Raw genomic sequence first — 56,005 nt, 5'->3', positions numbered from 1 at the left:
GCCCAGCAGCGAGCTGTTGGCGGCGTTGACGATGGCGTCGACGTCCAGGGTGACGATGTCGGCCTGGATCGCTTCGAGGTTCATGACGGCACGGGAATCTTCCGATCGTGCGCGCACGATGCGCCAAACCAATGTGGGAGCGGGGGGGGGGGGGGGGGCGGGGGGGGGGGGGGGCCCGGCCCCCCCCCCCCCCCCCCCACCCCGCGGCGGGGGCCCCCCCGCCCCCACCCCCCGTGGGGGGCGGGGCGGCCCCCGGGGGCCCCCCCCCCCCCCCCCCCCCCCCCCCCCGCTCCCACAGGAAGCAGGCGCGTTATCGGCGAGCCTCAGCGCTCGAGGATCGCCACCACGCCCATGCCGCCGGCGGTGCAGATCGAGACCAGGCAGCGGCCGCCGCCGCGCTGCTTGAGTTCCTTGGCGGCGGTGGCGACGATGCGCGCGCCGGTGGCGGCGAAGGGATGGCCGGCCGCCAGCGAAGAACCGTTGGGGTTGATCTTGGCCGGATCGATGCGGCCCAGCGGCGCGTCCAGGCCCAGGCGGTTCTTGCAGTAGTCCTCGCTCTCCCAGGCGCGCAGCGTGCACAGTACCTGCGCGGCGAAAGCTTCGTGGATCTCGTAGAAATCGAAATCCTGCAGGCTCAGGCCGTTGCGCTTGAGCATCTCCGGCACGGCCACGGTCGGGGCCATCAGCAGGCCCTCGCCGTGCACGAAGTCGACCGCCGCCACCTGCGAATCGCGCAGATAGCACAGCACTTCGTGGTTATGCGCGCGCGCCCATTCCTCCGAGGCCAGCAGGCAGGCCGCCGCGCCGTCGGTGAGCGGCGTGGAGTTGGCCGCGGTCAGGGTGCCGCGGCCGGAAACCTTGTCGAAGGCCGGCTTCAGCGTCGCCAGTTTTTCCAGGCTGCTGTCGGCGCGCAGGTTGTTGTCGCGCGAGACCCCGCGGAAGCTGACCACCAGATCCTCGAAGAAGCCGCGCTCGTAGGCGGCGGCCAGCTTCTGGTGCGAGGACAGCGCCCACTCGTCCTGCGAGTCGCGCGCGATGTTCCACTCCTTGGCCATGTCCTCGCAGTGGTCGCCCATGCTCTTGCCGGTGCGCGGCTCGGCCACGCCCGGGAACTCGGGCTTGAGTTCGCGCAGGTGGAAGCCCTTGAACGCGGCCAGCTTGTCCTTGGTGGTCTTGGCGCGCGCGGCCTCGAGCAGACGGCGGCGCAGGCGCTTGCCGTACACGATCGGCACGTCGGAGGTGGTGTCGGAACCGCCGCCGATGCCGACCTCGATCTGGCCGGTGGCGATCTTGTTGCCGACCGTGATGATCGAATCCAGCGAGGTGCCGCAGGCGCGCTGCAGGGTGATGCCCGGCGTCAGCGGCGACAGCCCCGAGGACAGCGCGGCCTCGCGGCCCAGGTTCCAGTCGCTGCTGTGCTTGATCACCGCGCCCATCGCGACCTCGCCCAGCTGCTGGCCGTGCAGGCCGAACTTCTCGACCAGGGCGCCGAGCGTCCGTACCGACATGCCGAGGTTGCCGACGTCCGCGTAGGCGGTGTTCTGGCGGCAGAACGGAATGCGAACGCCACCGAGCACGGCGACGGGACGGACAGGACGCATCGGGATACCTCGGGTTGGCGGGACAGCGGGAAAGGCGGGTGCGGCGCGAAGACCGGCCCGCAACATCATCGCGGGCATAATGGCGCAGTGTAGCGCCGCCTCCGCGCGCAACCAAACGCCAGCGTATCCAAGCCCGACGATGACCTCAGACGCCAGCCACCGCCCCGCGCCTCCCGCCCCGCTGCACGTGCTCGGGGCGCTCGCGCTGGAACTGCGCGGCGACGCCGCCGTGGCCCGCAACGCCCTGCCCCAGGCCCAGGTCGGGCCGCTGGCGGACCTGATCGCGCGCGATCTGGCCGGCTTCGCGCCCCAGGCCGCGGCGCTGGAACTGGTGGTGGTCGGCGCCCATTACGACCCGGTCGAGGTGCTGCGCCCGGGCTGGCCGCTGCACCACGAGCTCGACCAGCTGGCCGCGCGCGCGCCCGGCCGGCGCGAATTCGAAGGCCGGATCGTCGCCTTCGGCGCCCACGAGGAGCGCCTGCCCGGCACCCTGCCGCCCTCGCCCGACTTCGCCGGCGGCCCTCTGCGGCTGGTGCCGTTCCTGCTCGGAGGCGACCCCGACGTCGCCGCGCGCGTGGGCGACGCCTTCGAAAGCACCCTGCTCGAACGCGGCATGGCCGGCGCCGACACCGCCCTGGCCGCGCAGGAGGCGTTCGGCCTGCAGGTCGAACACGCGCGCTACCTGACCGTGCACGACCTGGCCGCGATGATGGCCATGCAGTACGAGCACGCCGGCCTGGCGCCGCTGTGGCCGATCCTGGAAACCGCGCTGCTGCAGCCCGACGGCGAGGAATGGCTGGACGCGCCGCCGGAGCCGCTGATCCATTACGCCGACGGCGAAGCCCGCATCGCCCTGTTCTCGCCGCCGGCCTGGCATGCGCGCTACGCGCCCGGGACGCCCTGCGACAGCGAGGACTGCCGCGCCCAGCTCAATCGCCGCTACCAGCACTTCGAGGCGCGCCTGCGCCAGATCGCCGCGGTGCTGGGCGCGCACGGCGTGCCGGTGACCTTCGTGCATTGCGAGGACGGGGCCCAGGCGCGCGATCAGCTGTGAGGCGCGCGCCGATGCGGGCTCAACTGCGGTCGAACTCGGTTTCGAAGATCGCGTAACCCGCGTCGTCCATGGCCAGCGCGCGGTAGGTGCTTTGCGCGGCGGTGTTGGCGCGCTCCACGTACAGCCGCAAGCCGATCACGTCCGGCGTCGCCCGCGCCAAGGCGGCGACGTGCTGGTGCATGGCCTGGTAGACGCCCTGGCGGCGGTGTTCGGGGGCCACGTACACGCTCTGGATCCACCACCAGTCGCCGTTGCGCCAGTCGCTCCACTCGTGGGTAAACATCAGGGTGCCGGCGGCGGCCGCGATGGTTTCGCGGCCGGCCACTTCGACTTCGCGCATGGCCACGAAGTAGCGCGCCTTGGCCGGGTCGGCCAGGCCGGCCTGGACGCCGGCGTGCACGGTGTCGGGGTCGAGCCGCTTGTGCTCGGTTTCCCAGGCCATCGCGATCATCCAGTCGGCGATCAGGTCGCGGTCGGCGGGCTCGGCATCGCGGATACGCAGGCGGGTCATGGGACGGGTCGGCTCGTAGAGAAGGAACAGGATAGTCGCGGCCGGCGCTTGCGCGTGGCGTCGCGGCGTCGACGAGCCGCTGCACGATGCGCCGCGGTGGCGCGCGCGAGCCGCGCGCCGCCGCGGAGCCCGGTCGATTTCAGTGCGACACCGAAATCACGCCGCAGGCCACGCGCGCGCCGGCGTTGCCGGCCGGCTGGCTCACGTAGTCGTCGGGCGCCGCGTGCACCACCACCGCGCGGCCGGCGACGTCGTTGCCGGCGCCGCCGCCCAGGGTCACGGCGCGCGCATGCACATCGACCTTGGCCACGCCCTCGGCATCGGCGACCAGGTTGTCCATGTCGCCGCCGTGGTGGCTGCCGCTGTCGACCTTGCCGTGCGCGCTCATGCCCGGATTGAAGTGGCCGCCGGCGCTGCTGGCGTCGACCGTACTGCAATCGCCTTTCTCGTGGATATGGATCGCGTGCACGCTGCCCGGCGCGAAGCCGCCGATCACACCGGTGAGGCGCACGCCGTCGGCGGTCGGCACGATCCGCAGCTTGCCGCTGACCAGGCTGCCCGAGGCCGAGGCCAGGATGGCCTGACCGGACTGCGCGGTGGACACCGGCTTGGGCGCCGGCGGCGGCGCGGCCTTCTTCGGCGCCGAGCCGCAGGCGGTCAGGACCACGGCGGTGACGGCGATCAGGGCGGTGCGGGCGGCGGTGTTCATGACGGCTCCTGTGTGCGGTGCGAGCGTAGGAAAGCGAATAGGGACGGCGACGTCGGCACGCTAGCGCGAAGCCGGTTCAGCGACGGTGAAACTAACTGCGCTTGCGGCCGGAACCGAGCTTGCGGGTAAGCGTGTTGCGACCCAGGCCCAAACGCGCGGCGGCTTCGGTGCGGCGCCCGCCGGTGTGCTCCAGCGCGGCTTCCAGCAGCGCGCGGTCGAAGCGTTCGCGCGCATGCGCATGGATGTCCTGCGCGCCTTCGGCCAGTTGCGCGCGCGCCCAGGCGGCCAGGCGCGCGTCCCAGTCGTCGTCGCCGCGCGCGCCGGCGCTGCTGGACAGCACCTCGTCCAGATCGGCGCGGGTGATGCTGTCGCCGGGCGCCAGCGCGGCCAGGCGCCAGCACACGTTCTCCAGTTCGCGCACGTTGCCGGGCCAGTCGTGCGCCTGCAGGCGTTCCAGCGCCGCCTTCGACAAACGTTTGGGCGCGGCCGCGAACTTGGCCGCGGCCGCGGCCAGGAAGCGCTCGGCGAGCTGGGCGATGTCGGCGCGGCGCTCGCGCAGCGGCGGCAGGCGCAGGCGCACCACGTCCAGGCGGTGCAGCAGATCGGCGCGGAAGCGGCCCTCGCCGACCAGCGCCTCCAGGTCCTGATGGGTGGCGGCGATCACGCGCACGTCGACCCGGATCAGCTCGCGCCCGCCGACGCGAAAGAACTCGCCCTCGGCCAGCACGCGCAGCAAGCGCGTCTGCAGCGGCAGCGGCATGTCGCCGATCTCGTCCAGAAACAGGCTGCCGCCGTCGGCCTGCTCGAAACGGCCGATGTGGCGGCGCTGGGCGCCGGTGAAGGCGCCGGCCTCGTGGCCGAACAGCTCGCTTTCCAGCAGCTCGGCCGGAATCGCCGCGGTGTTGAGCGCCACGAACGGCCGCGCCGCGCGCGGCGATTCGCGGTGCAGCGCGCGCGCGACCAGTTCCTTGCCGGTGCCGGTTTCGCCGGTGATCAGCACCGACAGCGGCGCCTGCGCGAGCCGGCCGATCGCGCGGAACAGGGTGCGCATGGCCGGCGTGTCGCCGACCAGCGCATCGGCCGCGGCCGTATCGGCGGCGGCCTCGGCCGGCGCGGGCGCGCCGCCCTCGCCGCCGAGCGCGCGCGCGGCCAGCGCGACCGCGTCGTCGAGATCGAAGGGCTTGGACAGGAACTCGTGGGCGCCGCCGCGGAACGCACCGGCGGTGCTGGCCACGTCGGTGTAGGCGCTCATCACGATCACCGGCAAGCGCGGCGCGGCGGCCTTGAGCTTGTCGAGCAGGACCAGGCCGTCGTCGCCGGGCATGCGCACGTCGGTGAACAACAGCTCGGGCGCGCCGCGCAGGGCCAGCGCGTCCAGCACGTCCTGCGCGTTCTCGAAACCGTCGACCACGTATCCGGCCTCGCGCAGCGCGGTGGCCAGCACGAAACGCACGCTGCGGTCGTCGTCGACCACCCAGACCCGGGCCGGCACGGAGGTGGCGTTCATGCGGACGGGGTCTCCGGTTCGATCGGCATCGGCAACAGCAGGGTGAACACGGTATGGCCCGGTCGCGAACGGTAGGCCAGCGAACCGCGATGCTCACGCGCGACCTGCTGCGCCAGCGCCAGGCCCAGGCCGCTGCCTTCGGCGCGGCCGGACACCAGCGGCAGGAACAGCTGCTCGGCCAACTCTTCCGGCACGCCGCGGCCGTCGTCGGCGATCTCCAGGCGCAGCGCGATCGCGTGGGCGACATCGGCGATGCGCACGCTGTGCTCGGCGCGCGTGCGCAGGGTCACCTGGGTGGCGCCGGCCTCGATCGCGTTGCGCACCAGGTTCCACACTGCCTGCATCAGGCGGTCGGCGTCGCCGGCGAACTCGGGCAGGCTGGGGTCGTAGTCGCGCACCAGCCGCACCGCCCAACCGGCCTCGCTTTCGGCCAGGCGCAGCACGCGTTCGAGCACGGCATGGATGTTCAGCGCCGCATGCGCGCGCGGCGGCGCCGGCGTCAGCAGCTGATCGAGCAAGGCGGTCAGGCGATCGACCTCGCTGCCGATCAGCCCGACCAGCTCGCGCGAATCGCCGTTGCCGGCGTTGCCGTGATCGAGCCGCCGCGCCAGCAACTGCGCCGCGCCCTTCACGCCCGCAAGCGGATTGCGCAACTCGTGCGCCAGGCCCTTCAACGAGGCCGACAGCGCCGACGGCAGCAACAGCGCCGGATCGTCGCCGGGGAACTCGTCGACCGGATGCGCCTCCAGCAGCCAACCGCCGTCGTCGAGCCGGCTCAGCCACAGATCGGCGAAGCGCTCCTCGCCGTCGGCGTAGCGCAGGCGCGTGCGGCGCAGGCGCAGCGACTCGTCCATCGTGGTGCGTGCCAGGGCCGCGACCAGGCGCCCGTCGCCCGCGTCCAGGCCGGCCAACGGCCAGCCCGGCAGGCGCCGCGCGCTGACCCCGAGCCAGCGCGAGAACGCCGCATTGCAGCCCAGGATCGCCCCGCCGGCATCGCTCCAGGCCAGCGGCGTGGTGAGGCTGTCCAGGGCCGGCGCGGGGGCGGAATCGGGGGGCATTGCACCATCTTAGTGCAACTGGGGCGGCCTCGCCGCTGGCGCGAAAGGCGGCGGTGCCGGGTTTTTCATCCACCACGCCACGGCAGACCTGCGCGCCTGGCCCGCCACCGGCCGGGACCGTGCGTCCATCAGCGGAACTCGTCGAACCCGCACAGCCGACCCAGCGCTAGCGCATGAAGCGACGCACGGCCCCCGGATGTCGGAGGAATGCCTAGGCCGGAGCGTTCGCCGGATTCGGCGCCCAGTGGTCGGCAGCCACGCCGAACAACTCCTGCGCGCACTCCAGGGCCTCCTGCTTGGTCTTGAACCAGCAGTCGGCGGTGAAAAAACCTTCGGGCGCCATGACGAGGTTGTAACCCTGCTTCCTGGTGCCCTGGATCTCCAGCCGCACGTCGCATTCGGTGGCTATCGCGAAGCGTCCGCGGGCATCGTCGGCGGGGCCGAGGCCCCAGTGGTTCTTGCTTCCGAATATCTCGGATCTCACTGTCGCCACTATCGATTCCATTGGGCGCTCGTGTACGCGTCGGTCTGCCTGAAGTCGATGATACGCGGCCCAATACCGGCGACGGCAGGCATGGCGAATCCTGTGCGCCGCCCGCTTGCCGATGGCCTTGAACGGCAACAGGCAAACCTTGCGCCGATGTTGCCGGCGCGTTCCGGACGGTACCCGAACGAGCGTTCAAGTCGCTAGTCCGCTCCCGGACGCTATCGGACCCGGCGAATCTGCGGCGCTCGACCCGCAGCGGACACTACAATCGTCCCTGCGCCGAGCCGCCGACCGAATCGGAGAAGGCCATTGATCGAACTTCCCATAAGAGATCCTTGCGACCTTTGCGAGGGAATGGCCGGGCGCGAAGAACGGTGGGCGGTGGTGGAGGAAAGCGAACACACGCTCACCGTGGTCAATCCCTGGCAATTCGAACTCGGCCAGTGCTGCGTGATCACGCGCCGGCATGTGGCGACGCTGCTGGATCTTTCCGAACACGAATGCGGAGCCGTCATGGCCTCGGCCAAGCGGGTCGCGCAGGCGCTGGTCGGGGCGTATCGGCCCCTGGGAATACTCACGTTTCAGAACAACGGGGTCTACAGCGGGCAGGAAACGCCGCACTTCCATTTCCACGTCGTGCCCCGGCAGAAGGGCAGCGATTGGGGCATAGGGCCGCCGCAACTGGCCGCGTTCGATGGCGCCGGACGCCAAAAGGGCACCTCGCACGATCCAGGCGGAGATGCGCAGCGGCGGCAGCGGGTTCGAGTGCCGGCCAGGCAACTTACCGCGACCGCGGAGCTGATCCGTTCGAATCTGCCGGAATAGCCGGGTTTGCTGCGAAGCTCGTCCGCTCGGTCGACGGAACTCGTCGACCTTGCGCAGCATGCGGTCGACCAGGCGCTCCGGCGTGAAGCGGCGCAGGGCCCGGACCTGGTGCGATTGCGTGGAGCGTGACCGAACCGGCAGCCACCGATTTCACCCCGCGCGCAGCGATCGCGCTCGCTGCGAAAAATCGGAACGCGCAGCACGGCACGGCACGGCAGCGTTGAGCGTTCGTCGAACGACCGCTATCGCGCCTGCGGGCGATACCCGAGCGGAGGCCATCGCAGACGGCGCAGCCCCGACGCCACACCGGGGTCGTCGGCATCGGTCGTCAGCCAGAGCGTGCCTCGCTGATCGAAAGCGAGGCCTTCGACTTTGAAGCCGCCATCGAGTCGGCCCGTCCAGGTCACTTCCCCGTCGGGGTCGCAGGCGACCAGCACGGCCCCGGCGCATCGGCCGTCGTCGTAGGCGTTCGAGGTATTTTCCGCCACGGCGCTGAGCAGCCAGCCGCCTTCCGCGAGGGGAGTCGCATCGGTGATGCCGATAGGCACGTCGCCCATTCGGCCCAGGTCGAGTTCGGTGAAACGGACCGGCGGCACCTCCGCCTCGCCCTCGTCGGCCAGCAGGAAATCGATCGCCGGGGCCAGGTCGAGGCGAAAGCATCCGTTCACCGGCGCGCTCCGGTTGGCCCGGCTGAACAAGTACAAGCCACCGCCCTGCACCAGCCCGGCCTCGATGTTCAACTCTGCGACATGGCCGCGCAGCGCCTCGTGCAGACGCGTCAGGGACACCGCTCGCGCGGCGCCGCCAAGGCCACCGTTCGCGCCTAGATCGAGGACATAGGCGAAGTCGCGCTGCGCGCGCGAGCCGGAGCCCCAGGCGATCAGCATCGGTGGGCGGCCTTGGTCTCCCGGCACCTGGAACAGCGCCTCCAGATCCCGCTTCCGGCGCTTTCGCTCCGCCGGATCCGTCGGCAGCCGCGCCGCCAGCAGGGGCAGCATCCGCAAGGCCCCGGACTCCACGTCGGCGCTCGGCAATGCGATCAGGTGATTCTCGTCGTCGGCGACGATGTAGAACCAGTCGCCGGCGATCGCCAGGCCGCTGGCGGAGCTGATGTGCGGCTGGCCTCGGGGATGCGAGGCTGCGTCGATTTCGAGCGAGCGAACCAGGGTTGAGGCGATCATTGCAGGACGGGATGCGAGGGCTCTCGCATTATGTTCGCTTCGGCCCGGGAACAGGCATTCGCCGTTGGAGACTGCGCCGGTCGCTACGCATCACGCGCGCCCATAACGATTCGCCGGGAGCCCATCTCGAAGAGACGGACTCCCGGCGATCGCCACATCTGTGTGTTGCGCGCTACCGCTTACTTGGCCGCGCGCGCCGCGTCCGCGATCACGTCCGCCACCGCTTCCGGATCCGAGGCCATCGGCACATGGCTGGTCGGCAGCACCGTGGTCTTGGCCTTGAGCTTCTTGGCCAGCGCGCGCTGCGCGCCCGGGTCGATCATGCGGTCCTGGGCGGCGACGATGTACCAGGAGGGCTTCGCGGTCCAGGCGGCGACGGTCACCTTCTGAGCGAAGTTGGCGGCGCGCACCGGGCCTTGGGTGGCCGCGATCAGGTTGGCTTCCTGGGCGCTGACGTCCTGGGCGAAATCCTTGGCCACCGCATCCGCCGGCAGCGTCAGGTAGCCGTCGGCGTCCTGGATGACACGGGCCAGGCCGGGGCTGGCCGGGAAGGCCTGGGTGCCGTCGACCGAGGTCTCGCCCAGCGAGGGCGCGAACGAGGCGACGTAGACCAGCGACTTGACCTTGTCGTGGCCGCCGGCCTGGGTGATCACGGTGCCGGCCCAGGAATGGCCGACCAGCACGACCGGACCGGTCTGCGCGTCGATGACGCGGTTGGTCGCGGCGACGTCGTCTTCCAGCGAACTCAGCGGGTTCTGCACCGCGACGGCCTTGAGGCCCTTGGCCTGCAGCAGCGGGATCACCTTGTTCCAGGACGAGCCGTCGGCGAAGGCGCCGTGCACCAGCACCACAGTGGTGGCCGGGGCCGGTTCGGCGACGGCGGCCGGCTCGGCCGCCGAGGCGGTGGAGAGGGCCGCAGACAGGGCCAGGGCGAGCAGGGCGGACGAAACGCGGGGACGCGAGGTGTTCATGGGGTCTACTCCTGGGGGCTTGAGGTATGAATATCGCGATATCATTTATCGCGATAAGAATTAGACTACACCCCGCCAACTGCATGTCAAGATATTTTTTATCGTGATAATATTATTCGCGCTAAGTCATTGACCAAACAGGCATCGAGGACATCGCCATGGCCAGCAAGGCCCCCTTCCCGCTCGACGAACAGCTCTGCTTCGCCCTGTACGGCGCCGGCATCGCGATCAACCGCGCCTACAAGCCGCTGCTGGATGCGCTGGGGCTGACCTACCCGCAGTACCTGGTCCTGAGCGCGCTGTGGGAGAGCGACGGGCTCACCGTCGGCGCGATCGGCACGCGCCTGGCGCTGGAGCCGAGCACCATCACGCCGCTGGTCAAGCGCTTGGAGCTGGCCGGCCTGGTGGAGCGGCAACGCAGCGCGCAGGACGAGCGCCAGGTGCACGTGCGCCTGACCGCGGCCGGCCGCGAACTGCGCGCCAAGACCCGATGCCTGGCCGAGACCCTGGGCCAGCGCTCGGGCATGAGCGCGCAGGAGTTGGGCGCGCTGAATCGGCAGGTGCAGCGCTTGCGCGATGCGCTGTCCGCGCCTTTGGAGTGAGCCGGGGCGGCGCGCTCGCCTGCGCATAAGCTCGAAGTCGAACGCAAGCCGGAAGTGCAGCGCGGATCGAATGCCGCGCTCGCCGACCGTAGAGCGCTAGAGCGCGCTGACCATGACGTAGTAGCCGTCGGGATCGCGCAGGGCGAACTCTTCGGTGCCGGTGTTCGGATTCACGTTCGGTTCCTCCGCCAGTGTCGGCACCAGTGCCCGTGCGCGCAGCAGCGCCTGAGCGAAATCGTCGACGCGAAAGAACAGCAGCAGACCGTTGCCCGGCGTGGCCTGCTCGGGGCTGGTCAGGCTGGGATGCTCGTGCGAGCCCCAGGCGTGCAGGCACAGCAGCACCGTGCCGTCGCTGTCGAGGATCTGGCCGAAATAGCTGTGCGCGGGCGCCGTCGCCGGCAGCCCCAGCAGGGATTGGTACCAGCGGAAACTGGAAGCCACGTCGGCGACGCCGATGATCGTCCATGTGCGTTTCATGAAGTCCTCCTGGTTCGGGCGCGGCGATGATTCAGCCCGACGCCTCGGATCGCGATGCGTGCACGCCATGCATGCGATGCAAGCCGGCCCGCCAGTCGAGCAGATCGCGGAATTCCCGGGCCAGCGCCGCGTCGTGCCAGCACGCGCGCTGCGCGGGGCCCAGGGCTTCGGGGCCGGAGGTCGGCACCACTGCTTCCAATAGCACCGACAGGGTGATGTCCGCGTAGCCGAAGCGCTTGAGCACGTAGCCCGTGCCCGAGCGCGCCAGGCCCTGGCGCAGCTCGAGCAAGGCGTCGCGGTGCGCGTCGCGAAAGGCCAGGTGCGCGTACTTGCGGTCCAGGCGTCGCGCCACCCGCCGCGCGACCGGCCGCAGCAGGAAGCGGCCGCGGGCCGGCAGGAACGGCACCGACTCGTCCAGGGCGCGCCCGTCGGCGAGCACGGCGCGGACCACGCGCGTCCTGGCGGCGGCCAGACCGCGCTCGCTGATGTCGTCCCATGCTTGGATATCGGCGAACTCGCCCAGACGCGCGTCGCCCGCGCACCGCGCCGCGTGTTCGGCGATCTTCCATGAGCCCTGGATCGCGCGCTCGCGCGTCAGCAGCACCGGCACCGACACCGGCCGCCGCCATTGGCCCAGGCGCCAGCGCAGCCAGGGCTCGCTGATGCCTGGAGTGTATTCGCGATAGCGGTAGCCGACGCCGCAGTGGTCCAGCGCCCATCGCGCCTTGAGGGTCCACGGAGAAAAGGCCTCGCCCACCAGCACTGCCGTGTCGTCCATCGTGAGTCGATCCTGGCCGCGGCCGTCGCCGCATCCCAGACGCCGCGGCGTCCGTCTCGGCACGAGTATGCGCCTTGTCTTGCGACCGCATCCGTCGCATCCTGAGGCGGTGAAGAAATCGCCGCCGACCGCCGCCGAACTCGCCATCCTGCGCATCCTGTGGCGGGACGGGCCGGCAACGGTGAAGCAGGTGCACGAGGCGGTCTACGCGGGCACGGACACCGGCTACACCAGCGCCCTGAAGATCCTGCAGAACATGCTGGCCAAGGGCCTGGTCTCGCGCAGCACCGATGCGCGCCAGCACGTGTACAAGGCCTCGGTCTCCGAACGCCCCACCCTCAACCGTCTGGTGCGCGGCTGGATGGACAGCGCGTTCTCCGGGTCGTCGCTGGCGCTGGCCATGCAGGCGTTGGATGCGCGCCCGATCGACCGACAGGAATTGGCGGAACTCAAAGCTGTCATCAAGCGGCTAGAAGCCGGCTCCGACTAAACCGCGGCCGATCGACCATGACACCCGCGACGCTGGCCTACGTCTTGGAGCTGCTGGCGTTCGCTTTGGGCGGGACGCTGCTGCAGGGATGCCTGCTGTGGTTGTCGTGGCGTTTGCTGAGCCGGATCCTGCCGGTCTCCAGGCCCGGCCTGCGCTATCGCATCGCCAGCGCCCACTACGCGCTGCTGGCGGCCCTGCCCTTGCTGACGATCGCCGGCTTCCATCTGCTGTTCGCCACCATGGGCGGCGAGATCTCGCGCGAGAAGCCGGCCGTAGAGCTCGCGCCGCTGGCGCACGATGCGACCTACCTGAATCTGCTGGCCGCGCTTGCGGCGTGCTGGCTGCTCGGCGTCGCCCTGCACCTCGCCAAGCTGGTCGGCGAACTCAGGCGCCTGGCGGCGCTGTCCCTGGGCGCGCCGCCGGCGGCCCTGGTCGCCGCCGTCGATCGCCTGCGCAGGCGCTGCGGCATGGCTGCCGGTATCGAAGTCCGCATCGCGCGGGTCGCCGGCCCGCAGGTCGTCGGCCTGCGCCGCGCGCTGCTGATGGTGCCGGCGGATTTCGCGACCGGCCTGGCCGAGGCCGAGCGTGAGGCGGTGCTGCTGCACGAGTTGGCGCATGCGCGCCGGCGCGATTTCGCCTGGAATCTGCTGCAACGGCTGGGCCTGACGCTGGTCTGGTTCCATCCCGCGGCCTGGGCGCTGTACCGCGGCCTCGCCTTCGAGCGCGAAGCCGTTTGCGACGCCGCGGCCGTCGGCCACGGCGCCGCGCCGGGCAGGCTGGCGCAGGCGCTGTTGCGCCTGGCCGAGGGATCCGGCCGGCGGACGGTCGCGATGGCGTCTTCCGGCGGCGCCGCCTTGAGCGAACGCCTGCATCGCCTGCTGGCGCCCGCCGCGGCACCGGCCTCCCGGTTGCGGCGCGCCGCCGTCGCGGCCGGCGTGCTGGCCGTATGCGGCGTCGCGGCGGGACTCGCCGAGCCGGGGCTCCACGCCGCGCGCATGCGCGAGCTATATATCGCCAGCGGTTTCGGGCCCACGGTGGTCGTCAATGCGCGCGATCCGGCCGGCCGCTTCGCCTTGCGCATCCGCCAGGGGCGGGTCGTCCAGGCCTCCATCGAGCAGCACTCGGTGCCGGCCGAACGCATCATCCAGCACGGCGACACCGTGGTCCTGCTGGGCTCGAACCGGCGCCCCGCCGTGTCCTTGCGGGTGTTCCCCAATGGCCGGATCCGCTGGAATGCGCGCGGCTAGCACTCGCCGCAACCCTGTTATACGATGCGCGTCGTAGATAAATACGACAACCATCGTAGAGAGACCGCATGGACCTGCTCGCCGGCATCACCCGTCTTGCCCTGGCCATCGCCGTGGGCGCCTTGCTGGTTCCCGCACCGGCCGGCGCGGCCGCGGACCCGGCCGAAGCCGCGCGCGTCTTCGCCGAAGCCCAGGCCCTATGCGACCGCGACGGCGGCCAGCTCTGGGGGGCTTCCTTGTGCGGCCCGATCCTGCTGGTCGATTACACCGACCGATCGGTGGTGGCCAACGCCGCCGATGCGCAGGGTCAGTTGGTCGCCACCGGCAAGGTCTACACGGGCACGCTGCCCGACAGTGTGATCATCGCCAACACCCCCACCGAATGGGCGGGCGTGCGCTGGACGCAGTTGCTGTGGCCCCTGCCGACCGAGGACGGCAAGCGCCATGTGCTGATCGCGCACGAACTGTTCCATCGCATCCAGCCGGGCTTGGGGCTCAGCCGCAACGAAGTCGGGAACCGCCACCTGGACACGCTCGAAGGCCGCTACCTGCTGCAGCTGGAGTGGCGCGCCCTGGCCAAGGCGGTCGGCGCACCGACGCCGGCCGAGCGCCGGGCGGCCGTGGCCGACGCGCTGCTGTTCCGTCGCGAGCGCCATCGCCTGTTCCCGCAGGCGGCGCTGGAGGAAGGCCTGCTCGAAATCAACGAAGGCGTGCCCGAGTACACCGGCGTGCGCCTGGGGTTGAGCGATCCGCAGGCGCGCATCGCCTACGCGCAATACGACCTGTCCGCGTTCGCGCAGGCGCCGAGTTTCGTGCGCTCCTTCGCCTACGCCACCGGCCCCGCCCTGGGCCTGTTGCTGGACGAGACCGACCCGGCCTGGCGCGGCAAGCTGGGCTCCGGGCAGCGCCTGGACCAGCTGCTGAGCTTGGCGATGCGATTGCCCGATTCGGACCTTGGCACCCTCAAGACGCGCGCCGCACAGTACGACGACGGGACGCTGCGGGCGTCGGAAGAATCGCGCGACCGCCAGCAGCGCCGACAGGCCGCGGACTGGAAGGCGCGCCTGGTCGACGGCCCGGTGCTGATCGTTCCGCTCAAGAAGAGCAACCGGCAGTTCAACCCGCAAACCCTGGTGCCGCTGGACGAGTTGGGCATGGTCTATCCGACGATGCGATTGACCGGCGAATGGGGCGCGCTGGAAGTCGAAAGCGGCGGCGCGCTGCTCACCGCCACGCAGGCGACGGTGTCCGCGTCCGGCATGGACCGTACCGCGCTCAAGGGCGAGGGTTGGCGGCTGGATCTCAAGCCGGGCTGGTCGGTGCGGGCCGGCGATCGAAACGGCGATCTGATCGTGGCCCCCACGGCCGAGAAATAGCCCCATCGGCGATGCGCCCGACGCGGGGCCCGGCACAGCCGCGCATCGGGTGCTGCGGCCGGGCGATCCGCCACTTGCGCGTCAACGCAAGCGAAACGGCGGCCGCGGAACGTCCTCGCAGGCGCTCGATTCGATGCCTCGCGTCGAGCCCTCGCGTACGAAGCGCTCGTAGCGCCGGGCGATGCAGCCGCTCCATTCGGTGTGGCCCTGATTGCGCGCGACGATCTCGACGCGATCCGCAAACGCCTGCGCGACCCGCTGCGTGAACCACAGCGGCGATGCGCCGTCGCTGTCGCCGGAGACGAACAGGACGGGCCGCTGCGAGCGCGGCGGTCGGCGGTATTGCGCGGGCAAGGCGGGCTTCGGCCAATGCGCGCAGGCGGCCATCTGCTCTCGCACCCGGTAATCGCCCAGGAAGGTGCCTTGGGTCTGCGCGGCGATGTCGCGTTCGTCGATGAAGGCCACGTCTTCGCGGCAGGTCACGGTCAGGAACAAGCCCACGCTCAGCGCCGATGGCATGTCGCGCGCATTGTCCAAGATGCCGTCGACGATGGGAGTCCAGTTGCCCGCATGGGCCTGGTGGATCAGCCAGGGCAGTTCCGCGGCGGTGGCGGGGCGATAGAGGCGCGAACGGAACCATTCGGCGACCCGGCCCTGCGACAGGCGTATCGCGGCATCGCTGCCCGGCGGCGCCAGCTTCGCTTCGCCCCGGGCCAGGCGCGCCGCGATCGCGCCGAACTCCTCGCGCAGCCGAGGAAACGCCGCGCGGCAGTCCGCGTCGGCCTCGCAGGAACGCAGCATGCGCTCGAGCTGGTCCTGCGCGGTCTTGGCCATGGTCATGGGCGTGGCCACGTCCAGCGGCACCACGCTGCCCAGGTAGGCGGTACGCACGCTGTCGGGATACAGGCGCATGAACACCTGCGCCGCCCGCGTGCCGTAGGAACCGGCACTGAGGTTGAGGGGGCCGTAGCCCAGCGCGCGCCGCACGCGTTCGAGATCGTGGGCGACGTTTTCGTAGGTGTACTGGCTCAAGTCCGCGCGCGCGCGCAGCTCGCGCGCGCAACGCTGCGCCGCCTCGGGCGGAAACAGATGGTGCAGGCGGGTCGCGGTATCGGCGCCGGCGTGCAGGTCGCAGCGCAGGGCGCCGGAGCGGCCGGTGCCGCGCTGGTCCAGCAACAGGATGTCGCGATGGCGGCGCAGCCCGGGGAGCCGCTGCGCGTACACCGCCGCCGCGCTGATGGCGTCCTCGCCAGGACCGCCCATCAGCGGGACGATGGGATCGCTCGTCGCCGCGCCCTGCGTGGCCGGGAGCACGGCGAAATGCAGGGTCAGCCGGCGGCCGCGCGGGCGGCCCGCGTGTTCGGGCACGTCGAGTTGGCCGCAATAGGCGCGCTCGGCGAGGCCGGGCAGTTCGCAGGGCTTGAGCTCGCGCGCGGATCCGTCCGCTGCGCGCTGGATGCGCGCGGCGGAGGGACCGCCCGCGAATGCGGATGCGCAGCAGGCGGTCAAGGCCAGGATCGCCGCCGCCGTCCGTCCAACGCTGCCGTGCAGGCTCATCAGCGCACCTCCTGCGTTTGCCGTTCGCGCGGAATCGATGGATAGCACCAGTCGGGACGCGCGGTTGCGACGGCGCTATGCGCGCGGGCTTCGCGACCGCGGCCATTGGCCCAGCGGCGCCATCGCGTTTCGCGCTGCGACGCGATTGTCCGACAGCGCCCGCCTAGCCGTGATGAAGCCCGTCTGGCGGTGGCCGGCCAGCGCGCCCGAATACGGCGGTCATTCCTTCAGGTAGTAGGTCACCGAATCGGCCTCGGGGATCGCCACCGTCAGTCCGCGCACCTTGCCCCAGGCGTCGCGGCGGAAATCGAACACGATGGTGTAGATGCCGCCGTAGACGTAGCGCGCGGGTCCCAGCGAATGCAGCGCCACCGGCTGCTGCTCGCGTCCCGGCAACAGCAGTTGGACGGCGTCGCCGGCGACGTTCACGCGCAGGGCGCCGTAGTCGAAATTGTCGGCGGTGGCGCGACGCAGGTCCATCGGCACCTGGGTGTCGAGGCGGTACGCGCCGATGAAGTCGGAAGACGGCGGCAGCCGCGGCGCCACCGCCTGCACCGACGGATGCGCGCCCGGTGCGATCGCATCGGCCAGGGCGTTGCGGATTTCGTCGATCAGCGCGCCGCCGTTGCTGGCGTTAGTCAGGACCACGTAGCCGTCGCCGGTTTCCGGATAGCCTTCCATGAGCGCCAGGTAGCTTTCGTTGGCGCCCATGTGGAAGAAGTAGCGGTCCGGGCCCGAACCTCCCAGGCGCGGGCCGAGGCCGAACACGCTGGGCGAGACCTCGGTCATCATCGCGGTGGCCAGCGCCTGCGGCAGGAAGTCGCCGCGGCCCTGGTAGCTCTTGATCAAGCCGCCGACCAGGCGGCCCAGGTCGTTGGCGCTGGTCCACAGCCCGGACGCGCCGCCCTCGCCGAAGCTTTCCCAGCCGCGCGGCAGCGCCACCGGGTCGCCGTCGCTGTCGTGCGCCTTGGCGATATTGCCGTGCGCCGGCGAGAGCGGACTTTCGAAGGTGCTGCGGCGCATGCCCAGCGGCGCGAACACCTGTTCGCGTGCCAGCGCCTGCAGCGATTGGCCGCTCACGTCTTCGAGCACCAGTTGTTCCACGGTGACGCCGCCGCCGGAGTAGTCCACGACCGAGCCCGGCACATGCTTGAACCGGACCGGCTCGCCCTTGGCAGGCGCCTGTCCCTCGAGCACCTGCACCAGGGTCGGCAGCGGTTCCTGCGGCTGGTAGTCGGCGAAGCCGTGCACGCCCAGGCCGGAGGTGTGCGACATCAGCATGCGCAGATTCACGCGCGGCTGCGGCGGCTCGGCGGAGGCCGGCAGCTTCCAGCGCTTGAGGTAGTCGCCTACGTCGCGATCCAGATCCAGCCGGCCCTGCGCGACCAGGCGCAGGCCGGTGGCCGCGGTCGCCACCTTGCTGATCGATCCCACCGAGAACAGGGTGTCGCCGTCCACCTTGTCCTGGGTGCCGGCCTCGCGCAGGCCGTAGCCGGTGGCGCGCACGACCTCGCCGTTGCGGATCAGCGCGATCGCCACTCCGGGCACGTTGTAATGGCGCATGCGTTGCGCCAACGACCAGCGCGGCGGCGCTTCGCCCGCGGCGATCACGCTGGGGCGCAGGCCGTGATCGAGGGCCGCGAAGGGATCCGCGGCCGCCGGCGTCTGCGCCTGCAGCGGCGCCGCCGCGGCGCAGACCAGCCAGGCCAGGCCGCGCAGGCGCATCGCCCAGCTCGCGCGCGATGCGCCCGATTCACGAACGATAGAATCGATAGGCATGGCGGAGGCTCCTTGCGGGTGAACGGAACACCACCATAGGCGCCGCCGCCGTCCTGGCGATGTGCCGCTGGTAACGCGCGGACACCGGCCTGCCGCAGCGCCGGCGCTTTGCGCTAAGCCGTTGCCGCGCTCGCCGCGCGACGGGAGGCGTAACGCCCGTACATCACCACGGCGGCGGCGGGCAGGTACATCATCAGGCCGTACATCAACGCCGGCACCGCGATCTGCTCGGACTTCATCAGGCTCAGGGCGAGCAAGGCGGCCAGGGTGGCGTTCTGCACGCCGACTTCGATGCCGATGGTCAGCGCATCCGGCAGGCTCAAGCGCATCAGACGGCCCAAGGCGACGCCGCCGGCGGTGGCGCCGCAGGCCAGCGCGAAGGCGGGCAAGCCGACGCCGCGCAGCAGGGTCGGCAAGCGGTCCCATTGCTGGACGATCAGCGCGACGATGATCGCGAACAGCACCAGCAGGGCGAAAACGCCGGTCCATTTCTCGATCCGCAATGCGAACGCCGGCACGAACCGGCGCACGCCCATGCCGACCAGGATCGGCACCAGTACCAGCGCGGCCAGGTGCAGCGCGGTACTGCGAAACGGCACCTGCAGGTCCGCGCGTTCGCCGGCGAACCACTGCAAGGCCAGGTTGACCAGCAAGGGCACGCTCAGGAAAGTGACCAGGCCGCTGATCACGGTGAGGCTGACCGCCAGGGCGACGTTGCCGCGCGCCAGATAAGTGAGCGCGTTCGACGAGGAACCGCTGGGACAGGCGGCCACCAGCACCAGGCCGACCGCGAATTCCGGCGGCAACGCGAACGCCCAGGCGATGAAGAAACCCAACGCGGGCAACCAGACATAGTGGCCGAGCACGCCGACCAGCACGGGCTTGGGGCTTTGGCCGATGCGCAGAAAATCCGCGGGCGTCAGCGACATGCCGATGCCGGCCATGATCAGCGCGATCGCGATCGGCAGCAGCACCTGCAACAACTGGCTGTTCTGCATACCTGTTTACCCCTGCGCTGAAGATGGGACGACGGGATGGCCTGCGAGCGCCGCCATCGGGATTGATGCCCCGAACCGGCGGCCAGGTCAACCGCGGGTCGCGCTCAAGCCGTCGCCACGCGCTCGGTCCGGTCCAATCGCGCCTGCACGAGACGGGCCAGTTGCTCGGCGTAGCGCAGGTTGAGCATCAGCGCGTGCTCGCAAGGCAGGTCGTGCACCTGCAGCGCGCCGCGCACGTAAGGCGCCCAATATTGCGGCGAATGCGGGGCCGGCCCGCGCGGCGGCGCGGCGCGGATCAGCAGCAGGTCGCAATCCAAGGGCACGGGCCGGTAGCGGTCGGCGATGGCGAAGGTGTTGGCGCCGGTGTCCGGGTCGAACAGGATGGGGGAGATGTCGTAATAGCCCTCTTCGATCTCGGCGATCACCCGCGGCGGCGCGCGCGCGGCGCCGTCGCCCTCGTCGTGCCCGTCCGGCCCGGCGCCCTCGTCTTCGGTCTCCAGCTCCGGCACCAGCGCCGGCTGCGATTCGGCTTCGAACTGTCCGGGGAAGAAGTCGATCACGCACAGCAGCGATACGCATTCGCCTTGCGCCTCCAGGCAGGCGGCGACGGCGCTGGCGATGGCGCCTCCCAGGCACCAGCCCAACAGCCGATACGGGCCTTCGGGCTGCAGCGCGCGCATCTGGCGCACATAGTCGGCCGCCATGGCTTCCACCGATTCGGGCAGATAGCCGGCCTCGCGCAGGCTGCGCGCCTGCAGGCCGTGTATCGCATAGTCGCCGCCGAGGTAGCGCGCCATGCGCCGATAGGGCCAGCTCAGGCCGCTGCCCGGATGGAAGCAGAACAAGGCCGGCCGCGCACCCGCACGGATGCTCAGGACCGGCGCCAGCAGAGCCGGCGGAATCTCGGCCAGGATGGGCGTATCGCCGTCGTCCTGGTCCGCGGCCGCGCCCAGGCGCGCCGCGCTGCGGTGCGCCAGCACCTGACGCGCCGACACCGCCAGGCCTTCGCGCGCGGCCAAGGCCGCCACCCGCACCGCACTGAGGCTGTCGCCGCCCAGAGCGATGAAATCGTCGTCCGGACCGATCACGTCCGCGTCCAGGCCCAGCACCTCGGCGAAGACCCCCGCCAGCACTTTCTCCTGCGGCCGCCACGATACCGGCGCGCTGGCTGCGCCGACGGCCGGCTCGGGCAGCGGCAATGCCGCGACGTCGACCTTGCCGTTCGCGGTCAACGGCAGCCGCGCCAGCACCAGCCATTGGGCGGGATGCATGTAGTCGGGCAACTGCGCCGCCAGCGCTGCGGCGGTGGCGCGCAACCAGTCGGCATCGTCGTCGCGGGCATCGGCGCGCGCCACGTAGGCGAGCAGGCGCTTGCCGCCCGCGCGGTCCGCGACCGCGCGCACCGCCGCCTGCGCCACGCCCGGCAGCCGGGCCAGGCGCGCTTCGATCTCGCCCGGCTCGACCCGGAAGCCGCGCAGCTTGATCTGGCGGTCGGCGCGGCCGAGAAAGCACAAAGCCCCGTCGGCGCGCCGCAACACACGGTCGCCGCTGCGATAGAGCCGCTCGCCCGGCGCACCGTAGGGGGCGGCCACGAAACGCTGCGCGGTCAGTTCGGGACGCCGCAGGTAGCCGCGGGCGACGCCGGCGCCGCCGATCCACAGTTCGCCGGCCACGCCCGGCGCCACCTCGCGCTGCGCCTCGTCGAGCACGCGCACATAGCCGCCGTCCAGCGGCAGGCCGATCGGCACCTCGTCCTCGTCGCTGCGCAATCGAGGCAATTCGCACAAGGTCGCGAAGACGGTGGTCTCGGTGGGGCCGTAGCCGTTGAGCACGCGCAGGCCCGGGCAGCTGACCTGCACCCGGCGCACCGCGGCGGCGGCGACCGCGTCGCCGCCGGCGATCACCTGGCGCAGCCCGCGCAGGCTGGACGCGGCCTCGGCCGCCAGCGCGTGGAACAGGCCGGCGGTCAGCCACAGATCGGTGACGCCGTGCTCGGCGATCGCACGCCGCAGCGCGCTCGCGTCCAGCGCGCCCGGCGGCGCCACCACCACCGCCGCGCCGTTGAGCAGCGGCGTCCACAGTTCGTAGGTGGACGCATCGAACGCGGGCGAGGAATGCAGCAGCACGCGCGCATCGGCGGCCTCGCGCCAGCGGCGGTGACGCGCGAAGGCGACGACGTTGCCGGCCGTGGTGCAGATGCCCTTGGGCCGACCGGTCGACCCGGAGGTGTACATCACATAGGCCAGCTGCGCGGGATCGTCTTCGCGCCGCGGCGCAGCGACGGCGTCGGACAAGGGCGCATCGGCATCGACGGCGAGACGCTCCAGGCCCTGTGCGAACACGGGCGGCGCCGCGCCAGGCTCGTGCAGCACGATGCGCGCGCCGGTCTCGGCCAGCATCCGCCGCTGCTGCTCCGGGGCGGCGCCGACGTACAAAGGCAGATAGGCGCCGCCGGCCTTGGCGATCGCCAACAGCGCGATCGGCAGCGCCAGCGAGCGTTCCATCCACACCGCCACCAGCTGTTCCGGCCCCACGCCCAAGACCTGCAGCCGCCGCGCCAGATCGTTGGCGCGCGCATCGAGTTCGCGGTAATCGATCCGCCTGGCGGCGGCGATCAGGGCGGTACGCGTCGGCGTCAGCGCGGCCTGGCGTTCGAACGCGGCCGCGGGCGTCGCCGGCTCATCCGGCCTGCCTGCTTGCCTGGATTGCCGACCGTCCATGCCGCTCTCCGCGCAGTCCCTGCGCCCGCGATCGATGGTAACGGCAAAGCGGCGCGTCCACTACCGGGCGGGCCGCGCCGACGGAATGCGGCGGACGCGCGCGTCAGGCGGGCGCGCGGTCGGCGACGCCGCTCACGCCGGCGTGCTTGGCGCAGTGCGCGCAGCAATAGAAGGCGCTGCCGCTCTCCACGCCGTGGCCGATGATGGGGCAGTGGCAATGCGCGCAGCGCGGCGCCAACGCGTAGATCGCGCATTCGAAGGAATCGAAGGTGCCGCCGCGGCCGGCCGCCATGTCGACCCGGAAGGACTTGTCGTAGTCGTTGCCGCAAACGTCGCAGATCGCCATGACGCGCTCCCGTCGGAAACTGCCGACCACCCTAGCCGCCCGCGGGTTAAGCGCGACTGTTGCCGGCGTTAGCGCGCCGTGTACGGGCGCGCCCGGCTCAGGACTTGGCTGGCGCCACCGGCGGCTTGACCCGCACCTTGTCGCCCTCGGCCAGCAAGGCGTTGGGCGCCTGCACCACGGTCTCGCCGGGCGCCAGCCCGGACACGATCTCGATCTCGCCGCCGAGGTTGCGGCCGAGACCGACGCTGCGGAACTCCAGGGTCGAATCCTTGCGCAGCGCGACCACGCGCGGGCCGGCGCCGCCTTGAAGCACCGCCGAAACCGGCACCAGCACCGCGGGCGCCGCGCGCGCCACTTTCAAACGCACTTCGCCGACCATGCCGGCGGGAATGCGGCCGTCGGCATTGGCCAGGCGCAGCTCCACGCGCATCGCGCCCAACTCGCGCGACAGGCTCTGCGCGCTGCGCGCGACTTCGGCCTGGAAGGTCTCGCCCGGCAGCTCCGGGAAACGCACTTCCGCCTGCAGGCCGGCATGCACCTGCAGCGCCGCGCTCTGCGGCACGTCGACCACGATGCGCAGGGGATCCAGCGCGCTGATCTCGAACATCGGCGTCGCCGAGGCGGCCGAGTCGGCGACCACGCGATCGCCGCGTTCGATGTTGCGCGCCGAGACTACGCCGGCGAACGGCGCGCGCACGCTCTGGAACGCGCTGCGCTCGCGCGCGCTGGTCAGGCGCGCCTCGGCGGCCGCGCGCGCGGCGTCGGCGGCATCGCGATTGGCCTTGCGGTCGCTGTACATCTCCTTGGAGATCGCACCGGAACCCACCAGGACCTGGGCGCGGTCGAAGTTGACCTGGGCCAGTTCGCGGTCGGCGTTGGCCTGGCCGAGGTCGGCGACGGCCTCGCGCACGGCCTGATCGACTTCCGGCGCCGAGATCGTCGCCAATACCTGCCCGGCGACCACGCGATCGCCGAGATCGGCCTGGCGCTCGCGCACGAAGCCGGTGGCGCGCGCATAGATCTGCGCCGATTCGCCGGCGTAGGCGCGCGCCGGCAGGCGCAGTTCGAGTTCGCCCTCGGCGGCTTTGGCGGGCACCGCCAGCACTTCGGGCAGGCCGCGCGCCGGCACGGTCTCGGCATCGCTGCGGCCGCAGCCGGCGGCCAAGGCGGCGGCGAGGGCGATGCCCAGGGCCAGTGCGGTGCGCGCGGCGATATGCGCGCTAGGGTCGGTCTTCGTCTTCATGGCGTCGCTCCTGCCCCGGCGATGCCGGCGGCGGCGGTGGATTCGGCGTGCGCGTGTCGCGCGGCGCGCCGTTTGATATGGCGGCCGAGCACGGCCAGGATCGAGGGCACCAGCACCAGTGTGGCCGGCGTGCCGAACAGCAGGCCGCCGATCACCGCGCGGCCCAGCGGCGCGTTCTGTTCGCCGCCCTCGCCCAGGCCGATCGCCATCGGCACGATGCCCAGCACCATCGCGCTGGCGGTCATCAGCACCGGGCGCAGGCGCACCGCGGCGGATTCGTAGGCGGCCAGTTCGGGGTCGTGGCCTTCGGCGATCAGGCCGCGCGCGAAGCTGGTAACCAGCACGCTGTTGGCGGTGGACACGCCGATCACCATCATCACGCCCATCAGCGCCGGCACGCTCAGCGGCGTGCCGGTGACGAACAGACCGACCGCGGCGCCGGCGATCGCCACCGGCAGGCCCGACATCGCCACCAGCGGCTGGATCCAGGACTGGAAGTTCACCACCAGCACCAGGAACACCAGCACCGCCGACATCAGCAGGCCGGCCGCGAGTTCGCCGTAGGCGCTCTGCATCTCGCCGGCCTGGCCGGCGATCTCGATGCGGTTACCGGGCTTGAGGCGGCCTTCCATCTCGTGGGTGATCGCGGTCAAACGGTCGTAGACCGAACCCAGGTCGGTGCCCTGCACGTTGGCCAGCACGCTGATCGTCGGCGCCAGGGTGGTGCGGCCGATGCTGGCCGGCACCGTGCGCGGGGTGACCGTGGCGATATTGCGCAACAGCACGGCCTGGCCGTTGGGCCCGATCCGCAGCGGCATGTTCAACAGGGTGTCGATGTCGCCCAGGCGCGCCGGCGGCGCCTGCACCTGCACGGTGTAGGCGATCGCGTTGACGGTGTCGGTCCAGTACACCGGCGACACCGTGCCGGCCGAGCCCAGCACCGCCAGCACGGCGCGGCTGGCCTGCTGGGTGTCCAGGCCGAGCTGGGCGGCGCGGGTGCGGTCGATCCTGACCTGGTATTCGGGCAGGTCCAGGACCTGGCGCAGGGCCACGTCGACCGCGCCGGGCACCTGGCGCAGGCGTTGTTCGATCTCGCGCGCGAGGGCGAGGTTGCCGGCGACGTCGCGGCCGACCAGGCGCACCTCGAACGCGGCCGCGGCGGAGCCGGCCAGGGTCCGGCTGGTCGCGTCCGGCGGCCGCTCGAACACCTTCACGTCGGGGAATTTCTGGGCGATGCGCTCGCGCACCTGGCGCAGGTAGACGCTGCTGGGCCCGTGCGGACTGCGCAGCTGCAGCATCACCTCGGCTTCGAAGGAACCGACCACGGCGCTGTCGACCAGGGCCAGGTTGACCGCGTCGGGCACGCCGATCTGTTCGTAGACGGTCTGCAGTTCCTGCGGCGGGATGATCTTGCGGATCTCGCGCTGGATCTGGGTCAGGCGCGCCGAGGTTTCCTCCAGGCGCATGCCCGAGGGCATGCGCACCTGCAGGCGCAGCTGGCCGGCATCGACTTGCGGGAAGTACTCGCGCCCCAGCAGCAGCGCCGAGCCCGCGCCCAACGCGACCAGCAACAGCGCCGCCAGCGCCAGCACGCCGCCGTGGTGGCCCAGCCGCAGCAGCAGCGCGTGGTGGCGCTCGCGCAGGCCGTCCAGGGTGTGCTCGACGCGGTGGTTGAGCGCCAGCAGCGCCTTCTCCGGCGCCCAACGCGGCTGCTTGCGGCTTTGGATGTCGGCCGGCAGCAGCAGATAGCACAGCACCGGGATCAGGGTGCGCGAGAGCAGGAACGAGGCCGCCATGGCGAAGATCACCGCCAGCGCCAGCGGCGTGAACACCCAGGCCGACAGGCCGGTCATCAACAGGATCGGCGTGAGCACGATGCAGATCGCGACCGTGGAGACGAATTCCGGGAACACCACCTCGCGGGCGCTGTCGAGGATGGCGGTGCGCACGTCCTTGCCCAGGGCGATGTTGCGGTTGGTGTTCTCCACGTCGACCACCGCGTTGTCGACCAGGATGCCGATCGCCAGCGCCAGGCCGCCCAGGGTCATCACGTTGAAGGTGTAGCCCAGCAGGTGCAGCAAGGCCACCGAGGCCAGCAGCGCCAGCGGTATCGCCGACAGCACGATCAGGCTGGAGCGCCAGGAGCCGATGAACACCAGCACCACCAGCGCCACCAGCAGGCCGACCAGCAGCGCTTCGTGCTGGATCGAGCCGATCGCGTGGTCGACGAACACCGACTGGTCGAAGATCGGTTCGATGCGCATGCCCGGCGGCGCCGAGGCCTCGATCTCGGGCAGGCGCTCGCGCACCGCGCGCACGATCTCCACCGCCGAGGCGCCGCCCAGCTTGATCAGCGCCACCGACACCGCGCTGGAACCGTCCATGCGCGCGACGTTGGTCTGCAGCGCGCCGCCGTCGCGCACCGAGGCGACGTCGCGCACGTAGATGACGCTGCCGTTGCGGGTGACCACCGGCAGGTCGAGGAATTCGGCGGCGGTCGCCGGGCTGGTGTCCAGCGAGATCTGCAGCTCGCGCGCGCCTTCGCGGATCGCGCCCGAGGGCAGGGTCGGGCTGCCGCGCTCCAGCGCCGTGGTCACGTCGTTGGAGGTCAGGCCGTAGGTCTGCAGCGCGGCCGGGTCCAGGTCGACCATGATCTGGCGCGCCGCGCCGCCGTACGGCAGGGTCATGCGGATGCCGGGGATGGTCTGGATCTGCGAGCGCAACTGCAGGCGCGCGTAGTCGTAGAGCTGGGCTTCGGTCAGCGAATCGGAGGACAGCACCAGCTGCAGCACCGGCGTGCTGGAGACGTTGTTGCGCACCACCAGCGGCGGCGAGGTGCCCGGCGGCATGCGCCGCAGGATGGTTTGCGAGACCGCGGTGATCTGGCCCAGGGCGCGGTCCAGGCTGACCGTGGGCTGGAAGTCGATGCGCACGATGCTGGCGCCGTTGATGGTCTCCGAGCGCACTTCCTTGAGGTCGTCGACCGTGTTCATGATCGCGACCTCGGAGAACGAGGTCAGCTTGGCCGCCATGTCCGCCGCCGGCAGGCCGTTATAGGTCCAGACCAGGTTGATCGAGGGGATGCCGACCTCGGGCAGGATGTCGGTGGGCATGCGCCGCGCCGACATGCCGCCGAACAGCAGGATCAGGATAGCCAGCACGCCGATGGTGTAACGGCGGTCGAGCGCGTATTGAACGATCCACATCGCGACGTATCCCGGTGCGAGGGAACCTCGGCCGGGGCGTCGGGGCGGGCGCAGGCGCGCTACGCCGGGACGGGACCGGTCGGGTCGGGGGGTGAAACTACGTTAGGCGCCCAGGCCCCCGCGCAGTTAGTACGATGCTGTCGAATCGTTGCCCAATCCTGCAATTTCGCCGGCCACCCCTGCCTAAGGGCAGGATCCGCAAACATAATCCCCCCATCCCTGCCGGATGCTGGAAGCCATGAACGCCAACACTTCCGCCGAGTCTGCCGCCCGCAATGGGGTTTGCGCCCCGCAGGCGGAGCTGGCCGACCGGATTGCCCGATTGACCCTCGAGGACGGCGTGCATCCGACCGCCGTCCCGCAGCTGTACCTGATCCGCTCCAGCACCCCGACGCCGTGCAAGCCGACCCTGTACGAGCCGCGTTTGTGCATCGTCGCGCAGGGCAGCAAGGTGGCGATGCTGGCCGGCGAGACCTACCACTACGACCCGCTGAACTACCTGGTGGTGTCGGTGACCCTGCCGATGATCGGCCAGATCACCGAAGCCACGCCGGACAAGCCCTATCTCTGCCTGCGCCTGGACATCGACCCGGACGAGATCGCCGCGCTGATCCTCGACGCCGGCCCGCAGGCGCCGTCGACCGGCATCGACCGCGGCCTGTACGCCGCGCGCGTGAACGCGCCGCTGCTGGACGCGGTGCTGCGCCTGATGCGCCTGCTGGAAACGCCGGCCGACCTGCCGGTGCTGGCGCCGATCGCGCTGCGCGAGATCTTCTACCGCGTGCTGGTCGGCGACCTCGGCCACCGCCTGTGCGACCTGGCGATGGCCGACACCCGCTCGCACCGGATCGCGCGCGCGGTCGAGATGCTGCGCCAGCAGTACCTGCAGCCGCTGAGCATCGACGACCTCGCGCAGTCGGTGCACATGAGCACCTCCTCGCTGCACCACCAGTTCAAGGCGGTGACCACGATGTCGCCGCTGCAGTTCCAGAAGCAGCTGCGCCTGCACGAGGCGCGCCGGCTGATGCTGATCGACGGCATCGAGGCGGTCGCGGCCGCGCACAAGGTCGGCTACGAAAGCGCCTCGCAGTTCAGCCGCGAGTACAAGCGCCTGTTCGGCGCGCCGCCGCGTTCGGAGATCGATCAGGTGCGCAGCGCGCGCCTGGGCTGAGCGCGCCGGCTCAGTCCATGCATACGGCCTCGACGTTGTGGCCGTCGGGGTCGATCAGGAACGCGGCGTAGTAGCTCGGGCCGTAGTCCGCGCGCAGGCCGGGGGCGCCGTTGTCGCGGCCGCCGGCCTGGACGCCGGCGGCGTGGAAGCGGTCGACGCTGGCGCGATCGGGCGCGCGCAGGGCGATGTGGCTCTGGCCCTGGGCGGCGGCGTCTTCGTACAGCCACAGCGCGGGCGCGCCGGCCGGGCCGAGCCCGGCGCCGCCCTCGTAACGCGAGTCCAAGCGGTGGCCGAGCGCGCCCAGCGCGGCTTCGTAGAAGCGCAGGCTGGCGTCGAGATCGCGGACCTTCAGGCCGATATGGTCGTACATGGCGGAACCTCCTCGAATGGAGGCTCAGCTTGCGGCGTAGGCGCGGATGCGTTCTTGGAGAATCTTGCGGTCGCCGCGCGCGGCGCGCCGGAAGCCGCGCGGCGAGACCCCGGCGGCGCGGCGGAAGGTGCGCACGAAGTTGGACAGGTCGGCGAAGCCGCTGTCGTAGGCGACCTCGGTGATGGGCCGGCGCTCGTCGGCCAGCAGCGGCACCGCGCGCCGCAGGCGCGCACGCAGCAGGTACTGGTGCGGGGTCACGCCGAGCACGGCCGAGAACAGGCGCAGGAAATGGAAGGCGCTCAGGCCAGCGCCGGCGGCGGTGCGCTGCAGATCGACCGCCTCGTGCGCATGCGCGTCCAGCCACAGCGCGGCCTCGATCGCGCGGCGGCGGTCGCGCGCCGGCGGCCGCATCGCGCCGGCCTCGCGCGCGCCGACCAGGCCCAGGTAGCGCTGCGCGAACAGCAGGCCGAGCTCGTCCACGCCCAGATCGCTGCGCCCGTCGGCGGCGGCCTGGGCCAGCTCGCCCAGCACCATCAGCTGCGGCAGCGGCGGCAAGCCGGCGGCGGCCCAATGGCGCGCCATGCCGCGGCCCGCGCCGGCCAATTCCTCGACCAGTTCCTCGGCGAAATGGAAGGACAGGCACTCGTCGCCGCACAGGTGGTGATCGTGGCTGCACCGGTATTCGTCGCCCGGCCGGCCGACCAGCACCGAGCCGGCGACCAGTTCGTAGCTGCGCCCGCGCGCTTGGTAACCGAAGCTGCCGCGGCGCACGTAGGCCAGCGAATGGCGGCCGTGCACCTCCAGGAAGGGCGCATCCTCCGGGCCGGACTGGCAGCGGTAGTCGACCACCGTGAGCGGGCCTTGCAGCAGCGTGGTGACGTGCATGCGGCGATGCTAGCACCGTGGGTGTATGCCGGCGTGGCGTCCGCTTCGGGTCATGAATGAACCGCTTGCCCGCGTTGCCCACAGAGTGCGGAGACAACCGCATCGTCGCGCGGGACCGGCGTGGCGCAGCGGTGCGGTTCGCCTGCGCTCACCACACCCTACGGCCGTCGTTGCGAGGGAGAATTCGAGCGCCGTCCGGGCGCCAGCTCGTCCAACCAGGAACGGGCCGCCCGCGTGGGCGCGCAAAGCAAATCCTCCCCCCTCCTTTTTCCAAAGGACGGGGCGGACCCAAGCGCTACGTGTTCCCACGGCCCGTTCGTGGCGAGACCGTCGAACCATGGACGGGTCCGCCCGCGTACCCGCGAACCCCTCGCAGCAGCGGCGCGGAGTCGCGCATGGCTACGGTTCGTGCCGCTACGGCGTGTGCAGTCGGACGCGGTCCGCGCCGCTGCTGCGAGGGGTCGAAGGTCATGCGCCCCGTGGGCCGGGCCGGAGGGAAGCCCCTCCGGCCCATGCGCTCAGTTCTCGTACGCGGTTTCGCCGTGCGAGGTGATGTCCAGGCCTTCGCGTTCGGATTCTTCCGCCACGCGCAGACCGCAGACCAGCTTGACCACCACGAAGGCCAGCACCGACACCAGGCCCGACCACAGCACGGTGATGCCCACGCTCAGGGCCTGCACGCCCAGCTGCGCGGCGATGCTGTCGTTGCCCGCGCCCAGGCCGTAGCCGCCCAACGAGGGCGAGCTGAACACCGCGGTGAGCAGGGCGCCGACGATGCCGCCCAGGCCGTGCACGCCGAACACGTCCAGCGCATCGTCCGCGCGCAGCAGGCGCTTGAGCCCGTGCACGCCCCACACGCAGACCACGCCGGCGACCGCGCCGATCGCGATCGCGCCCATCGGCCCGACCGTGCCGCAGGCCGGTGTGATCGCGACCAAGCCGGCGACCACGCCGGAGGCGCCGCCCAGCATCGACGGCTTGCCCTTGATCACCGCCTCCACCAGGCTCCAGGCCAAGGCCGCGGCGGCGGTGGCGAGCAGGGTGTTGAGGAAGGCCAGCGCCGCGCCGGCGGTGGCTTCGAGATTGGAGCCGGCGTTGAAGCCGAACCAACCCACCCACAGCAGGGACGCGCCGATCATGGTGAAGGTGACGTTGTGCGGCTTGATCGCCTCACGCCCGTAGCCCACGCGCTTGCCGACGAAGTAGGCGCCGACCAGGCCGGCGACGCCGGCGTTGATGTGGACCACGGTGCCGCCAGCGAAATCGATCGCGCCCTTGGCGAACAGATAACCGTCCGGCCCGTACCAGACCATGTGCGCGATCGGCAGGTAGGCGAAGGTGAACCACAGCGCCGAGAACAGCAGCACCGCCGAGAACTTGATGCGCTCGGCGAAGGCGCCGACGATCAGGGCGCCGGTGATGCCGGCGAAGGTCGACTGGAAGGCGACGAACACGTACTCCGGCAACGACACGCCGGCGGTGAAGGTCGCGGCCAGGGTTTCCTTGGTCACGCCGGCCAGGAACAGCTTGTCGAAGGTGCCGATCCAGGGCCCGCCGCCGCCGAACGCCAGCGAATAGCCGTAGGCCACCCACAGCAGCACGATCAACGAGAACACCGCCAGCACCTGCATCAGCACCGACAGCACGTTCTTGGAGCGCACCAGGCCGCCGTAGAACAGGGCCAGTCCGGGCACCGTCATCAACAGCACCAGCAGGGTCGAGGTCAGCATCCAGGCGACGTCGCCCTTGTCGACCACGGGTTCGGCCGCGGCGGCGGCGTCCTGCGCGCGCGCCGCGATCGGGGCCAGCCAGGCGGCCAGGGGCAGCGCGCCCAGGGCCAGGGTTCGCAACGACCGCTCGCGCGAGCGGGAATCTAATGCATGCGTCTTCATGTCGGATCTCGCGTCAGGGTCAGAGGGCGTCGTCGTCGAGCTCGCCGGTGCGGATGCGCACCGCGGTGTCGACCGGCTGCACGATGATCTTTCCGTCGCCGACCTTGCCGGTGCGCGCGGCGTTCTGGATCGCTTCCAGCGCGGCCTCGAGCAGGCCGTCGGGAACCGCGCATTCGATCTTGAGCTTGGGCAGGAAATCGACGACGTACTCGGCGCCGCGGTACAGCTCGGTGTGTCCCTTTTGCCGTCCGAAGCCCTTGACCTCGGTGACGGTGATGCCGGAAACGCCGACCTCGGTCAGCGCCTCGCGCACTTCGTCGAGCTTGAACGGCCGGATGATGGCGGTGATCAGTTTCATCTCGCAGCTCCGTAGGTGCGTTGGCGCATCAGAACGCCTTGGTGAGGGTGAGGGTGAACGCGTCCTCGGCGATGTTGTTGCCGTGCGCGTTGGTGTAGAGCGCCTCTTCCGCGTCCGTGTCGGTGTACGCCGCGGCGATCGAGAAGCCGTTGTCGAAGGCCTTGGTCACGCCGAGCTTCCAGTCGGTGTATTCGAAGTCTTCGTTGTTCTTGATCCACTGCTTGCCGCCGTGCAGGTTCAGCGTCCAGCCGGGCTGGAAGGTCCAGTTGACCGAGGCGTCGAGATAGCCGCTGCCGTCCGAGTCGGCGTAACCGAACAGATCGGTGAGGGCGTGGGAGTACTTCAAACCCAGGGCGACGGTTTCCACCGGCGCGACGGTGGCGCCCAGGTAGAGCTCGGCGGTGTCGGGGCTGTTGAAGCCGCCCGGATAGTCGCCGGGGTACCAGTAGTACAGCGCGCCCACGTCGTAGGCGAAGATCTCGCCGGCCTTGCCGCGGTAACCCGCGTAGGCGTCCAGCTCCAGGCTGCTGGAAATGTCGTCGCCGACGACGACGGTGTCGGACAGCCAGCTCACGTTGCTGCCCCAGGCGCCGACGTAGAAGCCGCTGTCGGCGGCGTATTCGATGCCGCCCTGCAGGGCCGGCTCCTGGTTGGTCTGCGAAACTCCCCTGAAGATGTAATCGCTGGTCAAGCTCACCGAACCCGAGGTACCGGCGTGCGCGGGCGCGTTCGCCGCAAGCAGGGCGAACGCGAGAGCGAGCGCGGCGTGCGCGGTCGCGGTGGTGCAGGCGTTGGTACGAGACGACATGACGCAGGCTCCTCATAAGCGGTGGCCCCTCCCCGGTCAGTGCATTCGTGTTGTTGCGGCGCGGGCGTTTCGTCGTTGCCCGGCTTTTTTCGGCACGCGGTCGCCTTGCGGCGGGCGAGCCCGTCGTTGAGATCTCCTGGTTGTGGTGGTGGACTTGGAAAGCGAGCGGCCCGTAGCTTTCGCCACGGGCCGCCGGGTGCGTCTACAGGTGTTTGGTCATGAAGACGCTGTTGGGGTCGTCGACATAGTCCGCGAAGGGTCCGCAGGGCTCGAAGCCGTAGCGCGCGTACAAGCTGCGCGCCGGCTCGAAACCGGCCATCGATCCCGTCTCCAGGCTCAGCCGCCGATAGGCGCGTCGCCCGGCCTCGCCGACGAGGTGTTCCAGCATCGCCGCCGCCACGCCCTTGCGCAGGTGCGGCGCGGCCGTGCGCATCGATTTGATTTCGCCGTGCCCAGGATCGAGCTGCTTGAGCGCGCCGCAGCCGAGCAGTTCCCCGCCCTGCCACGCGCTCCAGAAACTGATCTCGGGCCTGCGCAAGCCGTCCAGGTCCAGCGCATGCACGCTCTCCGGCGGCGACAACCGGGCCATGCCCTGCAGGTGTTCGCGCAGCAGCGCGATCACCTCGGGATGGTCCAGTTCGCCGGCACGGATCTGCATGGTTGCTCCTGGCGGTGGCGCGGTTCCTGGCGCGGCGGCGGCGCGTGCCGCCGTCGCGCTTCGGGGTTTAGACGGCGTAGTACATCTGGTATTCCAACGGGTGAGTCGCCGCGCGGAACTTGGTCACTTCCTGCATCTTCAGCGCGATGTAGCCGTCGATGAAGTCGTCGGTGAACACGCCGCCGGCCTTGAGGAAGTCGCGGTCCTTGTCCAGCGCTTCCAGGGCCTGGTCGAGCGAATGGCAGACGGTCGGAATGCCCTTCTCCTCTTCCGGCGGCAGGTCGTACAGGTCCTTGTCGCTGGGCGCGCCCGGGTCGATCTGGTTCTTGATGCCGTCCAGGCCGGCCATCATCAGCGCGGCGAAGGTCAGATAGCCCGACTGGATCGGATCGGGGAAGCGCATTTCGATGCGGCGCGCCTTCGGGTTGGCCACGTACGGAATGCGGCAGCTGGCCGAACGGTTGCGGGCCGAGTAGGCCAGCATCACCGGCGCTTCGAAGCCCGGCACCAGGCGCTTGTAGCTGTTGGTGCCCGAGTTGGTGAAGGCATTGATCGCGCGCGCGTGCTTGAACACGCCGCCGATGTACCACAGCGCGATCTGCGACAGGCCGCCGTAGCCGTCGCCGGAGAACAGGTTGACGCCGCCCTTGGCCAGCGACTGGTGCACGTGCATGCCGCTGCCGTTGTCGCCGACGATCGGCTTGGGCATGAAGGTCGCGGTCTTGCCGTTGCGGTGGGCGACGTTCTTGATGATGTACTTCATCGTCAGCAGCTCGTCGGCCTTGGCGACCAGCGAGTTGAACTTGGTGCCGATCTCGCACTGGCCGGCGTTGGCGACTTCGTGGTGGTGCACTTCGACTTCGATGCCGACCGCTTCGAGCGTCTTGCACATCTCCGAGCGGATGTCGTGCAGCGAGTCCAGCGGAGCGACGGGGAAATAGCCGCCCTTCACGCCCGGACGGTAGCCGCTGTTGCCGCCTTCGTATTCCTTGCCCGAGTTCCACGCGGCTTCTTCCGAATCGATATGGAAGAAGGTGTGGCCCATCTCATTGGCGTAGCGCACCGAATCGAAGATGAAGAATTCCGGTTCCGGACCGAAGAAGGCCTGGTCGGCGATGCCGCTGGACTTGAGGTAGGCCTCGGCGCGCTTGGCGACGCCGCGCGGATCGCGCGAATAGGCCTGCATGGTGGCCGGGTCGAGGATGTCGCAGGTCAGGATCAGGGTCGGATCGGCGGTGAACGGATCCAGGACCGCGGTCGAGGCGTCGGGCAGCAGGATCATGTCCGACTCGTTGATGCCCTTCCAGCCGCTGATCGAGGAGCCGTCGAACATCTTGCCGTCCTCGAACAGCGCCGGCTCGACGATGGACTTGGGGAAGGTGACGTGGTGCTGGACGCCGCGCATGTCGGTGAAGCGCAGATCGACGAATTCGACCTTGTGGTCCTTGATGAGCTTTTCGACGTGTTCGAGGGACATGGATTAGGGTCCGGGATTAGGGAAGGGGGATTCGTGCAAAACTTCAGGGCATGCAGCCGCCTGCCTCTAAGCAAAGCAAGCAGCGTGCCAAGTTCCACCTGTTTTTAAGAAATTGATTTATATAGAATTAAAATCTGACGCGCCGCAACAATGATCCATCTTGGCGCACAAATTCGGGCAACAGCACCAATTTGGTGCAGTTGCCCGAAGTGGGCGTCAATGGCTTCGCTCGCCGCTCTACGAATCCCCAATCCCAAATCCCGAATCCCGGCTTTCCAATGACCGATCTGCTCGCCGCGCTGTTGCTCGGCATCATCGAAGGCATCACCGAATTCCTGCCGATTTCCAGCACCGGGCACCTGCTGATCGCACAGCACTGGCTGGGCCAGCGTTCGGATCTGTTCAACATCTCGATCCAGGCCGGCGCGATCCTGGCGGTGGTGCTGATCTACCGCCAGCGCCTGTGGCAACTCGCGACCGGCTTCATGCCCTACGGCCGGTCGCGCATCCTCAAGGAAGGCGATAGCCATGACGAGGCCCTGGCGCTGGAGCGCCGGGTCAATTTCGATTACGTGCTCAAGCTGGCGGTGGCTTTCGGCATGACCGCGGTGCTGGGCATCGCGGTGAAGAAGCTGGGTTTCCAACTGCCCGACAAGGTGCTGCCGATCGCCTGGGCGCTGGTGCTGGGCGGCATCTGGATGCTGCTGGCCGAACACTACGCGGCCAAGCGCGCGCAGACCCTGGGCGAGCGCACCACGATCACCTGGACGGTGGCGATCCTGGTCGGCGTGGCGCAGGTGGTCGCGGGCGTGTTCCCGGGCACCTCGCGCTCGGCCGCGACCATCTTCGTGGCCCTGCTCGCGGGCACCACCAGCCGCGCGGCGGCGACCGAGTTCGCCTTCCTGGTCGGCATACCGACCATGTTCGCGGCCACCGCCTACGAACTGCTGGACGTGATCGGCACGCCGGCGGCGGCGAACGAGGACTGGACCGCGCTGGCGGTCGCGTTCGCGGCCTCGGCGGTCACCGCGTTCGTGGCGGTGAAGTGGCTGCTGCACTACATCCAGAGCCACCGCTTCACCGCGTTCGCGTTTTACCGTTTCGTCCTGGGCGCGGCCTTGCTGATACTGATGCCTTCGGGGAGCTGATGCGCCACTCGGTCCGCGCCACGCCCGCCGCCATGCTGCTGACCCTGGCCGGGATCGGCGCGTTGCTGTGGTACGCAAGCCGCCATGGCCTCGACAGGCTGGCGCTGATGACGGCGGGCATCGCGGCCTCGGCGGCGGCCCTGCTGGCGCAGAAACTGCGTTTCGGCCACGCGGCCGGCGCACGCTTCGATGCGATCACCGTCGCCATCGCATGGGCCGTGCTGTTCGTGGCGCTGATCTTTACGCCGTTCGCCTGAGCGCGCTTCGCGGCCTGGCATGGGCTGGAATTCACTCACCCTTTTCGTGAGCTGAACGATCATGAACAGGCGCAACCCCGCGCAACGAGCCGATCCGTTGAACCCGACTCGTTACCCGTCACGGAAAACCGAATCATGAAGATCCTCGCCCCCGCCCTGCTCTGCCTGGTCCTGGCCGCCTGCGCGTCCAACACCGCCTCCGACGCCGAGCGCGACGCCGCCAAGGAGGCCGGCACCGCGAGCGCGGACCTGCGTCTGGACGCCTATCACTGGCGCCTGGTCAGTGCGCAGGACCAGGACGGCCAGCCGGTCGCCGCGCTCGCGCCGGATGCGAAGCGACCGCTGCAGCTGGACTTCAACAGCGGCCGGGTCAGCGTCAGCGGCGGCTGCAACCGCGCCAGTGGCCGCTACACGCGCGACGCCGAATCCATCGGCTTCGACGACATGTCGCACACCCTGATGGCCTGCGCGGACCGGCGCCTGATGGAACTGGATAGCGCGATCGGCGAACGCCTGCACGGCTCGCTGAAGGCGCGGCTCGAAGGCGGAAGCGATGCGCCCAGCCTGCTGCTGACCGCCGCCAACGGCGACCATCTGCGCTTCGAAGGCCATCCCACGCCGGCCACGCGCTACGGTGGCGAAGGCGCGACGGTGTTCTTCGAGGTCGCGCCGCAGCGCGCGGCCTGCTCGCACCCGCTGATTCCGAACATGCAGTGCCTGCAGGTGCGCGAGCGCCGTTACCAGCCCAACGGCGTGGCGATCAAGAGCGACGCCGCCTGGCAGCCGCTGTACCAGGACATCGAGGGTTACACCCACGAAGACGGCGTGCGCAACGTGCTGCGGGTGAAGAAGTACGACGTCAAGAACCCGCCGGCCGATGCGTCGTCGGTGGCCTATGTGCTGGACATGGTGGTCGAGTCGGAGATCGTGGCGAAGAAGTAAGCCGGGGCGGCCGTGCGCGGCCGCGCCTGCGATCGAGTGCTACGGCAAGGCGGACGTCGCCGCCGCCTCGCCGTCGGTCTTTGCCGGCGACGGCAGCACCGCACCGCCGGCGAACAGGTCGCTGACCGAACGGCGCGGCTTGCCCACGGGCGCGCCGTCGCGCGGGCGGTTGACCACATAGGTCTTGGAGAGCGAGTCGTGCCAGCCGCGACGGATCGAATCCTCGCTCATCAGCAGCGAGAAGCCTTCGAACGGAATCAGGCGGCAGACACTGCGCAGCAGCGCGCGCCTGAAGCCCAAAGGGCGACCGTACTCGTCGACCACGCGCGTATCGGTGATCAGCTTGCCGATGCTGAAACCGAAGGCGCCCTCCATGAAGCTGTAATAGAGGACCAGACTGAGCCAGGTCAGGCCGATGTCGGCCAGGCGTGGCAAGGTTTCGAACCACAGTTCCACCGGCTCGCCGTAGATCGCGATGGCGACTCCGCCACCCACCGCCCACAAGGTGTAGATGACGAGCTTGTCGATCAGCCAGTTGAAGAAGCGCCGCACCTTGGTGGCGGACTCGATGTCCAACGGCACCGGCGCGACCTCGATCGCCACGGCCGAAGCGCGGTAAGGATTCTGTTCGTCCATCGGTTCCCCCCGGAATTGCGGGAAACGTAGCAGCCCGGCGCGGTGGCGGCTAGAGCGTGCGGGTCTGCCCGCCGTCGACGTCGACGATCGCACCTTGCATGTAGCTGGCGGCGTCCGACAGCAGGAACGCGACCACCTGCGCGACCTCCTCGGGGGTGCCGTAACGGGCCACGCGCAGCTGGCGGGCGAGTTCGGCCGCGGCCTGCGCCGGTTCGATGCCGCGTTCGCGCGCCAGGGCCTCGATGCGGCGCTGGGTGCGCTCGGTGGCGATCGAGCTGGGATTGACCGCGTTCACGCGCACGCCGTCGGCGATGCCGCGGTCGGCCAGGACCTTGCTCAGATTCAGCAGCGCGGCATTGACCGCCCCGCCGATCGCGAACTCGGCGCTGCCGGTGCGGCCGCCGATGCCGGCGATGTTGACGATGCGGCCCTGGCTGGCGACCAGCTGCGGCCAGGCCGCGCGGCACAGCCGCATCGCGGCGTAGAACTTGAGCGCGAAGCCGTCCTGCCAGTCCTCGTCGGAGAAGGACAGGAAATCCCCGCGCGGAGTGGCGCCGGCGTTGTTGACCAGGGCGTCGATGCGGCCGTGCCGCTCCAGCGCCAGTTCGACCACGCGCAGCGCCGCGTCGGGCTCGCGCAGGTCGCAGGCCAGCGCCAGGGAGGGCGTGGGCAGCGTATCGACCAGCGCATCCAGTGCTGCGTGCGAACGCGAGACCGCGAGCACCCGGTAGCCGTCGGCAGCGAGCTTGCGCGCGATCGCCGCGCCGATGCCGCGGCTTGCGCCGGTGACGATCGCCAGCGGATCGGCGTGCCGCGCGCCGTCGCCGCGCGCGCTCACGAGGCGACCGCGGGATTCAGCGAGTAGGTGCCGTAGGTCGCCGCCTCGGCCAGCACGTGGCCGTGCATGGCGCGCAACACGTCGGCGGCGCCGAAGCGCTCGGGCAGTTGCAGGCGTTCGACGTCCAGCGCGAACACGCGGAAGAAGTAGCGGTGCAGACGCAGGTCGTTGGGGGGCGGGAACGGGCCGTCGTAGCCGCGCCAGTCGCCGGCCATGTCGGCGTTGCCGGCGAACCAGCCGGTATAGTCGTTCAGGCCCTGGCGCGCGCCTTGCGGCCCGGCCGGCGCGGCCTTGCCGCGCGCGACCACGCCGTCGCTGCAGCTGCCGGCCGCGATCTCGCGCAGGTCCGGCGGCAGGTCGGCCATGGCCCAATGGCAGAAGTCGGTGCGCGGCTGGGCGACCGGAATCTGCACGTCGTCGCGGCCGACCATCTCGGCCACGGTGGGCACGTCGGGGTCGATGCACAGCAGCGCGAACGAACGCGTCGCCGCGGGCACCTCGGTCCAGGCCAGGTGCGGATTGCGGTTGGGCGCGAAGCCGTAGCCGTCGGCGGTGGGCTGGCCGGCGGCGAATTCTGCGGCCAGGCGCCGGCCGTGTTCGAAACTGTCGCTATGGATACGCATATCGCCTCCAGGCAAGGATTCGCGATCGATGCCTGCGCGGCGCGGCATCGGCTGATGCGACAAATTACACCAGGACGATGCGCAGTCCCATGTCCGCGCGCATGGCGAGCAGGGCCTCGGCGTTGCCCTTCGCGTCGTCGACCGGATGATGGGTATGACGCGTGCGGCGCAGGTGCTTGAAGTTCCTGGACGTGTCGCCGACCAGTCCCTTGTACAGCGAACCCAGGTTGCTCGAACTGTGGCCGAACGGGTTGGCGCCGAGGAAATGGTGGAAGTACCAGTTGACGAATTGCCAGTCGAAGCCGTTGTTGTCCGAAACGAACATCGGACGGCCCTTGGCGTTGTCGCCCAGCCATTGCCGGAACGCGCGCATCACCGCCGCGGGTTCGTCGAAGGCCAGGGTGTCTTCGCGGCTGTGTCCGCTGACGGCGAGCGCCTCGGGTATCCAGCGCTCCGAGATCGGCCGCAAGCGGCCGTAGAAACTGCGATCCAGAGCGGGTTCGACCACCACCGCGCCGAACGAAATCATCGAATAGTCGCCCGGGATGGGGCCGTCGGCTTCGATGTCTACCATGATGTAACTCAATTCTCTTCTCTCCTTGCTTACAGCCGCCGGAGCCCTCTCCGGCGACCCGACGCGGGATGCGCGCATCCCGCGTCCGTGTTGCGTGCGTCGAACCCGACGCGGTGGAACTCAGGCTTCCGGATAGCCCAGGCGCTTGGCCACCGGCGTCAGCACCGCGAAGGCCTCGGCCAGCGGCTCGGCGAACGCGCGCCAATGGCCGGGCGCGAAGCGTTGCGGGCCCAGTTGCTCGGGCGGCATCGGCGCGATGGTGATCTCCAACGCCTGCGCGATCGCGTCGGCCATCGCCTGCGGGTCCTGCGAGATGTCGTCGAGCTTGATCAGGCGATGCGGGAACAGGTTCTGTTCGTGCAGGGCGGCGACCTGGTTCAGCACCATCGCCATCCAGCGCGCGCCGGCTTCCGGCGACTCCAGCTTGAACGGCGCCGGCGAACCGTAGGCCAGCCAGTCCAGCAGCATGTCGCGCGGATCGCGCAGGACCAGCATCAGCACCGCTTCGGGCAGGTGTGGGCGCAGCGCCAGCAGCAGCGCGTTATCCCACCACAGCAGCCAGTCGAAGATCGCGCCGTCGTTGATGCCGCGGGTCGGCAGCGCGGCGCGCCACAGATTGATCAGGTAGGCCGGGTCCATCGAACCGTCGATCAGACTGTCGGGGGTACCGTAGCGCTGCAGCGGATCGTTGGGCGGATTGGAGCCGAAACGGTCGGCGCGCAGCGGGCCGCCGGCGAGATCGAAAGTCAGCGCGATGCGCTCGACCAGCGAACCCGGCGGGCCCCACAGCAGCAGCACGCCCGGCGAGTTGTCCGGCAGCGGCGTCAGGTCCGGCCAGTTGGTGCGCGGCGTGGTCACCGGCGGCAACGGCAGGCGCTGCGGCGCCGCTTCGACCTGCAGCTCGGCCCAGGTCGCGGCGGCCGCGCCGGGCTGGCCGGCGTTGTCGAGGGTGCGCGCGAGCAGATGACGCAGGGTCTGTTTGACCTGCTCGTCCGAGGCGCGCGCGAGCAGACTTTCCACGCGCACGACCGCGGCGTCGGCATCGGTCTGCATCAGGCTGTCGACGATGCGCAGCTCCGAACGCGTGTCGCCGGGATTGAGCTCGACGATGCGGTGGGCGATGGCGATGGCCTGTTCGCGTTCGCCGGCGTGGTCGTGGATGGTCGCGCGCGCCTCCAGGGCCGGGATGTAGTCGGGCATCGCCGCCATCCAGCGCTCGACGATGGCCAGCGCTTCCTCGCCCGCGAAGGGCGCGAACAGCAGGCGCGCGCGCCACAGGTCGTCGGTTTGCGGATGGGTGGCCAGCGCCGCCTCCAGGGTGGCGCGCGCGTCGTCGGCGTCGCCGAGGCGGCGCCAGGCTTCGATCAGCGCCGACAGGGTGCGGCGGTCGCGCGGCTCGGCGGCGAGCGCCGCACGCAGGCGCGGCAGCGCGGTGTCGACGCGGCCGGCTTCGAGTTCGATCTCGCCCAGCCAGCGCTGCATGCCCGGGCTGGGGTCGGCATCGGCCAGCTGCTTGAGATCGTCGGCCGCCTCGACCGTGCGGCCCTGCAGGCGCATCAGTTCGATCAGCAACACGCGCAGCGAGTTCGAGGACGCCGGCGAGCGTTCCAGCATGCCGCGGAAGGCCTGCTCGGCGAAGGCGAAGTGGCCCTTGGCGAGGTAGGCGAAGCCCAGCGCGTGGCGCAGCTGCGGTTCGTCCGGCGCGCGTTCGGCGGCGCTGCTGAGCAGCGCGAGCGCGCCGTCGGCGTCGCCGCGGCGCAGCAGCAGGGTACCTTCGACCGCGGCGACCTGCGGATGATCCGGGGCGATGCGCGCGGCGGTGCGGATCAGGCGTTCGGCTTCGTCGAGATCGCCGCGCGAGATCGCCAGCTGCGACTGCACGACGTAGGCGGGGAACTGGTTCGGATCCAGGCCGATCGCCTGCGCGAGCGCGGCCTGGGCCTGGTCGAGCTGGCGGCCGTCGAGCAGCAGGCCGGCGCGTTCCAGATGCAGGTTGGCGTCTTCGGGCGCGATCGCGATGGCCTGATCGATCGCGGCGATGGCGCCGTCGCGATCGCCACCGGCGCGGCGCGCGGCGGCGAGCAAGCGGTGCGCGTGCGGGTCGTGCGGCTGCGCCGCCACCAATTCCTGGGCGGCGGACAGTGCCTCTGCCGCCGCGCCGCGGCGCAGGGCATCGAGGGTGGTCTCGTACATGGGATTCGCGACTTCAGGCCAAACCCGCATTGTAGCGGGAGGATCGGGGCCGGGCGGGCGGCGGCGTATGGGGCAGGTTCGGGGACCTCAGCGGACGTCCCGCCCCTCCCGCCCGCCTCAACGCGACGCGACCGACTCCAGCCGATCGGCGATCCAGCGCTCGGCGAACCCGTCCAGGCGCGCGCTTTCCAGAAAACCGCAGTGCCCGCCCCAGGGCGCGATCTCCAGGCTGGCGTTCGCCGGCAGCACCAGCGCGCGGAAGCCTGCGACCGGAATCACCGGGTCGTCCTCGGCCATCAGGATGCTCACCGGCACCTGCAGCCGCGACAGCCGGTCGGCGGCCACCGAATAGCCGTCGAAGTAGCGGTCCAGGGTGCCGTAGTCGGTATGGCGCTCGACCATCCACTGGGTCAGCGGACGCATGCGCAGGCCCAGGGTGCGGTCGTCGAAGTCGTGGAACTTCGGGAACAGCTCGCGCTTGCGCGCCAGCGAATCGCGCCATTTGCGTTCGAAATACCACAGATAGAGCGGCAGCCCCTGCTCCATCGACTCCATGGTCCGGGCCGGATCCAGCACCGGGCAGATCGCGGCCGCGTGGCTCAGCGGCAGCCCGGCCGCGGGCGCCTGCAGGGCCAGGCGCAGGGCGAAGTTGCCGCCCAGCGAATAACCGGCCACCGACATCGGCCGGCGCGGAAAGCGCGTGGCGACATCGCAAGCCGCGTGCAGCACCTCGTCGATGCGATTGGAGTGGAACAGGCCTTCGTTGAGGTGGTGGGTGTTGCCGTGATCGCGGAAGTTGAGCCGGAACACTTCGAAGCCGCGGCTGAGCAGCTGCGCCGCGGTCATGCGCATGTAGTTGGATTCGGCGCTGCCTTCCCAGCCGTGCAGCAGCAGCACCAGTCCGCGCGACGCGGCGCCGGGCACCACGCTGTGCAGGCCGTGCAGGCGCACGCCGTCGCCGCCGTCGATCAGATGCTCGGTGGTGGTCGCGCCCAGCTCCGCCAGGCGGAGTTCGGCGCGGCGCCGGCGCAGCGGGCTGGAGCCGAGCACCGACTGCAGGTGCGCGTTGCGCAGCCAGCGTGGCGGGCGGTAGTCGGCGGCGGTCAGCATCGGGGCGGCGGCATCGGGTGGGTGTGCGTGGCGGCTAGGCGCGCCTCCATCGTAGGGATCGCCGGCCCCGGCTTTCAACGCCCCATCGCCTCGACGATGCGCTGGCGCGCCAGATCGGCGATGCGGCGGCGGCCGTCGGTCTCGCCGGGCAGGATCGGCTGCAGGAAATGGATCTCGGCGCTGCGCGAGGGCTCGCCCAGCAGGCGCACGAAGTTGGCGAAGAAGCTCTCGCGGGCCTGGAACGCGACCACGGCCTGGGCGTTGCCGCCCTCGCCGTAGACCAGCGCGACCGGCTGCACCGGCACCCCGGCCTCGACCGCGGCCAGGAAGATGCGCGCGTGGAAGGGGCCGATCTCGCCGCCGCCGCGGGTGCCGCCTTCGGGGAACACGCCGACCGAGCGGCCCGCGCGCAGGCGCGCCAGCATCTCGTGCAGCACGCCGCCCAGGGACTCGGTGCTGCCGCGGTGATGGAAGATGGTCTCGCCGCGCGCGGCCAGCCAGCCCACGACCGGCCAGCTGGAGATCTCGCGCTTGGCGACGAAGCCCATCATGCGCTGGCTGTGCAGGGCCTCGATGTCGATCCAGCTGACGTGGTTGGCGACGAACATCGCCGCGCCCGGCAGCGGCGTGCCGACCCGGCGCAGGCGGAAACCGAAGATGCGCATCAGACCGGCCGACCAGGCTCGGATCGCGCGATGTTCCAGGCGCTCGTCGCCGACCCGGAGGCCCGCGGTCAGGGGCGTGATCAGCAGCAATACCAGCGGCAGGTCGATCAGCAAATGCCACGACAGCAGCGGCACGCGGATCAGGTAACGCAGCGCGCGCGCGGACGACGCGCCGGAGCGCGCGGCCGCGCCGGCGTGGGGAGACGGCGCATTCATCCTGTCACGATACCGAAGCCTCGCGGGTGTGGCGAGCGCGGCGCGTCCGATCGCGGCACAGGCCGGTTCAGATCGCGATCACCGCGACGGTCAGGCGCGAGACGCAGACCAGGCGCGCGGCCTCGTCCTCGATCCGGATCTCCCAAACCTGGGTGCGCCCGCCCAGATGCAGCGGCCGCGCGGTGCCGGTGACCGTGCCCTCGCGCACGCCGCGCAGGTGGTTGGCGTTGATCTCGATGCCGACCACGCCCTGGCCCTCGCCCACCGCCATCATCCCGGCCGAACTGCCCAGGGTTTCGGCCAGCAGCACCGAGGCGCCGCCGTGGAGCAGGCCGTAGGGCTGATGGGTGCGGGCGTCGACCGGCATGGTCGCGCGCAGGTAGTCGGGTCCGATCTCGGTGAAGACGATGCCCAGGGGCTCCATCGCGGTATTGCGCGAACTGGCGTTGAGCTGCTCGAGGCTGCTGGGCTTGCGGAAGACGGGGCGGTCGCTGGCTTTCATGCCGCCACGATAGCCGAGGCGGGCCCGCGGCCAAAAAAAGAACGCAGGGTGAGCCGGGGATTCCTTAGCCGGGAATCGGAGGCTGCCCTGCGTCTAGGGGGTGGGACGGTATGGCGGGGATTACGGTCGGGGGGCTCGGCCTTCTGACCGGCGCGCGGCGTGGAGAGGGGCGCAGCGCGCCGGTCCCGGCTTTATGGAGCGGACCGACACTCGACCAAGGCGTCACCGTGCTTACGCGCAGCGAAAGCGGGGCTGGGCCCAGTCGTTGGTGTAGCGACGGCCGCTGGCGTAGCCGCTGCTGTTGCCGTAGCCGACGCCGAAATCGCGTTCGCGGTGGACGTGGCGGACCGGGGCGACGGGAGCGTTGCGGTTCTGGCTGCTCGTGGAAGAGGCGTTGCGGTCGAAGAGCTTGGAGACGTTCATGGCGGTGTCCTTGGTCGGTGGGGGAGTGATAGTGCTTCGGTGTGTTGGTAGAGTACAACACCTGATCTCTTGTTCCATATGCCGGAAGTCACCCCACCAAAGACCTGTCTGTTTGCGGCGGGCTGCAACACTGGAACTTGTTGATAGAGATGAGGTTTGCGGGCCGGGGGTTGCATCGATTCGCCCATGACTGACGACCTATGCCGGGGGATGTGACCGGCTGGAGGGGCTGTGGAGGGGGTTGAGGGGCGGGGTTGGCCTGGAGCGGCACCTTGGGGGGAGCAAATCCCCCCTAGCCCCCCTTTTTCAAAGGGGGGGAACTGATTCGCGGTGGGTCGAGGCGCGCGTCGGAGCGCGCTGCTTCAGAGCCCGTGGCGGCCATAGGCGGCCACAGGCTTTGCTTCCCCTAAAAAAAGGAGTTAGGGGGATTTGCTTTCAAGGCGGCCGAAGGGCGCCTTAAAGAATCGGCGCCAGGCCCGCTCCGAAGGCGGTGAACATGCGCGTGATCAGGCGCTTGGGCCCCAGGCTGACCTCGGGAAAGTCGCCGACCGGGCGGTAGCAGGCGCGAAAGCCCGGCTGGTTGCGGTACAGCGGATGCGGGCAGTTCGGCCCGGGCACGAATTCGTAGCTGGTGGCGTAGCGCACCGGCCACAGGTCGAACAGCGGCAGGTGTTCGGACACCTTGGTGATCGAGTACTCCAGGCCCGAGAACACCGGCGGCTTGTCGCGGCGCGCGATCACCCAGGAGTTCGCCGGCGCGATGTCGCGGCGGATGCTGGCGGCCAGCTCGGCGGCGAAGGCGACGTCCTCGATCACCACCGCGCTCTCGGTGTTGTAGCGGTCGCCGCGCGGATCGAAGTTGTGCGTGCCGACCACGCCGATGCGTTCGTCGATCACCAGCGACTTGGCGTGCATGCCGATGCGCACGCCGGCGCGCTTGAGCGGCACCGGTTCGTTGGCGCGCCGGCGCGCGTAGCGCATGGCCGCGTATTCGCGCGACAGCGGCGTGCGGTACTGGGTGCGCGAGATCACGCTGGAACGGTCCAGGCGCTGGCGGCGCAGGGCCTGGGGATCGGGTTCCGGCGGCAGATCCTTCAGGCCCAGGTCCGGCAGGCGCGCGCCGGTGGCGGCGATGTCGATCGGCGCGTCGGCCGGGAACGGCTTGTATTCGTAGATGTCGAAGCCGAACTCGCGCAGGTAGCGGCGCTTGTACTTGTACGACAGCGCGTAGGCGATGAAGGCGTCGGTCGCGGCCAGGCTGTTGGTGGAGACGATCACGCGCGGCGGCGTCGGGCGCGTGCGCAGCTGGCGGAACAGGTCCTGGGCGGCGTCCGACAGCACCAGGTAGGGCGTCTGCAGCAGCACTTCGCGCTGCGCCGACTCGATCAGGCCGCGCAACGAGTCCGAGGCCTGGGCGCTGCCGATGCCGTTGCCGCGGTGCTTGTCGGGCGAGTCGGCGATGTAGCGCACCTCGCCCACCGGCAGCGCGCGCGCGACCAGGCGCGAACGCACCAGCTCGACGTCGCCGGCGTCGCGGCGCATGGCCTGGGCGCGCGCCGGGCGTTCGTAGTTGGCCGGCGGCAACGCCGGCACGCCGCTGCGGATCAGGTAGCTGCCCACGTCCTTGAGGCGCTCGACCGGCACGCTGCGGCGATCGTTCCAGAAGCGCACGAAGTCCTGATCCATCACCTGCGCGGTCGGTCCGGCCACCAGCAGGTCGCGGTCGCGGAAGTTGTACTCGTCGTCCCAGTCGTAATAGTCGTCCTGGTAGTTGCGGCCGCCGGTGATGCCGACCGCGCCGTCCACCAGCAGCAGCTTGGTGTGCATGCGCTGGTTGAGGCGGCGCCAGCAGCAGGCCGCGGCCAGCAGGTACTGCGGGTAGCTGATGCGGGCGCGCTGGAGCACCGGGTTGTACAGGCGGACCTCGAAGTTGGCGTGCGCGCCGGACAGCGCGGCCAGGGTCTCGATGTGCTTGAGCGCCGCCAGCTGGTCCAGCAGCAGGCGCACGCGCACGCCGCGGCGCGCGGCCGCGACCAGCTCGTCCAGCACCAGCCGGCCGGCGTCGTCTTCGTCGTAGATATAGGTCTGCAGATCGATCGCGGTGGTCGCGCTGCGGATCAGGTTGACGCGCGCGAGCAGGGCGTCCTGGCCGTAGTCCAGGATCAGGGCGTAGTGGCGCGGCGCGTCCGGAGTGGACTCGTCCAGCGCGCGCGCGGCCAGATCGCGCAGCGGCGAAGGCTGGGCGCAGGCGTTGGGCGCGGCGCAGTCGATCTGGGTCGGCCGCGCCGCCAGGGCGATCTCCGAGGCGCGATCGCGCTGCACCCGCGACAGTCCGGCGCAGGCCGACAGGCTCAGCGCCAGCGCGGCGATCGCGATCCGTTGCCAGCGCTTCAAGGCAGCGCGCTCCCGGGCAGGTCGTGCTGCAGGCGCACGCGCAGGGTGAAGCGCACGCGGTCGCTCAAGGCCAGCTGCCAGCCGTCCAGGCCGTAGTCGTCGCGACTGACGCTGCCATAGGCGAGCACGTCGCAATCCTTGCCGGGTCTCATACAGGTGGAGGGCGCGAGCACGAAGGTTTCCATCCGGCTGACGCCGTGCAGGGTGAGGCGGCCGCGCAGCTTACCGCCTGCGCGCACCAATTCGGCAGGGTGCGGCTCGGACAGGAACTCGATGCGCGGGTAGCGCGCCGAATCGAAGAAGCGGCGGCCGCGCGCAAGCTCGGTGTAACGGGTGGAATCGCCGACCTGGACCGCGCCGGTGGCCAGGGCGATGCGGACCTGATGGCGGCCGTCGGGCAACACCGTGACCTCGCCCTCGTAGCTGGGGAAGGCGCCTTCGACCTTCTGGCCCCAGCGCGTGCGCAGTTCGAAACCGAAGCGGGTGTAGAAGGGGTCGAACCCCGACGAGGCCGGCGCGGACGCGGGCGCCGGGGTCTGCGCCGCGAGCGGCGCGCAGACCAGCGCGCAAAACAGGAAGCCGATCGCGGCGAGGGTGCGTGCGGCCTGAGCTCGCTGCGGCCTCACGGCCACCAAAAGGCGCTGAGCTGGGCGACGCCCGGCTCCAGGCTGGTCTCGGCCGGCACGTTCAGCACCGCGATGCCGCCCGGCGGCATGCCGCGGTAGTCGCCGGACTGGCCGCTGTGCAGCAGCGCGGCCAGGCGTTCCAGGCCGGGGTTGTGGCCGACCAGCATCAGGCGCTCGGCCTCCACGTGCAGATCGGCCAGCGCGATCAGGGTGCCGGGCGTGGCTTCGTAGATCGAGGGTTCGATGCGCTGGTCGACGTAGCCGATCGCGGCCAGCACCGCTTCCAGGGTTTCGCGGGTGCGGCGCGAGGGCGAACACAACACGCAGTCGGGCACCAGTTTGTTCGCGGCCAGCCAGCGGCCGGCGGCCTCGGCTTCGGCCAGCCCCTCGGCCGACAGCGGGCGGTCGAGATCGGCCTGGCCTTGGGCGGCCGGCTCGGCATGGGCGTGGCGGAGCAGAATCAATTCGCGCATGGATTAGACCGCTGACGAGTGGAAGGGAACGCGCGACGCACCGGCGCAGCGCTTGAGACGGAGGATGCCTGTCGGCGACGCAGAAAGGTAGCCGTCGGCTCGCGCCGGTCGCGTGAACGCCGCGGCGTCGGGCACGCTTATTGCGCCACCGTCTTGCTTAGGTCCGTCCGCCGCCGTCCCGGACTACTTCTTCAACCACTTCAGCAGCGACTGCCAGTCGGCCTGATGCTCGCGGATCTGCGCCGAGTGGTAGTCGAACAGGCTCTTGCCCAGGGCGGTCATCACCACATAGGCCTGGCTGTCGCGCAGTTGTCCGACCACCGGGTAGGGCCATTCGCTCAGCAGTTCCATCGCCTGTTGCGAGGCGTTGGTCCAAGGCTTGAGCTTGTTGCCGACCAGGCCCACGCGCAGCTGGCCGCGGCGCACGCGCGGGTGCTTGGCCAGGGTGTCCAGGAAGGGGACGGTGGCCTCGATGTCCAAGGTCGAAGGCTGCACCGGCACGATCACGGCATCGGCGACCTCGAGGAAGGCCTCCAGGTCCTCGGCCATCGCGCCGGCCGGCGCGTCGATCACTACCCGCTGGGTGTCCTCGGGCAGGCCCTTGCGCCAAGCCTTGCGGCGCGTGCCGTCCAGCGGCAGGACCGCACTTTCCAGGACGGCGCGGCGCTGCGCCCAGCGGGTGGAAGAACTTTGCGGATCGGCATCGACCAGCGCGGTGCGCAGGCCTTCTAGCGCCGACTGCGCGGCGAGATGGGTGGCGATGGTCGTCTTGCCCACGCCCCCCTTGGAACTGGCCACCAGCACGGTCTTCATGCGAGCTCCCTCTAGGCGGAAGCCGCAGCGTACACCGGGGGTGGGGCTGGGGCTATCGCGGGCCGGCGGCGGGCATGAGGCCCGCAGCCGCTTCGGCGGGCGGTGGCCGCCGAGGCGCCCGGCCCGCTTTTCGAAGCGCCTTGGGTGGAACCGATGCCGCGGCCCGTGCCCGATCGACGCTCGCGCCCCGCTCCGCCGCGCACACCATTTGCGTACATAAAGCGCCACATGGCACTGCGAATATGCAGAGCTGAAAAATATTTCATAAAAAGAAAATTTTCGGGTAGGGAAACCCAAGCCCGTCGCGTTTTGAACAGGTACGCCGAACCGCTGCGTGACCTCGATCGCGACGAGGCCGGTCGCGTCCGGCGCACCCACTGCGCATGCCCATGCGGGCGCAGCGGCCCCCTACGGCCCATCAGGAATACCGCACATGAAGAAGGGAACCAGCAAGAAGAACACCGTGATCGGATTGACCGCGGCGATCGCGACGATCGTGTTGTGGACGCAGCGCGACGCGGCCTCCGCCGCCGCCGAAGCGCAAGGCGCCGCCGTGGCGGCGGTCGCCGATGCGGCCGGCAGCGGCATGGCCGCGCCGCCGGCGTCGCTGGCGGTGGCCTATACCGCGCCGGCGGCGCAAACCGCGGCGCAGGCCAAGCTCGGCGCCGGCCAGCTGCTGCAGGCGGTGCAGGCGCTGGCGCCGCAGTTGCGCATGCCGGCGGGCGCGCAGGGCGCGCCGACGGCATCGGCGCGGCCCGCCTCGGTGCGCGCGCAGATCGCCGCGCTGGACCGCGCCGGCATTCCGCTGCACTGGCGCGAGGGCGAGAAGGTCAAGGTCAACGTCGGCCTGGCCCTGGACTACGCCAGCATCCAGAACGCGAAGCTGCTGGCGCAGGCCGCCGGCGAGCTGCTCGCCGCGCTGCGCGCCGGCGGCATCCAGGCGCACGAAATCCCCGGTTCGCCCACCCTGGAGGCATTGGTGCCGCTGGCGCAACTGGAATGGGTGGCCGGCCACGCCGGCGTCGCCCGCGTGGGCCTGATGAACATCGCCGACACGGTGGCCTTCTCCGACGGCGCCACCGCCAGCGGCATCGACCAGTTGCGCAGCCTGGGCAACTACGCCGGAGTGCCGGAAGGGCAGCGCCGCAGCCTGCAGGGCGAGGGCCTGACCATCGCCATCATGGACCAGTTCGGCAACACCGCCGACGAAGTCGCAGCGCTGCAGACCGCGGGCGAATGGCCGCGCAACACCGACACCGCGACCGACAACATCGTGATGACCCCGCCGACCGGCAAGGCCTTCGGCGCCGCCGGACAGAAGCACGGCAATGCGGTCACCGAGATCGTCTACGACATCGCGCCCAAGGCCAAGTTCCGGCTCTACGACGCCGGCGCCGTCGCCGACTGGGTCAGGGGCGTCCAGGACGCGGCCAACCTGGACGCGCAGAATCAGCCGCTGGGCGAACCGCGCGCGCAGGTGATCACCGCCTCGCAAGGCAGCTTCGCCGGCGCGCCGGGCGACGGCACCGCCAGCTCGGGCGCCCTGAAGGGCCTGTACGACGCGATCGACGCCGCCAAGCGCAACGGCGTGCTGGTGATCAACGCCGCGGGCAACCACGCCCAGGCGCATTGGGACGGCGACAGCGACGGCGGCGCCGCGGTCGGCGTGGCCCAGGACTTCGACCCGGCCACCGCCGGCGTGCAGGACACCAACGTCGTCTCGTACCTGCCCAGGTACGGCCAGTGCAGGCCGGTGGGCGTCAAGGACGCGGCTACCGCCAACGCGCTGCGCGTGGTCGCGGCGCTGAGCTGGAACGACTGGGTCACGGCCGACAACGCCGTCGACACCGACTACAAGCTGGAACTGGTGCGCTGGCGCGACGAGGTGCGTACCCGCGTTTTCGACTGGCGCACCTTCCGCTACGTGGAGACCGTGACCCCGGCCGGCTGGGAGCTGGTGCAGCAGTCCGACGAGGCGCAGACCGGCGGCGCCGGCCAGGAGCCGCTGGAAGTGGTCAGCTACGTGCCGCCGGCGGCGACGGCCACCACCCGCTGCGCCGGCCTGTTCAGCACCACGGCCACCGGCGGCGGCGGCATCTTCGCCCTGCGCGTGGTGCGCAAGACCGCGAACGCGGTCAACTTCCTGCGTATCAGCACCAATAAGATGCCCCTGGAACACGTGCAGAACAGGCGTTCCATCCTGCATCCAGCCGACTCGGCCAGCGTGGTGACGGTGGCGGCGCTGAACGCGGCGGATTCGGCGCTGGAGTCCTACAGCTCGCGCGGACCGGTGCTGGCCGCCGGCGGCGCGCGCCCGGCCGGCCAGGCCGAAGGCAACGCCAAGCCGGACCTGGGCAGCTACGCCAACGTCGACACCGTGTCCTACGGCGACAACGCCTTCAACGGCACCTCCGCCGCCGCTCCGCACGTGGCCGCGCTGGCCGCGTTGGGCTTGCAGCACCAGCGCCAGCTGACCGACGCCACCGCGCCGGCGCCGCTGCCCGCCGACGCGACCGAACAGGAGAAGGCCGACCGCGTCGCCGCGCTGCGCCAGCGCCGCAACCAGCTGGCCGACGCGACCTACGACGCGCTGGTGCAGGTCTCCGGCACCCAGGGCAACGACCTGGGCGAGGCCGGCTTCGACGACGGCTTCGGCAACGGCCAGCTGAAGTTCCATGCCCAGTCGCAGGCCTGCGTGCTGTCGGCGCTGTACGCCCCGGCGTACCGTTCGCTGCTGCCGGCGCAAGCCTCGCCGCTGCCGGAGGGGCAACAAAGCTACGACCAGTTGCAGTCCAGCAACGCCGCCAGCTGTTCCACGGTGCCCGTTGCCGCCGCGGCCGTCGCTGCCACGGAAGCCCCGACCGCACCGTGAAGCGGATCGCCAGGCCGCGTCCCGTGCGCGGACAGGCAAAGGCGCCGGAGAAATCCGGCGCCTTTTTTCTAGCCCACCGCGACGCGCGCCCATAGCGGCAGCGTCGCCAGCGACAACAGCAGGCCGTAGCCGACCATGGCCGCGGCCAGGCGCGGCGCGAGTTGGTGCGCGATCGCCAGCGCGCCGGCGGTGACCATCGGCGGCATCGCCGATTCCAGCACGGTCGCGCGCGCCATCTCGCCGTGCAGGCCCAGCCAGGGCACGAGCAGGCAGGCCAGCGCCGGCATCACCGCCAGCTTCAGCGCCAGCCCCGACAGCAGCGGCCGCAGCTCGTCGCGCGGCAGCGCCAGCTTCACCGACAGGCCGATGGTCAGCATCGCCAGCGGCAGCAGCGCGTCGGACAGGCGCTGCAGGCCGCCGGCGATCCAGCTGGGCGGTTGCGCCGGCATCACCGTGAAACCGATCAGCAGGGCCCACAGCGGCGGGAAACGCAGCACCCGGCGCAACATGGCGCGCGCATCCGGCGGCGCATCGCCGCCGTAACGCGCCAGCACCCACAAGCCGAAGGTGGACAGGATCAGGAAGGCGCCGAACTGGTCGTAGACCACCGCGTAGGGCAGCGCGTGCTCGCCGATCAGGGCGCGGGTGAGTGGATAGCCGAGGAAGCTGGTGTTGCCCAGGGCGACGGTCAGCAGCAGCACCGCATGTTCGTCGCGGCGGAACTTGAGCCAGCGCGACAGCGCGCCGACCAACAGCACGGTCGCGCCCAGCAGCAGCCAGGGCACCGCCGCCACGCCCAGCAGGGCCGGTTCCAGTTGCAGGCGCGGCGCGTAGCGCAGCACCGCCGCCGGCAGGCAGACGTACAGCACCACCAGGTTCAGGGTCTGGGCCGCGCTCTCGGGCAGCACCCGCAGGCGCTGGAACAGATAGCCCAGGGCCAGCATCGCCAGCACCAGGGCGAAGGCGTCGAAGGCCATCGCGTTCGCGGTCGGCGCGCCGCAGGGCGCGATGCCGCCATGGTCGCGGTTGCGGCGCCTGCGCTCAAGCGTCCTGCGGCGCGCGCGCCGGGCCGATATCATGGCGGCGACCTCGAAGATCGCTTCTATGACCGACCTGCAGGACCTGACCGCGCTGATCCGCGCCAACACCTCTCTGATCGTGATCGAAACCCGCGACGAGGCGCGCGTGGTCGAACTGTTCCGGCAGGCGCTGATGCAGGTGTGGCGGGCGCTGTATCGCTGGTCGATCACCGAGGGCCTGCGCCGGGTCGATTTCGACCGCGACGACGAGGAAACCCGGGTAGCGCCCGACATCTCCGCGACCCTGCAGGCGATCCGCGACGCCGACCAGCGCGGCATCTATCTGCTGTTCGACGCCCATCCTTACCTGGGCTACGCCAGCACCCAGCGCCAGCTGCGCGAGATCCTGCAGCGCCGCGGCTGCCAGCCGCACGTGCTGGTGCTGATCGGGCACAAGGTCGAGCTGCCGCCGGACCTGGATTCGCTGGCGGTGCGCTACGCGCCGCGCCTGCCCGACGCCAACGCCCTGCTCAAGCTGGTGCGCGAGGAAGCCGAGAACTACATGCGCGAGCACGGCGGGCGCCGGGTCGAGGCCGATGCCGAGGTGGTCAAGCAGATCGTGCGCAACCTGCAGGGCCTGGACCCGGTCGACGCGCGCCGGATCGCGCGCCACCTGATCTTCCGCGACGGCGCGATCGCCGCCGACGACCTGCCGGAACTGGCCAAGCTCAAGTTCGAGCTGCTCAACCGTTCCGGGCACCTGCATTACGAGTACGACAGCGCGCGCATGAGCGACGTGGCCGGCGCGCGCCGGCTCAAGCGCTGGGTCGAACAGCGCCGCTCGGTGTTCACCGGCGGCGAACCGCCGCCGGGACTGGACCCGCCCAAGGGCGTGCTGCTGCTGGGCGTGCAGGGCTGCGGCAAGTCGATGCTGGCCAAGGCGGTCGCGGCCGGCTTCGGCGTGCCGCTGGTGCGGCTGGACTTCGGCACCCTGTACGACAAGTTCCACGGCGAGACCGAGAAGAACCTGCGCGCGGCGCTGGCCTCGGCCGAACAGCTGGCGCCCTGCGTGCTGTGGATCGACGAGATCGAGAAGGGCCTGGCCAGCGACGGCGGCGACGGCGACGGCGGGGTGTCGCGGCGCGTGCTGGGCTATCTGCTGACCTGGATGGCCGAGCGCAAATCGCGGGTGTTCCTGGTCGCCACCGCCAACCAGATCGACGCGCTGCCGCCGGAGCTGCTGCGCAAGGGCCGCTTCGACGAGATCTTCTTCGTCGACCTGCCCGATGCCGCGGCGCGCATCGAGCTGTTCGCGCTGCATCTGCGCAAGCGTTCGCTGGAGCCGGAAGGCTTCGACCTGCCCGCGCTGGCCGCGGCCAGCGATGGTTTCTCCGGCGCCGAGATCGAGCAGGCCATCGTCGCCGCGCTGTACGCCGCGCACGCGGCCGGCCAGCCGCTGTCGGATTTCCAACTGCGCGCCGAGCTCAAGCAGACCCGGCCGCTGTCGGTGATGATGGCCGAGCAGGTCGAAGGCCTGCGCGAATGGGCGCGCTCGCGCACGGTGCCGGCGGATTGAGGGCGAGCATGGCCGCGCGGCGATGCGGTTCGCCTGCGGCTCACCGCATCCTACGGGGCCGTTCGGAGAGCCGATCGCGTAGCGTGCAGCGCTCCCCTCAGCCCCTCTTTTTCAAAGGGGGAAGACAAGCGGAGGCGTTGGTCGCTCCGAGCGCCGTTCCTGACGAACCGGTCGAACCCTGAGCGACCGGCTCGCGCCAGTGGAAGCGCCGCGACGCCGGCCACCGCGCGTGACGCAATGGCGACGCCCGAACCCGCACTAGCCGCCGCCTCGCTTGACGTACACCCAGGCACGCCGCCCCGACAGCAAGGGCGCTTCGACGCGCTCGTAGTCGTCGACTTCGTAGGCGTCGGCCTGGCGCAGTTCAGCGGCGCTGATCGCGAACACCGTGCCGGGCACGGTGTCGGCGGGGTCGCCGCTGTATTCGACGATGGGGTGATAGGCCGCGCCGCTGGTCGCCACCACCTGGGCGTCCTCGATCTTGAGCAGGCTGCGGCGGTAACCGCGCAGCGCGTCGGCCTCGCCGTGCAAGCGCCGGCCGAAGGTCGCGCGCTGCACGCCCTCGTCCTGCAGGGTGCCGTAGGAGAACAGGGATTGGTCGCGGGCGTCCTGGTCGCTCATGCGGTGTTCCGAGTGGGCGCGGCGGCCGATGCCTCAGGCGGCCGCAAGGTCGAAGGAAATGCTGATGCGTTCGCCGCTGCCGCGGTACGGCAAGGTGCGGTGGAACACATAGGAGGGAAACAGCAACAGGCTGCCCACCCGCGGCCGCACCAGGCGCAAGGCCTCCGACGGCCACGGCGGCAGCCCCGCGAAGGGCCGGCCGAACTCGATCCAGCCGGCGTGGCCGGGATCGTCGTCCGCGATCGCGTCGGGCAGTTCTACGTAGTACGCGCCCGACAGCCAGGAGTCTTCGTGGATATGGGTGTCGATATAGCCGCTTTCGGCGGCCTGGGTCGCCCACACATGCAGCCGATAGCGCTGCGGCACGTTGCGCAGGAAGACGTCGTCGCCGGGCGCGGCGTCCGCATCGGCCAGGCGCGCGCGGCAATCGGCGATGAAGGCGTCGACCGCCGCGCGCAATCGTTGTTCGAAGCCGACGATGGCCGCGGTGCGGTCGGCGAGCAGATCGCCGCTGAGATAGGCATTGCGCGCGGCCAGGCCGGCCGGCTCCCAGCGCTGCTGGCTGTGCCGGCGGATATCCTCGGCCAGCTCGGCATGGAAGGCGGCCGCATCGGCGTAGCCCGGCGGCGGGGCCAGATCGATCGCCTGGATATGGCGCTGCAGGCCGAGCATGTCGAGCGCGCGCTCGATCCGGCCGTCGGCGGCGAGCGCGACGCCGAGGTGGGCGATGCTGCGCTGGTCGTCGCCCTGCGCCGCCAAGGCCGCGCGCAGGCGTTCCTGCGCGGCCTGGGCGCGGCCGTCGCGCAGCAGCGCGATGCCGTGCTGGCGCTGCAGGGCCGGGGTGTCCACGCCGCGCCCGATCGCCGCGGCGTAGACCTCGACCGCGTCGGCGCTGCGCCCGTTCAAGATCAGCTGATCGCCCAGGGTCTCGACGTTGTCGGGATCGTCCGGCGCCAGCTGCAGCGCGCGCCGCGCATGCGCTTCCGAGCGCGCCGGCTCGCCGAGCTTGCGCAGCAGCACCGCGGCGTTGCGATGCGCTGCGGCCAGATTCGGGTCCAGCTGCAGGGCGCGCTCGGCGAACCGCAGGCCTTCCAACAGCGAGGGCCGATCGAACAGGTTGGACAGCAACACGGCCAGGGCCT

The 56,005-nt window shown here is 70.6% G+C and carries 52 protein-coding genes and 1 pseudogene (2 of these 53 only partly in view); 12 read left to right on the top strand and 41 right to left on the bottom strand.

Going from position 1 to position 56,005, the window contains the following annotated elements; all coding sequences use genetic code 11:
- Together V1318_RS12580 and V1318_RS12575 are read right to left on the bottom strand one after the other, a co-directional pair.
- Window positions 1-84: the 5' end (the start) of an O-acetyl-ADP-ribose deacetylase gene (locus V1318_RS12580; protein WP_332940024.1), read on the bottom strand. It extends 423 nt beyond the left edge of the window; 84 of the gene's 507 nt are visible here — the first part of the coding sequence; its start codon is at window positions 82-84; its stop codon lies off the left edge, out of view.
- 239 nt (window positions 85-323) lie between these two features.
- Window positions 324-1,601: an acetyl-CoA C-acetyltransferase gene (locus V1318_RS12575; protein ID WP_332940023.1), complete on the bottom strand. Its 1,278-nt coding sequence runs from the start codon at window positions 1,599-1,601 to the stop codon at window positions 324-326.
- 139 nt (window positions 1,602-1,740) lie between these two features.
- On the opposite strand from V1318_RS12575, the gene V1318_RS12570 reads away from it, so the two are divergent.
- Window positions 1,741-2,655 (top strand): hypothetical protein, encoded by a 915-nt coding sequence (locus tag V1318_RS12570; protein ID WP_332940022.1) that lies wholly within the window; start codon window positions 1,741-1,743, stop codon window positions 2,653-2,655.
- A gap of 19 nt (window positions 2,656-2,674) precedes the next feature.
- Here the strand turns inward: V1318_RS12570 and V1318_RS12565 are convergent, their stop codons facing one another.
- The 5 genes from V1318_RS12565 to V1318_RS12545 all read right to left on the bottom strand — a co-directional run bounded on the left by V1318_RS12565 (window position 2,675) and on the right by V1318_RS12545 (window position 6,945).
- Window positions 2,675-3,166: a GNAT family N-acetyltransferase gene (locus V1318_RS12565; protein WP_332940021.1), complete on the bottom strand. Its 492-nt coding sequence runs from the start codon at window positions 3,164-3,166 to the stop codon at window positions 2,675-2,677.
- Between the two features lie 139 nt (window positions 3,167-3,305).
- A complete protein-coding gene (locus V1318_RS12560) occupies window positions 3,306-3,875 on the bottom strand; it encodes a superoxide dismutase family protein (RefSeq protein ID WP_332940020.1) in 570 nt (189 codons plus the stop codon).
- Window positions 3,876-3,966: 91 nt separating this feature from the next.
- Window positions 3,967-5,382 (bottom strand): nitrogen regulation protein NR(I), encoded by a 1,416-nt coding sequence (ntrC, locus tag V1318_RS12555; protein ID WP_332940019.1) that lies wholly within the window; start codon window positions 5,380-5,382, stop codon window positions 3,967-3,969.
- Window positions 5,379-6,440: an ATP-binding protein gene (locus V1318_RS12550; RefSeq protein ID WP_332940018.1), complete on the bottom strand. Its 1,062-nt coding sequence runs from the start codon at window positions 6,438-6,440 to the stop codon at window positions 5,379-5,381. The genes ntrC and V1318_RS12550 overlap by 4 nt, the downstream gene beginning before the upstream one ends.
- A gap of 211 nt (window positions 6,441-6,651) precedes the next feature.
- Window positions 6,652-6,945, bottom strand: coding sequence for a hypothetical protein (locus V1318_RS12545; protein WP_332940017.1), 294 nt, complete (start codon window positions 6,943-6,945; stop codon window positions 6,652-6,654).
- 291 nt (window positions 6,946-7,236) lie between these two features.
- Between V1318_RS12545 and V1318_RS12540 the strand changes: the two genes are divergently transcribed.
- The gene (locus tag V1318_RS12540) at window positions 7,237-7,752 is read left to right on the top strand and encodes an HIT family protein (protein WP_332940016.1); all 516 of its coding nucleotides are present in this window, start codon (window positions 7,237-7,239) and stop codon (window positions 7,750-7,752) included.
- Window positions 7,753-7,994: 242 nt separating this feature from the next.
- Here the strand turns inward: V1318_RS12540 and V1318_RS12535 are convergent, their stop codons facing one another.
- Window positions 7,995-8,933: a hypothetical protein gene (locus V1318_RS12535; protein ID WP_332940015.1), complete on the bottom strand. Its 939-nt coding sequence runs from the start codon at window positions 8,931-8,933 to the stop codon at window positions 7,995-7,997.
- Window positions 8,934-9,112: 179 nt separating this feature from the next.
- Window positions 9,113-9,904, bottom strand: coding sequence for an alpha/beta hydrolase (locus V1318_RS12530; RefSeq protein ID WP_332940014.1), 792 nt, complete (start codon window positions 9,902-9,904; stop codon window positions 9,113-9,115).
- A gap of 158 nt (window positions 9,905-10,062) precedes the next feature.
- Between V1318_RS12530 and V1318_RS12525 the strand changes: the two genes are divergently transcribed.
- A complete protein-coding gene (locus V1318_RS12525; RefSeq protein ID WP_332940013.1) occupies window positions 10,063-10,506 on the top strand; it encodes a MarR family transcriptional regulator in 444 nt (147 codons plus the stop codon).
- 96 nt (window positions 10,507-10,602) lie between these two features.
- Here the strand turns inward: V1318_RS12525 and V1318_RS12520 are convergent, their stop codons facing one another.
- Window positions 10,603-10,983 carry a VOC family protein gene (locus tag V1318_RS12520; protein WP_332940012.1) on the bottom strand — a complete coding sequence of 127 codons (381 nt, stop codon included), beginning with the start codon at window positions 10,981-10,983 and terminating at the stop codon, window positions 10,603-10,605.
- 31 nt (window positions 10,984-11,014) lie between these two features.
- Window positions 11,015-11,761, bottom strand: coding sequence for a glutathione S-transferase N-terminal domain-containing protein (locus V1318_RS12515; protein ID WP_332940011.1), 747 nt, complete (start codon window positions 11,759-11,761; stop codon window positions 11,015-11,017).
- Between the two features lie 109 nt (window positions 11,762-11,870).
- On the opposite strand from V1318_RS12515, the gene V1318_RS12510 reads away from it, so the two are divergent.
- From V1318_RS12510 to V1318_RS12500, 3 genes are all read left to right on the top strand, one after another.
- Window positions 11,871-12,251: a BlaI/MecI/CopY family transcriptional regulator gene (locus tag V1318_RS12510; RefSeq protein ID WP_332940010.1), complete on the top strand. Its 381-nt coding sequence runs from the start codon at window positions 11,871-11,873 to the stop codon at window positions 12,249-12,251.
- Between the two features lie 17 nt (window positions 12,252-12,268).
- Window positions 12,269-13,498, top strand: a complete 1,230-nt coding sequence (locus V1318_RS12505; RefSeq protein WP_332940009.1) for a M56 family metallopeptidase — start codon at window positions 12,269-12,271, stop codon at window positions 13,496-13,498.
- A 68-nt stretch (window positions 13,499-13,566) separates the two neighbouring features.
- Window positions 13,567-14,874, top strand: a complete 1,308-nt coding sequence (locus V1318_RS12500) for a hypothetical protein (protein ID WP_332940008.1) — start codon at window positions 13,567-13,569, stop codon at window positions 14,872-14,874.
- Window positions 14,875-14,955: 81 nt separating this feature from the next.
- Here the strand turns inward: V1318_RS12500 and V1318_RS12495 are convergent, their stop codons facing one another.
- The 7 genes from V1318_RS12495 to V1318_RS12465 form a co-directional block, all read right to left on the bottom strand.
- Window positions 14,956-16,431 (bottom strand): alpha/beta fold hydrolase, encoded by a 1,476-nt coding sequence (locus V1318_RS12495; protein WP_332940007.1) that lies wholly within the window; start codon window positions 16,429-16,431, stop codon window positions 14,956-14,958.
- A 219-nt stretch (window positions 16,432-16,650) separates the two neighbouring features.
- The gene (locus tag V1318_RS12490) at window positions 16,651-18,210 is read right to left on the bottom strand and encodes a serine hydrolase domain-containing protein (protein WP_332940006.1); all 1,560 of its coding nucleotides are present in this window, start codon (window positions 18,208-18,210) and stop codon (window positions 16,651-16,653) included.
- 113 nt (window positions 18,211-18,323) lie between these two features.
- Window positions 18,324-19,208 (bottom strand): bile acid:sodium symporter family protein, encoded by an 885-nt coding sequence (locus V1318_RS12485; protein WP_332940005.1) that lies wholly within the window; start codon window positions 19,206-19,208, stop codon window positions 18,324-18,326.
- A gap of 104 nt (window positions 19,209-19,312) precedes the next feature.
- A complete protein-coding gene (locus tag V1318_RS12480) occupies window positions 19,313-21,928 on the bottom strand; it encodes a non-ribosomal peptide synthetase (protein ID WP_332940004.1) in 2,616 nt (871 codons plus the stop codon).
- Between the two features lie 103 nt (window positions 21,929-22,031).
- On the bottom strand, window positions 22,032-22,274 hold the full coding sequence (locus V1318_RS12475; protein WP_332940003.1) for a hypothetical protein: 243 nt from the start codon (window positions 22,272-22,274) through the stop codon (window positions 22,032-22,034).
- A 97-nt stretch (window positions 22,275-22,371) separates the two neighbouring features.
- A complete protein-coding gene (locus V1318_RS12470) occupies window positions 22,372-23,517 on the bottom strand; it encodes an efflux RND transporter periplasmic adaptor subunit (protein WP_332940002.1) in 1,146 nt (381 codons plus the stop codon).
- Window positions 23,514-26,723 (bottom strand): efflux RND transporter permease subunit, encoded by a 3,210-nt coding sequence (locus tag V1318_RS12465; protein ID WP_332940001.1) that lies wholly within the window; start codon window positions 26,721-26,723, stop codon window positions 23,514-23,516. Before V1318_RS12465 ends, V1318_RS12470 begins: the two co-directional genes overlap by 4 nt.
- A gap of 238 nt (window positions 26,724-26,961) precedes the next feature.
- Between V1318_RS12465 and V1318_RS12460 the strand changes: the two genes are divergently transcribed.
- Window positions 26,962-27,894, top strand: a complete 933-nt coding sequence (locus V1318_RS12460; protein ID WP_332940000.1) for an AraC family transcriptional regulator — start codon at window positions 26,962-26,964, stop codon at window positions 27,892-27,894.
- A gap of 10 nt (window positions 27,895-27,904) precedes the next feature.
- On the opposite strand, the gene V1318_RS12455 is transcribed toward V1318_RS12460, so the two are convergent.
- From V1318_RS12455 to glnA, 7 genes and pseudogenes are all read right to left on the bottom strand, one after another.
- Window positions 27,905-28,264, bottom strand: a complete 360-nt coding sequence (locus tag V1318_RS12455; RefSeq protein WP_332939999.1) for a VOC family protein — start codon at window positions 28,262-28,264, stop codon at window positions 27,905-27,907.
- A gap of 24 nt (window positions 28,265-28,288) precedes the next feature.
- Window positions 28,289-29,149 (bottom strand): AraC family transcriptional regulator, encoded by an 861-nt coding sequence (locus V1318_RS12450; RefSeq protein ID WP_332939998.1) that lies wholly within the window; start codon window positions 29,147-29,149, stop codon window positions 28,289-28,291.
- 518 nt (window positions 29,150-29,667) lie between these two features.
- Window positions 29,668-30,927: pseudogene (locus tag V1318_RS12445) on the bottom strand (ammonium transporter); the annotation flags it as partial.
- 133 nt (window positions 30,928-31,060) lie between these two features.
- Complete coding sequence (locus tag V1318_RS12440) at window positions 31,061-31,399, bottom strand: P-II family nitrogen regulator (protein WP_332939997.1); 339 nt, start codon at window positions 31,397-31,399, stop codon at window positions 31,061-31,063.
- A gap of 28 nt (window positions 31,400-31,427) precedes the next feature.
- Window positions 31,428-32,207 (bottom strand): TorF family putative porin, encoded by a 780-nt coding sequence (locus tag V1318_RS12435; protein WP_332939996.1) that lies wholly within the window; start codon window positions 32,205-32,207, stop codon window positions 31,428-31,430.
- A gap of 202 nt (window positions 32,208-32,409) precedes the next feature.
- A complete protein-coding gene (locus V1318_RS12430; RefSeq protein ID WP_332939995.1) occupies window positions 32,410-32,865 on the bottom strand; it encodes a GNAT family N-acetyltransferase in 456 nt (151 codons plus the stop codon).
- A 67-nt stretch (window positions 32,866-32,932) separates the two neighbouring features.
- Complete coding sequence (glnA, locus tag V1318_RS12425) at window positions 32,933-34,342, bottom strand: type I glutamate--ammonia ligase (protein ID WP_332939994.1); 1,410 nt, start codon at window positions 34,340-34,342, stop codon at window positions 32,933-32,935.
- A gap of 278 nt (window positions 34,343-34,620) precedes the next feature.
- On the opposite strand from glnA, the gene V1318_RS12420 reads away from it, so the two are divergent.
- The 3 genes from V1318_RS12420 to V1318_RS12410 all read left to right on the top strand — a co-directional run bounded on the left by V1318_RS12420 (window position 34,621) and on the right by V1318_RS12410 (window position 36,689).
- Window positions 34,621-35,490, top strand: coding sequence for an undecaprenyl-diphosphate phosphatase (locus V1318_RS12420; RefSeq protein ID WP_332939993.1), 870 nt, complete (start codon window positions 34,621-34,623; stop codon window positions 35,488-35,490).
- 32 nt (window positions 35,491-35,522) lie between these two features.
- Complete coding sequence (locus tag V1318_RS12415; RefSeq protein ID WP_332939992.1) at window positions 35,523-35,747, top strand: hypothetical protein; 225 nt, start codon at window positions 35,523-35,525, stop codon at window positions 35,745-35,747.
- 135 nt (window positions 35,748-35,882) lie between these two features.
- Window positions 35,883-36,689 (top strand): META and DUF4377 domain-containing protein, encoded by an 807-nt coding sequence (locus V1318_RS12410; RefSeq protein ID WP_332939991.1) that lies wholly within the window; start codon window positions 35,883-35,885, stop codon window positions 36,687-36,689.
- 39 nt (window positions 36,690-36,728) lie between these two features.
- Here the strand turns inward: V1318_RS12410 and V1318_RS12405 are convergent, their stop codons facing one another.
- The 13 genes from V1318_RS12405 to V1318_RS12345 form a co-directional block, all read right to left on the bottom strand.
- Entirely contained in the window at window positions 36,729-37,325 is a 597-nt protein-coding gene (locus tag V1318_RS12405; RefSeq protein WP_332939990.1) for an RDD family protein, read from the bottom strand.
- A 49-nt stretch (window positions 37,326-37,374) separates the two neighbouring features.
- Entirely contained in the window at window positions 37,375-38,163 is a 789-nt protein-coding gene (locus V1318_RS12400) for an SDR family oxidoreductase (protein WP_332939989.1), read from the bottom strand.
- Window positions 38,160-38,786: a YbhB/YbcL family Raf kinase inhibitor-like protein gene (locus V1318_RS12395; protein ID WP_332939988.1), complete on the bottom strand. Its 627-nt coding sequence runs from the start codon at window positions 38,784-38,786 to the stop codon at window positions 38,160-38,162. The genes V1318_RS12400 and V1318_RS12395 overlap by 4 nt, the downstream gene beginning before the upstream one ends.
- A 64-nt stretch (window positions 38,787-38,850) precedes the next feature.
- Window positions 38,851-39,372: an exonuclease domain-containing protein gene (locus V1318_RS12390; RefSeq protein ID WP_332939987.1), complete on the bottom strand. Its 522-nt coding sequence runs from the start codon at window positions 39,370-39,372 to the stop codon at window positions 38,851-38,853.
- Window positions 39,373-39,480: 108 nt separating this feature from the next.
- Window positions 39,481-41,553, bottom strand: a complete 2,073-nt coding sequence (locus V1318_RS12385) for a tetratricopeptide repeat protein (protein ID WP_332939985.1) — start codon at window positions 41,551-41,553, stop codon at window positions 39,481-39,483.
- 117 nt (window positions 41,554-41,670) lie between these two features.
- On the bottom strand, window positions 41,671-42,660 hold the full coding sequence (locus V1318_RS12380; RefSeq protein WP_332940060.1) for an alpha/beta fold hydrolase: 990 nt from the start codon (window positions 42,658-42,660) through the stop codon (window positions 41,671-41,673).
- Between the two features lie 77 nt (window positions 42,661-42,737).
- Window positions 42,738-43,544, bottom strand: a complete 807-nt coding sequence (locus V1318_RS12375) for a lysophospholipid acyltransferase family protein (RefSeq protein ID WP_332939984.1) — start codon at window positions 43,542-43,544, stop codon at window positions 42,738-42,740.
- A 67-nt stretch (window positions 43,545-43,611) separates the two neighbouring features.
- On the bottom strand, window positions 43,612-44,046 hold the full coding sequence (locus V1318_RS12370) for a hotdog fold thioesterase (protein WP_332939983.1): 435 nt from the start codon (window positions 44,044-44,046) through the stop codon (window positions 43,612-43,614).
- A gap of 231 nt (window positions 44,047-44,277) precedes the next feature.
- Window positions 44,278-44,469, bottom strand: coding sequence for a hypothetical protein (locus V1318_RS12365; RefSeq protein WP_332939981.1), 192 nt, complete (start codon window positions 44,467-44,469; stop codon window positions 44,278-44,280).
- A 456-nt stretch (window positions 44,470-44,925) separates the two neighbouring features.
- Window positions 44,926-46,863, bottom strand: coding sequence for a phospholipase D family protein (locus V1318_RS12360; protein ID WP_332939980.1), 1,938 nt, complete (start codon window positions 46,861-46,863; stop codon window positions 44,926-44,928).
- Entirely contained in the window at window positions 46,860-47,489 is a 630-nt protein-coding gene (locus V1318_RS12355) for a YceI family protein (RefSeq protein ID WP_332939979.1), read from the bottom strand. Before V1318_RS12355 ends, V1318_RS12360 begins: the two co-directional genes overlap by 4 nt.
- Window positions 47,486-47,962, bottom strand: a complete 477-nt coding sequence (locus V1318_RS12350; protein WP_332939978.1) for a histidine phosphatase family protein — start codon at window positions 47,960-47,962, stop codon at window positions 47,486-47,488. The genes V1318_RS12355 and V1318_RS12350 overlap by 4 nt, the downstream gene beginning before the upstream one ends.
- 183 nt (window positions 47,963-48,145) lie before the next feature.
- Window positions 48,146-48,775, bottom strand: a complete 630-nt coding sequence (locus V1318_RS12345; RefSeq protein WP_332939977.1) for a ParA family protein — start codon at window positions 48,773-48,775, stop codon at window positions 48,146-48,148.
- 433 nt (window positions 48,776-49,208) lie between these two features.
- Between V1318_RS12345 and V1318_RS12340 the strand changes: the two genes are divergently transcribed.
- Entirely contained in the window at window positions 49,209-51,647 is a 2,439-nt protein-coding gene (locus tag V1318_RS12340) for a S8 family serine peptidase (RefSeq protein ID WP_332939976.1), read from the top strand.
- 68 nt (window positions 51,648-51,715) lie between these two features.
- Here the strand turns inward: V1318_RS12340 and V1318_RS12335 are convergent, their stop codons facing one another.
- Complete coding sequence (locus V1318_RS12335; protein ID WP_332939975.1) at window positions 51,716-52,624, bottom strand: AEC family transporter; 909 nt, start codon at window positions 52,622-52,624, stop codon at window positions 51,716-51,718.
- Window positions 52,625-52,751: 127 nt separating this feature from the next.
- Between V1318_RS12335 and V1318_RS12330 the strand changes: the two genes are divergently transcribed.
- Window positions 52,752-54,242, top strand: coding sequence for an AAA family ATPase (locus V1318_RS12330; protein WP_332939974.1), 1,491 nt, complete (start codon window positions 52,752-52,754; stop codon window positions 54,240-54,242).
- 258 nt (window positions 54,243-54,500) lie between these two features.
- Here V1318_RS12330 and V1318_RS12325 read toward each other — a convergent pair whose 3' ends face one another.
- Together V1318_RS12325 and V1318_RS12320 are read right to left on the bottom strand one after the other, a co-directional pair.
- Window positions 54,501-54,863: a gamma-glutamylcyclotransferase family protein gene (locus V1318_RS12325; RefSeq protein ID WP_332939973.1), complete on the bottom strand. Its 363-nt coding sequence runs from the start codon at window positions 54,861-54,863 to the stop codon at window positions 54,501-54,503.
- 33 nt (window positions 54,864-54,896) lie between these two features.
- Window positions 54,897-56,005 carry the 3' portion of a putative 2OG-Fe(II) oxygenase gene (locus V1318_RS12320; RefSeq protein ID WP_332939972.1) on the bottom strand. Its footprint extends 532 nt past the window's final position, so the window shows 1,109 of its 1,641 coding nt (coding positions 533-1,641); its start codon lies off the right edge, out of view; it ends in the stop codon at window positions 54,897-54,899.

Source organism: Lysobacter sp. CCNWLW3, from assembly GCF_036697405.1.
GTDB lineage: Bacteria > Pseudomonadota > Gammaproteobacteria > Xanthomonadales > Xanthomonadaceae > Lysobacter.
Note: the sequence above shows the minus strand (reverse complement) of the source record. Positions and strands in the feature narration are given on the sequence as shown.

Coding starts and splice junctions, on each gene's coding strand:
- V1318_RS12575 (WP_332940023.1), bottom strand. CDS start 1,601: ATGCGTCCTGTCCGTCCCGTCGCCGTGCTCGGTGGCGTTCGCATTCCG.
- V1318_RS12570 (WP_332940022.1), top strand. CDS start 1,741: ATGACCTCAGACGCCAGCCACCGCCCCGCGCCTCCCGCCCCGCTGCAC.
- V1318_RS12565 (WP_332940021.1), bottom strand. CDS start 3,166: ATGACCCGCCTGCGTATCCGCGATGCCGAGCCCGCCGACCGCGACCTG.
- V1318_RS12560 (WP_332940020.1), bottom strand. CDS start 3,875: ATGAACACCGCCGCCCGCACCGCCCTGATCGCCGTCACCGCCGTGGTC.
- ntrC (WP_332940019.1), bottom strand. CDS start 5,382: ATGAACGCCACCTCCGTGCCGGCCCGGGTCTGGGTGGTCGACGACGAC.
- V1318_RS12550 (WP_332940018.1), bottom strand. CDS start 6,440: ATGCCCCCCGATTCCGCCCCCGCGCCGGCCCTGGACAGCCTCACCACG.
- V1318_RS12545 (WP_332940017.1), bottom strand. CDS start 6,945: ATGGAATCGATAGTGGCGACAGTGAGATCCGAGATATTCGGAAGCAAG.
- V1318_RS12535 (WP_332940015.1), bottom strand. CDS start 8,933: ATGATCGCCTCAACCCTGGTTCGCTCGCTCGAAATCGACGCAGCCTCG.
- V1318_RS12530 (WP_332940014.1), bottom strand. CDS start 9,904: ATGAACACCTCGCGTCCCCGCGTTTCGTCCGCCCTGCTCGCCCTGGCC.
- V1318_RS12525 (WP_332940013.1), top strand. CDS start 10,063: ATGGCCAGCAAGGCCCCCTTCCCGCTCGACGAACAGCTCTGCTTCGCC.
- V1318_RS12520 (WP_332940012.1), bottom strand. CDS start 10,983: ATGAAACGCACATGGACGATCATCGGCGTCGCCGACGTGGCTTCCAGT.
- V1318_RS12515 (WP_332940011.1), bottom strand. CDS start 11,761: ATGGACGACACGGCAGTGCTGGTGGGCGAGGCCTTTTCTCCGTGGACC.
- V1318_RS12505 (WP_332940009.1), top strand. CDS start 12,269: ATGACACCCGCGACGCTGGCCTACGTCTTGGAGCTGCTGGCGTTCGCT.
- V1318_RS12500 (WP_332940008.1), top strand. CDS start 13,567: ATGGACCTGCTCGCCGGCATCACCCGTCTTGCCCTGGCCATCGCCGTG.
- V1318_RS12495 (WP_332940007.1), bottom strand. CDS start 16,431: ATGAGCCTGCACGGCAGCGTTGGACGGACGGCGGCGGCGATCCTGGCC.
- V1318_RS12490 (WP_332940006.1), bottom strand. CDS start 18,210: ATGCCTATCGATTCTATCGTTCGTGAATCGGGCGCATCGCGCGCGAGC.
- V1318_RS12485 (WP_332940005.1), bottom strand. CDS start 19,208: ATGCAGAACAGCCAGTTGTTGCAGGTGCTGCTGCCGATCGCGATCGCG.
- V1318_RS12480 (WP_332940004.1), bottom strand. CDS start 21,928: ATGGACGGTCGGCAATCCAGGCAAGCAGGCAGGCCGGATGAGCCGGCG.
- V1318_RS12475 (WP_332940003.1), bottom strand. CDS start 22,274: ATGGCGATCTGCGACGTTTGCGGCAACGACTACGACAAGTCCTTCCGG.
- V1318_RS12470 (WP_332940002.1), bottom strand. CDS start 23,517: ATGAAGACGAAGACCGACCCTAGCGCGCATATCGCCGCGCGCACCGCA.
- V1318_RS12465 (WP_332940001.1), bottom strand. CDS start 26,723: ATGTGGATCGTTCAATACGCGCTCGACCGCCGTTACACCATCGGCGTG.
- V1318_RS12460 (WP_332940000.1), top strand. CDS start 26,962: ATGAACGCCAACACTTCCGCCGAGTCTGCCGCCCGCAATGGGGTTTGC.
- V1318_RS12455 (WP_332939999.1), bottom strand. CDS start 28,264: ATGTACGACCATATCGGCCTGAAGGTCCGCGATCTCGACGCCAGCCTG.
- V1318_RS12450 (WP_332939998.1), bottom strand. CDS start 29,149: ATGCACGTCACCACGCTGCTGCAAGGCCCGCTCACGGTGGTCGACTAC.
- V1318_RS12440 (WP_332939997.1), bottom strand. CDS start 31,399: ATGAAACTGATCACCGCCATCATCCGGCCGTTCAAGCTCGACGAAGTG.
- V1318_RS12435 (WP_332939996.1), bottom strand. CDS start 32,207: ATGTCGTCTCGTACCAACGCCTGCACCACCGCGACCGCGCACGCCGCG.
- V1318_RS12430 (WP_332939995.1), bottom strand. CDS start 32,865: ATGCAGATCCGTGCCGGCGAACTGGACCATCCCGAGGTGATCGCGCTG.
- glnA (WP_332939994.1), bottom strand. CDS start 34,342: ATGTCCCTCGAACACGTCGAAAAGCTCATCAAGGACCACAAGGTCGAA.
- V1318_RS12420 (WP_332939993.1), top strand. CDS start 34,621: ATGACCGATCTGCTCGCCGCGCTGTTGCTCGGCATCATCGAAGGCATC.
- V1318_RS12415 (WP_332939992.1), top strand. CDS start 35,523: ATGCTGCTGACCCTGGCCGGGATCGGCGCGTTGCTGTGGTACGCAAGC.
- V1318_RS12410 (WP_332939991.1), top strand. CDS start 35,883: ATGAAGATCCTCGCCCCCGCCCTGCTCTGCCTGGTCCTGGCCGCCTGC.
- V1318_RS12405 (WP_332939990.1), bottom strand. CDS start 37,325: ATGGACGAACAGAATCCTTACCGCGCTTCGGCCGTGGCGATCGAGGTC.
- V1318_RS12395 (WP_332939988.1), bottom strand. CDS start 38,786: ATGCGTATCCATAGCGACAGTTTCGAACACGGCCGGCGCCTGGCCGCA.
- V1318_RS12385 (WP_332939985.1), bottom strand. CDS start 41,553: ATGTACGAGACCACCCTCGATGCCCTGCGCCGCGGCGCGGCGGCAGAG.
- V1318_RS12375 (WP_332939984.1), bottom strand. CDS start 43,544: ATGAATGCGCCGTCTCCCCACGCCGGCGCGGCCGCGCGCTCCGGCGCG.
- V1318_RS12370 (WP_332939983.1), bottom strand. CDS start 44,046: ATGAAAGCCAGCGACCGCCCCGTCTTCCGCAAGCCCAGCAGCCTCGAG.
- V1318_RS12365 (WP_332939981.1), bottom strand. CDS start 44,469: ATGAACGTCTCCAAGCTCTTCGACCGCAACGCCTCTTCCACGAGCAGC.
- V1318_RS12350 (WP_332939978.1), bottom strand. CDS start 47,962: ATGCGCGAATTGATTCTGCTCCGCCACGCCCATGCCGAGCCGGCCGCC.
- V1318_RS12345 (WP_332939977.1), bottom strand. CDS start 48,775: ATGAAGACCGTGCTGGTGGCCAGTTCCAAGGGGGGCGTGGGCAAGACG.
- V1318_RS12340 (WP_332939976.1), top strand. CDS start 49,209: ATGAAGAAGGGAACCAGCAAGAAGAACACCGTGATCGGATTGACCGCG.
- V1318_RS12335 (WP_332939975.1), bottom strand. CDS start 52,624: ATGGCCTTCGACGCCTTCGCCCTGGTGCTGGCGATGCTGGCCCTGGGC.
- V1318_RS12330 (WP_332939974.1), top strand. CDS start 52,752: ATGACCGACCTGCAGGACCTGACCGCGCTGATCCGCGCCAACACCTCT.
- V1318_RS12325 (WP_332939973.1), bottom strand. CDS start 54,863: ATGAGCGACCAGGACGCCCGCGACCAATCCCTGTTCTCCTACGGCACC.